General features: G+C 59.1%; 45 protein-coding genes (2 of these 45 cut by a window edge). 22 read left to right on the top strand and 23 right to left on the bottom strand.

From position 1 onward, the window contains the following. The 9 genes from ACIPY9_RS03980 to ACIPY9_RS03940 form a co-directional block, all read left to right on the top strand. Window positions 1-620: the 3' portion of a sigma 54-interacting transcriptional regulator gene (locus ACIPY9_RS03980; protein WP_400697181.1), read on the top strand. It extends 328 nt beyond the left edge of the window; only the last 620 of its 948 coding nucleotides appear in the window; its start codon lies beyond the left edge, outside the window; the stop codon is at window positions 618-620. A 162-nt stretch (window positions 621-782) separates the two neighbouring features. Beyond that, window positions 783-1,565 carry a MetQ/NlpA family ABC transporter substrate-binding protein gene (locus ACIPY9_RS03975; protein WP_400697179.1) on the top strand — a complete coding sequence of 261 codons (783 nt, stop codon included), beginning with the start codon at window positions 783-785 and terminating at the stop codon, window positions 1,563-1,565. Window positions 1,566-1,797: 232 nt separating this feature from the next. Continuing rightward, window positions 1,798-2,694 (top strand): TauD/TfdA dioxygenase family protein, encoded by an 897-nt coding sequence (locus ACIPY9_RS03970; RefSeq protein WP_400697178.1) that lies wholly within the window; start codon window positions 1,798-1,800, stop codon window positions 2,692-2,694. A gap of 16 nt (window positions 2,695-2,710) precedes the next feature. After that, window positions 2,711-3,592: an ABC transporter ATP-binding protein gene (locus tag ACIPY9_RS03965; protein WP_400697176.1), complete on the top strand. Its 882-nt coding sequence runs from the start codon at window positions 2,711-2,713 to the stop codon at window positions 3,590-3,592. Window positions 3,593-3,667: 75 nt separating this feature from the next. Next, window positions 3,668-4,534, top strand: a complete 867-nt coding sequence (locus ACIPY9_RS03960) for an ABC transporter permease (protein ID WP_400697175.1) — start codon at window positions 3,668-3,670, stop codon at window positions 4,532-4,534. Window positions 4,535-4,574: 40 nt separating this feature from the next. After that, complete coding sequence (locus tag ACIPY9_RS03955; RefSeq protein WP_400697174.1) at window positions 4,575-5,594, top strand: ABC transporter substrate-binding protein; 1,020 nt, start codon at window positions 4,575-4,577, stop codon at window positions 5,592-5,594. Between the two features lie 175 nt (window positions 5,595-5,769). Further along, complete coding sequence (locus ACIPY9_RS03950) at window positions 5,770-6,888, top strand: efflux RND transporter periplasmic adaptor subunit (RefSeq protein WP_400697173.1); 1,119 nt, start codon at window positions 5,770-5,772, stop codon at window positions 6,886-6,888. Further along, a complete protein-coding gene (locus tag ACIPY9_RS03945; RefSeq protein ID WP_400697171.1) occupies window positions 6,885-7,955 on the top strand; it encodes an efflux RND transporter periplasmic adaptor subunit in 1,071 nt (356 codons plus the stop codon). The genes ACIPY9_RS03950 and ACIPY9_RS03945 overlap by 4 nt, the downstream gene beginning before the upstream one ends. After that, a complete protein-coding gene (locus ACIPY9_RS03940) occupies window positions 7,952-10,999 on the top strand; it encodes an efflux RND transporter permease subunit (protein WP_400697170.1) in 3,048 nt (1,015 codons plus the stop codon). The genes ACIPY9_RS03945 and ACIPY9_RS03940 overlap by 4 nt, the downstream gene beginning before the upstream one ends. Window positions 11,000-11,141: 142 nt before the next feature. Here ACIPY9_RS03940 and ACIPY9_RS03935 read toward each other — a convergent pair whose 3' ends face one another. The 12 genes from ACIPY9_RS03935 to ACIPY9_RS03880 all read right to left on the bottom strand — a co-directional run bounded on the left by ACIPY9_RS03935 (window position 11,142) and on the right by ACIPY9_RS03880 (window position 23,286). Further along, window positions 11,142-11,774 carry a class I SAM-dependent methyltransferase gene (locus ACIPY9_RS03935; RefSeq protein WP_400697168.1) on the bottom strand — a complete coding sequence of 211 codons (633 nt, stop codon included), beginning with the start codon at window positions 11,772-11,774 and terminating at the stop codon, window positions 11,142-11,144. Between the two features lie 64 nt (window positions 11,775-11,838). Further along, entirely contained in the window at window positions 11,839-12,483 is a 645-nt protein-coding gene (locus tag ACIPY9_RS03930; RefSeq protein WP_400697167.1) for a methionine ABC transporter permease, read from the bottom strand. After that, complete coding sequence (locus ACIPY9_RS03925) at window positions 12,473-13,597, bottom strand: methionine ABC transporter ATP-binding protein (protein ID WP_400697165.1); 1,125 nt, start codon at window positions 13,595-13,597, stop codon at window positions 12,473-12,475. The genes ACIPY9_RS03930 and ACIPY9_RS03925 overlap by 11 nt, the downstream gene beginning before the upstream one ends. Window position 13,598: 1 nt before the next feature. Continuing rightward, the gene (locus ACIPY9_RS03920; protein WP_400697163.1) at window positions 13,599-14,387 is read right to left on the bottom strand and encodes a MetQ/NlpA family ABC transporter substrate-binding protein; all 789 of its coding nucleotides are present in this window, start codon (window positions 14,385-14,387) and stop codon (window positions 13,599-13,601) included. A gap of 69 nt (window positions 14,388-14,456) precedes the next feature. Beyond that, entirely contained in the window at window positions 14,457-15,818 is a 1,362-nt protein-coding gene (locus ACIPY9_RS03915; RefSeq protein WP_400697162.1) for an LLM class flavin-dependent oxidoreductase, read from the bottom strand. Further along, complete coding sequence (locus ACIPY9_RS03910) at window positions 15,818-17,011, bottom strand: SfnB family sulfur acquisition oxidoreductase (protein ID WP_400697160.1); 1,194 nt, start codon at window positions 17,009-17,011, stop codon at window positions 15,818-15,820. Before ACIPY9_RS03910 ends, ACIPY9_RS03915 begins: the two co-directional genes overlap by 1 nt. Window positions 17,012-17,034: 23 nt before the next feature. Next, on the bottom strand, window positions 17,035-18,324 hold the full coding sequence (locus ACIPY9_RS03905; protein WP_400697159.1) for an SfnB family sulfur acquisition oxidoreductase: 1,290 nt from the start codon (window positions 18,322-18,324) through the stop codon (window positions 17,035-17,037). 296 nt (window positions 18,325-18,620) lie between these two features. Continuing rightward, complete coding sequence (locus ACIPY9_RS03900; RefSeq protein ID WP_400697157.1) at window positions 18,621-19,349, bottom strand: hypothetical protein; 729 nt, start codon at window positions 19,347-19,349, stop codon at window positions 18,621-18,623. Between the two features lie 567 nt (window positions 19,350-19,916). Continuing rightward, window positions 19,917-20,660, bottom strand: a complete 744-nt coding sequence (gene tcyN / locus ACIPY9_RS03895) for an L-cystine ABC transporter ATP-binding protein TcyN (RefSeq protein ID WP_400697155.1) — start codon at window positions 20,658-20,660, stop codon at window positions 19,917-19,919. Window positions 20,661-20,663: 3 nt separating this feature from the next. Then, entirely contained in the window at window positions 20,664-21,332 is a 669-nt protein-coding gene (tcyL, locus tag ACIPY9_RS03890; RefSeq protein ID WP_400697153.1) for a cystine ABC transporter permease, read from the bottom strand. Continuing rightward, a complete protein-coding gene (gene tcyJ, locus ACIPY9_RS03885) occupies window positions 21,329-22,126 on the bottom strand; it encodes a cystine ABC transporter substrate-binding protein (RefSeq protein ID WP_400697151.1) in 798 nt (265 codons plus the stop codon). The genes tcyL and tcyJ overlap by 4 nt, the downstream gene beginning before the upstream one ends. Window positions 22,127-22,287: 161 nt before the next feature. Continuing rightward, on the bottom strand, window positions 22,288-23,286 hold the full coding sequence (locus tag ACIPY9_RS03880; RefSeq protein ID WP_400697149.1) for a D-cysteine desulfhydrase: 999 nt from the start codon (window positions 23,284-23,286) through the stop codon (window positions 22,288-22,290). Between the two features lie 197 nt (window positions 23,287-23,483). On the opposite strand from ACIPY9_RS03880, the gene epsC reads away from it, so the two are divergent. Together epsC and betT are read left to right on the top strand one after the other, a co-directional pair. Beyond that, window positions 23,484-24,437, top strand: a complete 954-nt coding sequence (gene epsC, locus ACIPY9_RS03875) for a serine O-acetyltransferase EpsC (RefSeq protein ID WP_400697148.1) — start codon at window positions 23,484-23,486, stop codon at window positions 24,435-24,437. Between the two features lie 290 nt (window positions 24,438-24,727). Next, window positions 24,728-26,683 carry a choline transporter BetT gene (betT, locus tag ACIPY9_RS03870; protein ID WP_400697415.1) on the top strand — a complete coding sequence of 652 codons (1,956 nt, stop codon included), beginning with the start codon at window positions 24,728-24,730 and terminating at the stop codon, window positions 26,681-26,683. Window positions 26,684-26,746: 63 nt separating this feature from the next. Here the strand turns inward: betT and ACIPY9_RS03865 are convergent, their stop codons facing one another. Beyond that, entirely contained in the window at window positions 26,747-27,793 is a 1,047-nt protein-coding gene (locus ACIPY9_RS03865) for a LacI family DNA-binding transcriptional regulator (RefSeq protein ID WP_400697146.1), read from the bottom strand. A gap of 217 nt (window positions 27,794-28,010) precedes the next feature. On the opposite strand from ACIPY9_RS03865, the gene ACIPY9_RS03860 reads away from it, so the two are divergent. The 4 genes from ACIPY9_RS03860 to mgrA all read left to right on the top strand — a co-directional run bounded on the left by ACIPY9_RS03860 (window position 28,011) and on the right by mgrA (window position 33,795). Continuing rightward, the gene (locus ACIPY9_RS03860) at window positions 28,011-30,278 is read left to right on the top strand and encodes a TonB-dependent receptor (protein ID WP_400697145.1); all 2,268 of its coding nucleotides are present in this window, start codon (window positions 28,011-28,013) and stop codon (window positions 30,276-30,278) included. Between the two features lie 45 nt (window positions 30,279-30,323). Further along, entirely contained in the window at window positions 30,324-31,652 is a 1,329-nt protein-coding gene (locus ACIPY9_RS03855; RefSeq protein ID WP_400697143.1) for an LLM class flavin-dependent oxidoreductase, read from the top strand. A 121-nt stretch (window positions 31,653-31,773) separates the two neighbouring features. After that, window positions 31,774-32,709, top strand: a complete 936-nt coding sequence (locus ACIPY9_RS03850; protein ID WP_400697141.1) for a sulfonate ABC transporter substrate-binding protein — start codon at window positions 31,774-31,776, stop codon at window positions 32,707-32,709. A 48-nt stretch (window positions 32,710-32,757) separates the two neighbouring features. Beyond that, window positions 32,758-33,795: an L-glyceraldehyde 3-phosphate reductase gene (gene mgrA / locus ACIPY9_RS03845; protein WP_400697139.1), complete on the top strand. Its 1,038-nt coding sequence runs from the start codon at window positions 32,758-32,760 to the stop codon at window positions 33,793-33,795. A gap of 59 nt (window positions 33,796-33,854) precedes the next feature. Here the strand turns inward: mgrA and ntrC are convergent, their stop codons facing one another. The 6 genes from ntrC to glnA form a co-directional block, all read right to left on the bottom strand. Continuing rightward, the gene (gene ntrC, locus ACIPY9_RS03840) at window positions 33,855-35,291 is read right to left on the bottom strand and encodes a nitrogen regulation protein NR(I) (protein ID WP_400697138.1); all 1,437 of its coding nucleotides are present in this window, start codon (window positions 35,289-35,291) and stop codon (window positions 33,855-33,857) included. Continuing rightward, the gene (gene glnL / locus ACIPY9_RS03835) at window positions 35,288-36,373 is read right to left on the bottom strand and encodes a nitrogen regulation protein NR(II) (protein ID WP_400697137.1); all 1,086 of its coding nucleotides are present in this window, start codon (window positions 36,371-36,373) and stop codon (window positions 35,288-35,290) included. The genes ntrC and glnL overlap by 4 nt, the downstream gene beginning before the upstream one ends. Window positions 36,374-36,677: 304 nt before the next feature. Beyond that, the gene (locus tag ACIPY9_RS03830; protein WP_400697136.1) at window positions 36,678-37,298 is read right to left on the bottom strand and encodes a DUF4124 domain-containing protein; all 621 of its coding nucleotides are present in this window, start codon (window positions 37,296-37,298) and stop codon (window positions 36,678-36,680) included. Between the two features lies 1 nt (window position 37,299). Then, the gene (locus ACIPY9_RS03825) at window positions 37,300-37,827 is read right to left on the bottom strand and encodes a DUF4124 domain-containing protein (protein WP_400697135.1); all 528 of its coding nucleotides are present in this window, start codon (window positions 37,825-37,827) and stop codon (window positions 37,300-37,302) included. A 45-nt stretch (window positions 37,828-37,872) separates the two neighbouring features. Continuing rightward, the gene (locus tag ACIPY9_RS03820; protein ID WP_400697134.1) at window positions 37,873-38,295 is read right to left on the bottom strand and encodes a cupin domain-containing protein; all 423 of its coding nucleotides are present in this window, start codon (window positions 38,293-38,295) and stop codon (window positions 37,873-37,875) included. Between the two features lie 169 nt (window positions 38,296-38,464). Next, entirely contained in the window at window positions 38,465-39,871 is a 1,407-nt protein-coding gene (glnA, locus tag ACIPY9_RS03815; RefSeq protein ID WP_400697132.1) for a glutamate--ammonia ligase, read from the bottom strand. 332 nt (window positions 39,872-40,203) lie between these two features. On the opposite strand from glnA, the gene thiI reads away from it, so the two are divergent. From thiI to ACIPY9_RS03800, 3 genes are all read left to right on the top strand, one after another. Continuing rightward, a complete protein-coding gene (gene thiI / locus ACIPY9_RS03810) occupies window positions 40,204-41,658 on the top strand; it encodes a tRNA uracil 4-sulfurtransferase ThiI (RefSeq protein ID WP_400697131.1) in 1,455 nt (484 codons plus the stop codon). Window positions 41,659-41,798: 140 nt separating this feature from the next. Then, the gene (gene typA / locus ACIPY9_RS03805) at window positions 41,799-43,619 is read left to right on the top strand and encodes a translational GTPase TypA (protein ID WP_400697129.1); all 1,821 of its coding nucleotides are present in this window, start codon (window positions 41,799-41,801) and stop codon (window positions 43,617-43,619) included. A gap of 267 nt (window positions 43,620-43,886) precedes the next feature. Then, on the top strand, window positions 43,887-44,342 hold the full coding sequence (locus ACIPY9_RS03800) for a YkgJ family cysteine cluster protein (protein WP_400697128.1): 456 nt from the start codon (window positions 43,887-43,889) through the stop codon (window positions 44,340-44,342). A 93-nt stretch (window positions 44,343-44,435) separates the two neighbouring features. On the opposite strand, the gene ACIPY9_RS03795 is transcribed toward ACIPY9_RS03800, so the two are convergent. Both ACIPY9_RS03795 and ACIPY9_RS03790 read right to left on the bottom strand, forming a co-directional pair. After that, a complete protein-coding gene (locus tag ACIPY9_RS03795) occupies window positions 44,436-45,815 on the bottom strand; it encodes a GTPase/DUF3482 domain-containing protein (RefSeq protein ID WP_400697127.1) in 1,380 nt (459 codons plus the stop codon). After that, entirely contained in the window at window positions 45,808-47,187 is a 1,380-nt protein-coding gene (locus tag ACIPY9_RS03790) for a DUF2868 domain-containing protein (protein WP_400697126.1), read from the bottom strand. Before ACIPY9_RS03790 ends, ACIPY9_RS03795 begins: the two co-directional genes overlap by 8 nt. A 103-nt stretch (window positions 47,188-47,290) precedes the next feature. Here ACIPY9_RS03790 and ACIPY9_RS03785 point away from each other — a divergent pair, with 103 nt between their 5' ends. Together ACIPY9_RS03785 and ACIPY9_RS03780 are read left to right on the top strand one after the other, a co-directional pair. Further along, window positions 47,291-47,803, top strand: coding sequence for a dihydrofolate reductase (locus ACIPY9_RS03785; protein ID WP_400697124.1), 513 nt, complete (start codon window positions 47,291-47,293; stop codon window positions 47,801-47,803). 145 nt (window positions 47,804-47,948) lie between these two features. Further along, entirely contained in the window at window positions 47,949-49,004 is a 1,056-nt protein-coding gene (locus ACIPY9_RS03780; protein ID WP_400697122.1) for a haloacid dehalogenase-like hydrolase, read from the top strand. A gap of 67 nt (window positions 49,005-49,071) precedes the next feature. On the opposite strand, the gene putA is transcribed toward ACIPY9_RS03780, so the two are convergent. Next, window positions 49,072-53,025: a trifunctional transcriptional regulator/proline dehydrogenase/L-glutamate gamma-semialdehyde dehydrogenase gene (gene putA / locus ACIPY9_RS03775; protein WP_400697121.1), complete on the bottom strand. Its 3,954-nt coding sequence runs from the start codon at window positions 53,023-53,025 to the stop codon at window positions 49,072-49,074. A gap of 453 nt (window positions 53,026-53,478) precedes the next feature. On the opposite strand from putA, the gene putP reads away from it, so the two are divergent. Further along, window positions 53,479-54,966: a sodium/proline symporter PutP gene (putP, locus tag ACIPY9_RS03770; RefSeq protein ID WP_400697119.1), complete on the top strand. Its 1,488-nt coding sequence runs from the start codon at window positions 53,479-53,481 to the stop codon at window positions 54,964-54,966. A 72-nt stretch (window positions 54,967-55,038) separates the two neighbouring features. Here putP and ACIPY9_RS03765 read toward each other — a convergent pair whose 3' ends face one another. Beyond that, window positions 55,039-55,710 (bottom strand): polysaccharide lyase family 7 protein, encoded by a 672-nt coding sequence (locus ACIPY9_RS03765; RefSeq protein ID WP_400697118.1) that lies wholly within the window; start codon window positions 55,708-55,710, stop codon window positions 55,039-55,041. A gap of 314 nt (window positions 55,711-56,024) precedes the next feature. On the opposite strand from ACIPY9_RS03765, the gene ACIPY9_RS03760 reads away from it, so the two are divergent. Next, window positions 56,025-57,671 carry the 5' portion of an EAL domain-containing protein gene (locus ACIPY9_RS03760; RefSeq protein ID WP_400697117.1) on the top strand. Its footprint extends 483 nt past the window's final position, so 1,647 of the gene's 2,130 nt are visible here — the first part of the coding sequence; its start codon is at window positions 56,025-56,027; the stop codon falls past the right edge of the window.

Raw genomic sequence — 57,671 nt, 5'->3', positions numbered from 1 at the left:
GTCGGGCCGGATGGTTCGGTTCTGCCAATGGCGGCACCTTGTATCTGGACGAAATCGGCGATTTGCCGCTGCCCATTCAGGTCAAGCTGCTGGCCGCCCTGGAAAACCATGAGGTCACCCGTGTGGGCGCGCAGCAGCCCAGCCCGGTGGACGTGCGTCTGGTGGCCGCGACCAGCATCGATCTGGCACAGGCCGTGGTGGCGGGAAAATTCAATGAGCGGCTTTATCACTACTTGAGCGAGGGGCGACTCGATCTGCCGGCGCTGCGTGAGCAACCGGGCAACATCCTGCCGTTGGCAGAGTACTTTGTGGGGATCTACAGCCAGCGCCTGAACCTGCCTGTCCAGCTGATCAGTGATGAGGCGCAGCATGTGCTGCAATCCCACAGTTGGCCGGGCAACACCCGTGAACTGGAAAACGTCATTCACTTTGCCCTGCTGGTCAGCAGCGGCGACGAGATTCTTCCCGAGCACATCAATTTGCCTGTTAGCCCGGACCCGCTGGCAGAGATTGAACGACAGGCACAGCACTTGATCGCCAATGACAGGCCTGAACAGCTTCTGGCACTGAAACAATTGCTGGAAAGCGTAACGGCGCGTCTTGGGAAGGTAGCGACATAGCCATCGCTGAATAACGGTTATAAGTGACCGTTAAAAAATTATTTTCTCGTAATAAAAAATCCCGGTAAGGTCCGTTTCACACCGCAGCCCGCCATGTGGTTGCGGTAACTCTCTGATATGGCGTCACTTTTTGACGCTTTGCATGTTAGCCAAGGATATTGCATGAAGAAGACCTTGTTGATGACCGCTCTGGCGGCAGCGTTTTCCATTGGCCTGGCTCAGGCTGGCGAAAAACTGGTGGTGGGGGCGACGCCTGTCCCGCATGCTGAAATTCTGGAACTGATCAAGCCAACCCTGGCCAAGGAAGGCGTGGACCTGGAAATCAAGGTCTTTACCGATTACGTGCAGCCTAACGTCCAGCTCAACGAGAAGCGTCTGGACGCCAACTACTTCCAGACCAAGCCTTATCTGGACGGCTTCAACAAAGGCAAGGGTGCCAAGCTGGTAACCGGCGTGGGCGTGCACGTCGAGCCGTTCGGCGGTTACTCGAAGAAGCACAAGAGCCTGGCCGAACTGCCTGAAGGCGCAACCGTTGCGATTCCCAACGAAGGCAGTAACGCGGGCCGTGCCCTGCTGTTGCTGCAAAAGGGTGGTCTGATTACTCTCAAGGACCCGACCAATGCCCTGGCGACGCCTAAAGACATCGCCACCAACCCGAAAAAACTGAAATTCCGCGAGCTGGAATCGGCCGTGCTGCCGCGCGTACTGGATCAGGTTGACCTTGACCTGATCAACACCAACTACGCCCTGGAAGCCAAGCTCAACCCGCGCAAGGATGCACTGATCATCGAAGGCGCCGATTCGCCTTACGTGAACTTCCTCGTGACCCGGGAAGACAACGCCAACACCGACGCTATCCAGAAGCTGTCCAAGGCGCTGACCAGCCCTGAAGTCAAAGCCTTCATCGAGAAGAAGTACGACGGCGCGGTATTGCCTGCGTTCTGATTGATTTCAGGTATGTAAAGGGTGGGGGCGGCTTCAGCCGCTTCAAACCCTTTCGCGAATGAATTCGCTCCTGCACGGCCTGTAGGAGCGAATTCATTCGCGAAGACCAAACGCAGAAAACCCCTAGCTCGTTCAGCACTATTCATATTCCATAACGGTATTTAAATTTAATTTCTTATAGCTATAAAGTTCCTTCTCTCAGTCATCTACATGTCCTGGAGTCGGAGTTCTCATGCCCGCATCAGCCCTCGCTTCATCGTCTACTCAAGCCGCCGAGCAACAGTTCGATGTGCGTCCATTTGCCGGTAAGGTGGGCGCGGAAATCGTCGGGCTGGATCTGTCCAAAGCGCTCAATGATGCCGACTTCGCCCGTGTGCATCAGGCGCATCTCGACTACCACCTCATCGTTTTCCGCGATCAGCACATTACCCCGCAGCAGCAGATCGATTTCAGCCGCCGCTTCGGTGTGTTGCAGATCCACGTGCTCAAACAGTTTGCCCTGGCCAACCACCCGGAAATCCTGATCGTCTCCAACATTGTGGAAAACGGTCAGCCCATCGGTCTGGGTGATGCAGGCAAATACTGGCACTCGGACCTGTCCTACAAGGAGCTGCCAAGCCTGGGCTCGATGCTGCACGCTCAGGAACTGCCCAGCGAAGGCGGTGACACGTTGTTCGCCGACATGCACCTGGCCTGGGAAACCTTGCCGCAACACCTGCGTGACGCAGTCGAAGGACGTTCTGCCATCCACAGCTACACCTCCCGTTACCTGGACGGTGACAACGCTGCCAGCTGGCGTCCGGCCCTGACCCCGGAGCAACTGGCTCAGGTGGCGGAAGTGACTCATCCGATCGTTCGTACTCACCCGGAAAACGGTCGCAAGGCCTTGTTCGTCAGCGAGAACTTCACCACCCGTATCGTCGGACTGCCGGAAGACGAAAGCCGTCGCATCCTGGCCGAGATCTATGCCCACTGCACACGCCCCGAGCATGTGTACCGTCACAAATGGCAACCCCACGACATGGTGTTCTGGGACAACCGTTCCCTGATCCATCTGGCAGCCGGCTGCCCGACCCATCTGCGACGCAAGCTGTATCGCACCACTATCCAAGGCGATGCGCCGTTCTGATTCCGGGGATCTGTTCATGAATGTTGCAGTGCAAAGCCATACGGCTAGCGAAGGCACGACCCTCCAACAGGCTGCTCAGCATGCCACTGAAGCCTTGTTGCAAGTTCAGGGCGTAAGCCTTGAGTACCGCACGCCCGAGCGTGTCGTGCGGGCGACCCATCAGGTCAGTTTTGAAATCGATCCGGCCGACCGCTTCGTGTTGCTCGGCCCGTCCGGTTGCGGCAAGTCCACCTTGCTCAAGGCGGTGGCCGGGTTCATTCAACCCACGGAAGGTCAGATCCGTCTGGCCGGTGCACAGGTCAAGGAGCCCGGTCCGGATCGTATCGTGGTGTTTCAGGAGTTCGATCAACTGCCGCCCTGGAAGACCGTGATCGAAAACGTGATGTTCCCGTTGCTGGCTTCACGCACGCTCAAGCGTCCCGAAGCTCTGGAACGTGCTCGTCACTACCTGGAAAAGGTTGGCCTCAGTGCCTTTGCCGACGCTTATCCACACACCCTGTCCGGCGGCATGAAGGCCCGTGTGGCCATTGCCCGTGCCTTGGCGATGCAACCGAAAATCCTGCTGATGGATGAGCCTTTCGCGGCCCTCGATGCCCTGACTCGCCGCAAGATGCAGGAAGAGTTGCTGGAACTGTGGGACGAAGTGCGCTTCACGCTGCTGTTCGTCACTCACTCCATCGAAGAAGCGTTGGTGGTGGGCAACCGCATCCTGTTGTTGTCGCCTCATCCGGGGCGTGTGCGTGCGGAAATCAACAGCCATCAGTACGACCTGAAAAGCCTCGGAGGGGTCGGTTTTCAGCAAACGGCGCAGCGTATCCACCGCTTGCTGTTCAATGAAAACGAAACCGGCCAGCCCGAGTCCGAGCTGAATTTCCAGGACATCCGCATCGCCTATTGAGACGCAGCTGTAGGAGCGGATTCATCCGCGAACGGCCTGCTTCACGCGCCTCGACATGACCACAGAGACCCCGACATGAGCCTTTCACCCCCTGTTCGTGAAGAATACGAAGTCACGCTGGAGCCCTTCACCCAGAAGGATCTGGCGCGTGACATTCCTTTGGCCCAGCGCATCTGGCAACTGAGCTGGGTGCGCAAAAGCGTGATCATGGTTTTGCTGGCCGTGGTCTGGGAAGTGGCTGCGCGCATTCAGAACAACGACCTTCTGTTGCCCGGCTTTCTGCAAACCGCTACCGCGTTCTATGACGGCATCATCACCGGTGAGCTGCCGGGCAAGGTCTGGATTTCCCTGACTGTGCTGATTCAGGGCTATCTGATCGGCATTGTCCTGGCGTTCGGCCTGACGACCCTGGCGGTTTCGACCCAACTGGGCCGCGATCTTCTCAGCACCCTGACGGCGATGTTCAACCCGTTGCCCGCCATTGCCCTGTTGCCCCTGGCATTGCTCTGGTTCGGTCTGGGGCAGAACAGCCTGATTTTCGTGCTGGTGCATTCGGTGTTGTGGGCGCTGGCGCTCAACACCTATGCCGGGTTCCTGGGCGTTTCGGAAACCCAGCGCATGGCCGGTCGCAACTACGGCCTCAAAGGCTTGCGTTTTGTCTGGCACATCCTGATTCCGGCGGCCCTGCCATCGATTCTGGCAGGCCTGAAAATCGGCTGGGCCTTTGCCTGGCGCACATTGATTGCGGCCGAGCTGGTGTTCGGTGCCTCTTCGGGCAAGGGCGGCCTGGGCTGGTACATCTTCCAGAACCGTAACGAGCTGTATACCGACAAGGTATTTGCCGGGCTGGCGGCGGTGATTCTCATCGGTCTGCTGGTGGAAAACCTGCTGTTCGCCAACATCGAGCGCCTGACGGTCAAGCGCTGGGGCATGCAGCGCTAAGTGCGGGCTTTTTCTCTTCTTGAATTTTCGTGAGGGTTCCATGGTGACTTCTTTCAAACGTCCTGCACTGACCGCACTGGCGGCTGCATTGGGCCTGGCGGGTACTCTTCTCAGCGGCGGCGCGCACGCCGAAGGCAAGATCAGCATTGCCCAGCAATTCGGTATCGGTTACCTGATTCTGGACGTGGTGCGCGATCAGAAACTGATCGAGAAACATGGCAAGGAGCAAGGCCTGGATATCCAGGTGGACTGGAACAGTATCTCCGGCGCCACGGCCATGAACGAAGCACTGCTGGCTGGTGCTCTGGACGTGGTTTCTGCAGGCGTACCGCCCATGCTGACCATCTGGGACCGGACCAAGGGCAAGCAGAACGTCAAGGCCATCGCTTCGCTGGGCTCGATGCCCAACTACCTGCTGACCAACAACCCGAACGTCAAAACCCTGAAAGACTTCACCGACAAGGACCGTATCGCGGTGCCTGCGGCGGGCGTGGGTTTCCAGTCCCGTACCTTGCAGATCGAAACGGCCAAGGAGTTCGGGAATGCGAATTTCAAGAAATTCGACAACATCTCTGTCAGCCTGGCGCACCCCGATGCCACTTCGGCGCTGATTGCCGGTGGTTCGGAAATCAACTCGCACTTCTCCAGCCCGCCCTTTCAGTATCAGGCGCTGGAAAACCCCAACGTTCATAAAGTGTTGAGCAGCTACGACGTGCTGGGCGGTCAGGCCACGTTCAACGTGCTCTACACCACCGAGAAATTCCACGACGAGAACCCCAAGACTTACAAGGCGTTCTACGACGCGCTGGCGGAAGCCGAGAAGATCATCAAGGCCGACAAGCCGGCAGCCGCGCAGACTTATATCCGCGTCGAACAGTCGAAATTGCCGTTGCCGCTGGTAGAAAAAATCGTTTCTGACCCGGAAATCGATTTCACCGTGACGCCACAACGCACCTTCATCTATGCCGAAAAGCTGCATGAACTGGGCGTGCTGAAGAACAAGGCCGCGAGCTGGAAGGATTACTTCTTTGAAGAGGCCCACGGCGGGTCGGGTAGCTGACACTGCTGTCGCGAATGAATCCGCTCCAGTGCAGGGGCGAATTCATTCGCGAACAGGCCAATAAATACCGCAACGCTCACCTATCAAGGAACCCTGTCGCCAGCGTACAGTCGCATGTTCACGCTCTTCTCGCGTGATATCACATTTCCATCTGGCAGCTGTAAAAGGAGTCTGCATGCCTGCTCGTTCCTCGGCGTTGATTAGGTTCGGTCTGGCGGCTGCCATGGTGTTATTGACCGGTTGCGGCCAGGAAAAACCGGCTGCTCCCGAGCTGCCGCGGGTTTATGTACAGACGGTAAAAACCGCTGACTTTGCCGCCAGTGTTGCGCTGACTGGCGATATTCAGGCGCGGGTGCAGACCCGGCTTTCCTTTCGGGTCAATGGCAAGATCATCCAGCGCAATGTGGATGTCGGTGACCGGGTGACTGCCAATCAGGTACTGGCCCGGCTCGATCCCAAGGATTTGCAGATCAATGTCGATTCGGCGCAGGCCTCGGTGGCGGCCGAGCAGGCGCGAGTCATTCAGGCGCGTGCCGCTTTCGGGCGTCAGGAAAAACTGCTGCCCAAGGGGTACACCAGTCGCAGCGAATACGACTCCGCCCAGGCCGCCTTGCGCGGAAGCGAGAGCGCGCTCAAGGCGGCGCAGGCGCAACTGGCCAATGCCCGTGAGCAACTGAGTTACACCGCACTGGTTGCCGATACGCCGGGCGTGATCACGGCCCGCCAGGCTGAGGTCGGGCAAGTGGTGCAGGCCACCGTGCCGATCTTCGATCTGGCTCGCGATGGCGAGCGCGATGCGGTGTTCAATGTGTTCGAGTCGCTGTTCGTCCAGCCGCCCACCGATCAGCCGGTGCAAGTGACCCTGCTCGATAATCCGGCCATCAAGGTCAGCGGCAAGGTGCGTGAAGTGACCCCTGCCGTTTCGGCCGAAACCGGGACCTTGCAGGTCAAGGTGGCACTCGACCCTTTGCCCGAAGGCATGGACCTGGGCTCGGTGGTCAGCGTGGCCCTGAGTGCTCCGGCCAATGCCAGCGTGGAGTTGCCGTGGTCGGCGTTGACCAAGGACCTGGGCGAACATTTGGGCAAACCCGCCGTGTGGGTGGTGGATGAACAGGGCAAGGCCAATCTGCGCAGGGTTCAGGTGGCCCGTTACCTGACATCCCGGGTCATCATCGGTGACGGGCTCAAGAGCGGGGAGAGAGTCGTGGTGGCGGGCGGACAGTTGTTGCATCCGGACATGCAAGTGGAGATCGCGGATCAACCCCGGAATCACAATGCTCAGGTGCAACCATGAAGCGACTGTCCTGCCTGTTGTTGAGTGGTCTTGTCTTGAGCGGTTGTGGTCATGATGAAGCGCCCCCCGAGCCGGTACGTCCGGTTGTCTTTGTCGAGGCCCGGCCCGATTCGCTGCTGGAATTCGGGCGTTTCGCCGGCAATATCCAGGCGCGTTACCAGAGTGTGCTGGGCTTTCGGGTGCCGGGCCGTATCGCGGCTCGCCATGTGGACGTGGGCAGTGAAGTCCGGAAGGGCGATCTGCTTGCGACGCTCGATCCGACCGATCAGCAGAACAACGTGCGTGCACGCGAGGGCGATCTGGCGCGTATCGAAGCTCAGTGGATCAACGCCCAGGCCAATGCCCGTCGCCAGCAGGAGTTGTTCGACCGTGGCGTCGGTGCGCAGGCACAACTGGATATTGCCCTGACCGATCTGAAAACCACGCGCTCGTCACTGGATCAGGCCAGGGCCGCAGCCCGGCAGGCCAGTGACCAGTTGAGTTACAGCGAGCTGCGCAGCGACGATGATGCGGTGGTCACCGAGTGGCGGGCCGAGGCCGGGCAAGTGGTTACGGCCGGGCAGGAAGTCGTTACCCTGGCACGGCCCGATATCAAGGAAGCGGTCATCGACCTGCCCGCGTCACTGGCCGATCAATTGCCTGCCGATGTGGTGTTCACCGTGGCGAGTCAGCTTGATCCGGATGTGAACACCACCGCCACGCTACGAGAAATCGAACCCCAGCCCGATCGCTCGACCCGCACCCGCCGTGCCCGGTTGTCCCTGACACAGACACCGACAGCGCTGCGCCTGGGCACGGCGATCAGTGTGACCCTCAGCTCGGCCATTGCGCCGCGCATGCGTCTGCCGGTCAGTGCGCTGCAGGAGGCCGATGGCCAAAGCCGGATCTGGGTCATCGACCCGCAAAGCCAGACCGTGAACCCCAGAGAGGTGAAGATTGTCAGCCGCGAAGGTGACAGTTTCCTGCTGGCCAGTGGCGTCAATGCCGGTGAAAAGGTGGTCAGTGCAGGCGTCAACAGCCTCAAGCCGGGGCAGAAAGTCAAAGTCGATGAGGAAAGCCCACGATGAAAGGAAGTTTCAATCTCTCCGAGTGGGCCATCAAGCATCAGTCGTTCGTCTGGTACCTGATGTTCGTCGCCCTGTTGATGGGCGTGTTTTCCTACATGAAGTTGGGGCGTGAAGAAGACCCGTCCTTCACGATCAAGACCATGGTCATCCAGACACGCTGGCCGGGCGCGACGGTGGATGAAACCCTGAAACAGGTGACTGACCGGATCGAGAAAAAGCTCGAAGAGCTGGATTCGCTGGACTACGTGAAAAGCTACACCCGGCCGGGCGAGTCCACGGTTTTCGTATTCCTGCGTGACACCACCAGTGCCAGGGACATACCGCAGATCTGGTATCAGGTGCGCAAGAAGATCGATGACATTCGCGGCCAGTTTCCCCAGGGCCTGCAAGGGCCGTCGTTCAACGACGAATTCGGCGATGTGTTCGGCTCGATCTATGCCTTTACCGCCGACGGCTTTTCGATGCGCCAGTTGCGCGATCATGTCGAGAAGGTACGCGCTGACATCCGCGACGTGCCTGGCCTTGGCAAGGTGCAGATGATTGGCCAGCAGGATGAAGTGATCTACCTGAATTTCTCCACCCGCAAGCTGGCAGCCCTGGGGCTGGATCAGCGGCAGGTGGTGCAGAGCCTGCAATCGCAGAACGCAGTGACGCCAGCGGGGGTGATCGAGGCAGGTCCCGAACGGATTTCCGTGCGGACCTCCGGGCAGTTCGCTTCGGAAAAGGATCTGGCGTCCGTCAACCTGCGGCTCAATGACCGTTTCTACCGCTTGAGCGATATCGCCGAGATCACCCGAGGCTACACCGACCCCTCCACGCCAATGTTCCGTTATAACGGCAAACCGGCCATCGGTCTGGCCATTGCGATGGAGAAGGGCGGCAATATTCAGGCCTTCGGCAAGGCATTGCATGACCGTATGGACGCTTCCACCGCCGAATTGCCGGTGGGTATCGGCGTACACAAGGTGTCGGACCAAGCCGAAGTGGTGGACAAGGCGGTGGGCGGCTTCACCAGTGCGCTGTTCGAGGCGGTCATCATCGTGATGGTGGTCAGCTTTGTCAGCCTTGGGGTGCGCGCCGGTCTGGTGGTGGCGTGTTCCATTCCGCTGGTGCTGGCGATGGTCTTCGTGTTCATGGAATACAGCGGCATCACCATGCAGCGGATTTCCCTCGGCGCGCTGATCATCGCCCTGGGCCTGCTGGTGGACGATGCGATGATTACCGTGGAAATGATGGTCACGCGGCTGGAAATGGGGGAGACCAAGGAGCAGGCCGCGACCTATGCCTACACCTCGACAGCCTTCCCGATGCTGACCGGTACGCTGGTGACGGTGGCCGGTTTCGTGCCCATTGGCCTGAACGCCAGTTCGGCGGGGGAATACACCTTCACACTGTTTGCCGTGATCGCGGTGGCGATGCTGGTGTCGTGGATCGTGGCCGTGTTGTTTGCACCGGTGATCGGCGTCCATATCCTGAGCAGCAACATCAAGCCCAAGTCTGAAGAGCCGGGACGCATCGGGCGTGCGTTCAACAGCAGCATGCTGTGGGCCATGCGTCATCGCTGGCTGGCGATCGGCATGACGATCCTGCTGTTCGCCGCGTCGCTGTTCTCCATGCAGTTCGTGCAGAACCAGTTCTTCCCGTCCTCGGACCGCCCTGAAATCCTGGTCGACCTGAACCTGCCGCAAAGTGCTTCGATCAACGAGACACGCCGGGTCGTGGACCGTTTCGAGGCCAGCCTCAAGGACGATCCCGATATCGAGCGCTGGAGCACCTACATTGGCCAGGGTGCCGTGCGTTTCTACCTGCCGCTGGATCAGCAACTGGAAAACCCGTTCTATGCCCAGTTGGTGATTGTCAGCAAAGGGCTGGAAGAGCGTGGAGCCTTGACTGCTCGTTTGCAAAAACGCCTGCGCGACGAGTATGTCGGCATTGGCGCCTATGTGCAGCCGCTGGAGATGGGGCCGCCGGTGGGGCGTCCGTTGCAGTACCGCGTCAGCGGCGAGAACATCGACAAGGTGCGTCAGCACGCCATTGAACTGGCCACGCTGCTGGGCAAGAACCCTCATGTCGGTGAAGTGATCTATGACTGGAACGAGCCGGGCAAGGTGCTGCGTGTCGATATCAATCAGGACAAGGCGCGGCAGTTGGGGCTGTCTTCCGAAGATGTTGCCCAGTTGATGAACAGTGTGGTCAGTGGCTCGTCGGTGACGCAGGTGCGTGACGACATCTACCTGATCAACGTGGTCGGTCGTGCCGAGGACGCCGAGCGTGGCACACCGGAAACCTTGCAGAACCTGCAGATCGTGACCCCGGCGGGGACCTCGATTCCGCTGTTGGCCTTTGCCACGGTCGGTTATGAGCTGGAGCAGCCATTGGTCTGGCGTCGTGATCGCAAACCGACCATCACTGTGAAAGGTGCCGTGCGCGATGCCATTCAGCCGACGGATCTGGTTAACCAGTTGAAGCCGGACGTCGACAAGTTTGCTGCCGGTTTGCCAGTGGGCTACAAGGTGGCGACCGGCGGAACCGTGGAAGAGAGCAGCAAGGCGCAGGGGCCGATTGCCAGTGTCGTGCCGTTGATGCTGTTCCTGATGGCCACCTTCCTGATGATCCAGCTGCACAGCGTGCAGAAGATGTTCCTGGTGGCCAGTGTCGCGCCGCTGGGCCTGATCGGTGTGGTGCTGGCGCTCATTCCGACCGGAACGCCATTGGGGTTCGTGGCGATTCTCGGCGTGTTGGCGCTGATCGGCATCATCATCCGCAACTCGGTGATTCTGGTGACCCAGATCGATGCCTACGAGAAGAGCGGCTATTCGCCATGGGACGCCGTGGTCGAGGCCACGGAACATCGCCGCCGCCCGATCCTGCTCACCGCGGCGGCGGCCAGCCTGGGCATGATCCCCATCGCACGTGAAGTGTTCTGGGGACCGATGGCCTACGCGATGATCGGCGGCATCATCATCGCCACGCTGCTGACCCTGTTGTTCCTGCCCGCCCTGTATGTGGCCTGGTACAAGATCAAGGAACCCAAGTCGGCGTAGGAGCGAATTTATTCGCGAAGCTTTTCGCGGATGAATCCGCTCCTACAGGCTCAAGGCTACGCCACGTGGCTCAAGTTCAAGGAGCCCAAATCGGTGTAGGAGCGAATTTATTCGCGAAGCTTTTTCGCGGATGAATCCGCTCCTACATGTTCAGGCTACGCCAGACACTTGCCAGCCAGGGTTGTTGCTCACGCGGCAGTCCGGTGGGCCGGTAGTAATGCTCCAGTTCGACAAAACCTGCTTCGGTCAGCAACTCGCGCCATGATTCCAGGTCGTGATACGAGCCATAACGCTCGCCTTTCCAGCCTTCTTGGTTCTCGCCTCTGGGATTGGAGCTGAACAGTACGCCACCCGGTTTGAGTGTGGCGTGTAACTGTTGCAGGACTCTGGGCAGTTCCTGTTTCGGAATATGGAACAACACGGCATTGGCAAAGATGCCGTCGAAGCGTGCGGCGGGCAGATCCAGTTCCAGAAAATTCTGTTGCAGCACTTCACAGCCGCTGTCGGCGCGAGCCATTCGGGCGAATTGTTCGCTGCCATCCAGGCCGACCGCGACATGACCCATGGCGCTGAAGGTTTTCAGGTCCCGCCCCGGTCCGCAGCCGAAATCCAGAATATGCCAGGGCGTCGAGCCTTCGATATGGCGCAGCAGCGCGGCAATGTTCTGGCTGACGTCGTGGTCGCGAGTGCCTTCACGAAAGTCTTCGGCCACCTGGTTGTAATGGCCGACGGTGATGGCGGTGATCTGGGCGAGGTCTTGGGCGTCGAGCTTCATGGCAAGCGGTTGTCCGGGCAGAAGAGGCCGTCAATATACCCCCGGCCCGGACTGAAGCAATGGCTCAGCGCTTGTTCAGAACTCGCGCCAGACGGTCTCCGCCAAGCTGGATGACGGCCACCAGTACCACCAGCAGCACGATCACGGTCAGCATGATCTGGGTGTCGAAGCGTTGATAACCGTAGCGGTAGGCGATATCACCCAGACCGCCAGCGCCGATGGCCCCGGCCATGGCGGAAGAGTTGATCATCGTGACCAGCGTAATGGTAAACCCGCCCACGATGCCCGGCAGCGCCTCAGGCAACAGCACATGCCAGACGATATGCCAGCGGCGGCAGCCCATGGCCTGTGCGGCTTCGATCAGGCCATGATCGACTTCGCGCAGGCTGACTTCGGCAATACGAGCAAAGAACGGCGTGGCCGCAATGGTCAGCGGCACCACCGCCGCCCACACGCCATAGCTGGTGCCCACGATCAGGCGGGTGAAGGGGATCAGCGCAACCATCAGGATCAGAAACGGAATCGAGCGGAACAGGTTAACGAAAGCGCCCAGTACCCGATTCAGTGCCGGAGCTTCGTAAATCCCGCCTTTGGAGCTGATGACCAGAATCACCGCCATCGGAATGCCCAACAGCAAGGCAATGAGTGACGAGACACCGACCATCGCAAGGGTATCGAGTGCGCCTTGCAGCAAACGATCAAACCACATAACCCAATACCTCCGCCTGGGGCGCGTGCTGTCGGGCACGGGCCAGCAATTCGTCTCGATTGTGGGGAGAGCGGGCAATCGACAGGATCAGATGCCCCACGGCACGCTCCTGAATGCGCTCCACGCTACCTTGCAACAGCTTCACCTGACCTCCGAGGGCTGAAAACAGAACCACCAGGTCCGGTTCTTCAGCGCTGACGCCGGTAAAACGCAAGTCCAGCAGCAACGTGGCCTCCGGGTGGGGCGGTTGCGGCGTCAGGCTTTCCAGCAACGCTTTCGGCAGACCGAGTTGCAGCGGTGCCAGCAGGGTCTTGCTGACTTCATGCTGTGGGTTGCCAAAGACTTGCCACACCGGGCCTTGCTCGACCACCTGGCCTTTTTCCAGCACCACCACGCGGTTGCAGATATCGCGGATCACCGCCATTTCATGGGTAATCAGCACGATGGTCAGGCCCAGCCGCTGGTTGATCTCGCGCAGCAGGCCAAGGATCGATTGTGTCGTTTCCGGGTCCAGCGCCGAGGTGGCTTCGTCGCACAGCAGAATCGCCGGATCGTGTACCAGCGCCCGGGCAATGCCGACGCGCTGTTTCTGCCCGCCCGACAATTGCGCGGGGTAGGCCTTGTGCTTGTCTTTCAGCCCCACCAGTTCCAGCAATTCGCTGACCTTGCGCTGGCGCTGTTCCCTGGGCACGCCAGCGACCTTGAGCGGCAGCTCGACGTTCTGCCACACGGTCTTGGCCGACATCAGGTTGAAATGCTGGAAGATCATGCCAATGCGTCGACGCAGCTCCACCAGCCTGTCTTCGCTGAATTCGCCAATGTCCACCTGATCGATCAGCACCCGGCCGCTGCTGGGTTGTTCCAGCCGGTTGATGGTGCGGATCAGTGAAGACTTGCCGGCACCGCTACGGCCGATGATGCCGAAGATCTCGCCGCGCTGGATCGCCAGTTCGATGTTGCTCAGGGCCTGCACCGGGCCTTGCTGGCCCTGGTAGATCTTGCCCAGATGACTGAAGCGGACATGGGCATGGTTCAGGTCCGGGTGCAGTTCGGTCTGGCTGGCCGAATGCACCACCGGTTCGAGTGGCAATTGCCGTTGCGCGGTCGCGTTCATGTCATTCCTTCCAGCCTGGCTGGTAAAGCTTGCCGTTGACCTTGTCCAGAGAGGCGCGGACCACCGGTGAGTGCTGATAGATATCGACGAATCTGGCCAGGCGTGGATCGTCCTTGCGCTCGGGTTTGATCACGAACTGAATTACGTACTCCGGGTGGTCCAGACCGTCGAACAGGATGGCCGAATCGGCCGGGAAGGTCTTGGCCAGACGAATGTAGGCCGGGTAACCCTGAACCAGATCGGCATCGTCGTAGGCGCGAACCAGTTGCACGGCTTCAACCTGAATGATCTTGAGTTTCTTCGGGTTGGCCGTGATGTCTTCTTCGGTGGCCTTGTAACCCACGCCTTGCTTGAGGGTAATCAAGCCCGCCTTGGCCAGCAGTTGCAGGCCGCGACCGCTGTTGATGGGGTCGTTGGCGATGGCCACGCTGGCACCGGTGGGCAGTTCATCGAAGCTTTTGTACTTTTTCGAGTACAGCCCGACGTTATTGATGATGCCCGGCGCGTAGGACACCAGGTTGTAACCGGCAGCTTCATTGGCGTTGGTCAGGAACGGGATGTGCTGGAAGTAGTTCACATCGATATCGCCCGCCGCCAGGGTGACGTTAGGCGCGATCCAGTCGGTGAACTCCACCAGCTCGACCTTCAGGCCTTGCTTGGCGGCCTCTTCCACCGCCGCCTCCAGTGGTATGGCAAAGGCGGCAGTGGTGCCGACCTTCAAGGGCGCATCGGCGGCGTGGGCGGTGAGGGTCAGCAGGCTCAGGGCCAGCGCGATAAAGGGTTTTTTCATGGTGTTGTCCGTTGTTTTGAAAAGTCTGTGGGAGAGCGGTGCCGGGCCTGTTCGCGAATGAATTCGCTCCTACGGGGAGTGTCGATGCCTTGACCCTGCATGGTTGTCTGGCAGCCGCGCATTCCCTTCGGGAAACAGCTTCTGGCGCAGGCTGCCTTCTTCGTAAGCGGTCTTGTACGAGCCACGACGTTGCAGCTCGGGGATCACCAGATCGATGAAGTCCTCATAGCTTTCCGGGGTGACGGTGCGGGTCAGGTTGAAGCCGTCCAGGCCGGTTTCTTCGATCCAGGATTCCAGCTCGTCCGCGACCTGCTCCGGTGAGCCGATCAGGGTGATGTAGCGCCCCCCCAGGGCGTGCTGGTCGAGCAGACGCTGCCGGGTCCAGTCGTTGTTCTTGAGGTTTTTCGTCGCGGACTGGATGGCGTTGCTTTTCACGTACTGGATGGGCTCATCCAGTTCGTATTGCGCAAAGTCGATACCGGTGGACGCCGCGAAATGCGCCACACCCGCCTCGGCACTGGCGTAGCGGCGGTACTCGGCGTGTTTCTCCCGGGCAATGGCTTCGGTGGCGCCCACGATCACGTTCAGGCCCATGAACACCTTGATGTCTTCAGGGTTGCGTCCGGCCTCTACGACGCTGGCCCGCACCTTGTCGACCTGTTCGCGGGTCGCGGCCTTGTTCTGGCCGCTGATGAAGACACACTCGGCATTCTGCCCGGCGAACTGCAGGCCCCGGTCTGAACTGCCGGCTTGAAACAGCACGGGGGTGCGTTGCGGCGAGGGTTCGCACAGGTGATAGCCTTCGACCTGATAGAACTCGCCCTTGTGCCGGATCTTGTGGACCTTGTCCGGCCTGGCATAGATACGTTGTTCGCGGTCATTGATGACCGCCCCGTCTTCCCAACTGCCTTCCCAGAGCTTGTACAGCACCTCCAGGTACTCGTCGGCCTGATCGTAGCGGCGGTCATGCTCGACCTGTTCGGTCAGGCCCATGGCCCGGGCCGCGCTGTCGAGGTAGCCGGTGACGATATTCCAGCCCACCCGGCCGCGGCTCAGGTGATCCAGTGTCGACAGGCGTCGGGCGAACAGATAGGGCGCTTCATAGGTCAGGTTGGCGGTGAGGCCGAAGCCCAGGTGTCTGGTAACCGCTGCCATGGCCGACACCAGCAGCAACGGGTCATTGACCGGTAACTGGATCGACTCCTTGAGCGGCACGTCCACCGAGTTCTGATACACGTCGTACACCCCGACGATATCGGCGATGAACAGCCCGTCGAACAGGCCGCGCTCCAGTAATTGCGCCAGTTCGGTCCAGTATTCGAGGGTCTTGTACTGGGTGGAGTTGTCCCGTGGATGTGTCCACAGGCCATGGTTGATATGGCCGATGCAGTTCATGTTGAACGCATTGAGCAGGATTTTCTTGCGGGCCATCAGATCGTCCCCCGACGCGGAGGATTGATGTCATTGAGGTAGTAGTTGCCGATGGCGTGATACTTCCATCGCACCGGGTCGTGCAGCGTATGCACACGGGCATTGCGCCAGTGACGGTCCAGCCCGTGTTCAGCCAGCGTCGATTGGCTGCCCGCCAGCTCGAACAGCCTGCTGCCCGCTTCCAGTGAGATTTCCGTGCTGATGGCACGCGCCTCGGCAACGGCGATGGAGGCGGCGGCCAGGGTCTGGTCGTTGATATCGGCCTGGGCAATGTCCAGGTATTCGCCTGCCCGCTCCAGCAGGGCCTCGGCGGCATGCAGACGAATGCCGAGCTTGCCGAAACTGTGCAGGGTCAAAGGATCGTCCACGGCCTTCTCGATGCCTGAATCGATCCACGGTCGGGTGCGAGTGCGCACGAAGGTCAGGGCGTCTTCAAAGGCGGCACGGGCAATACCGGTGTCGATGGCCGCATGGAGAATCTGTGCCAGCGGTCCGACTGTTGTGGGCCGTTCAAAAGCGCTCTGGAACGGAACCACATCACTGGCGCTGACATACACGTTGTCGAACACCACCGAGCCGCTGCCGGTGGTGCGCTGGCCGAAACCGCTCCAGTCGTCGATCACGCTCACTCCTGCGCTGTCATGCGGGACGAAGGCCAGATGTTGAACGCCCTGATCGTCGATGACCGAGGTTGGAATCCGTTGCGCATACAGCGCGCCCGTGGCGTAGAACTTGCGCCCGTTGATGCGATAGCCGTCGCCTTCGCGTTGCAGACGTGTAGTCCGGTCGTGAGCGGTTTTCGTACCCAGTTCGGCCAGGGCATTGCCAAAGCGCTGGCCAGCCAGTGCTTCGGCATACAAACGTGCCTGTTGTTGTGGGCTGCCATTCACGCGCAGCACTTCCAGCGCATAGAAATGGTTTTGCGGGATCTGCCCCAGTGAGCCGTCGGCCTGGGCGATGATCTGCACGACCCTGGCCAGGGTGACATTGGAAACACCTGCGCCGCCCAGGGCCTTGGGCACGCTGATGCCCCACAGGCCGGACTGGCTGAACAGGTCGAGTTCAGGGGTTGGCAGACGGCGCTCACGGTCACGCAGGGCGCTGTCGGTGGTGAAGGTCTGCGCCAGTTCACTGGCCACTTGCAGGGCTTGTGCGTCACTGGCGATCACGGCAGCGGGCGAGGAAAGACTCATACGGTGTGCTCCAGTGGTCTGGTTCAAATCCAGGAATGGCGTGCGGGCAGGGTGCCGTTCAGGTGCCAGGCGCCAACAGCGTGGTATTTCCAGCGCACCGGGTCGTGGAGGGTGTGGACGCGGGCATTGCGCCAGTGCCGGTCAAGGTTGAACTCGGCCAGGGTGGCGCGGCTGCCTGCCAGCTCGAACAGCTTTTCACTGGCGCGCAGGGAGATCTCCGTGGTCAGCACTTTGGCCCGTGCGACCGCAATGGACGCGCGGGCGGCGGACTCTTCATCGATCGCCACGGCGCTCACTTCATCGAGTGTCCGGGCAGCCTTGTGCAACAGGGCCTCGGCGGCATGCAGCTCGAGTTTCAGCTTGCCGATGTCGGCGATGACATAGGGGTCGTCGCTGGCCCGCTCGACATTGGCGTCGATCCAGGGGCGCGAGCGCTCGCGTACAAAGGTGATGGCGTCATCGATGGCTTCGCGGGCGATACCGGCATCGATGGCTGCCTGAATCAGTTGGGACACCGCGCCCTGGATATTCGGGATCAGCGCCAGGCGCCAGTTGTCGACCACATGCTCGGCGTCCACCGGTACGTTATCCAGCAGTACCGTACCGCTTGCCGTGGTGCGCTGGCCGAAACCCGACCAGTCATCCACGATCCGCAGGCCAGGTGTGCCGCGCTTCACGAAGGCCATGACCTGCTGGCCCTCTTCGTTGAGCGCCTTGACCGCGACCCAGTGGGCGAACAAGGCTCCGGTGGAATAGAACTTCTGGCCATTGATGACAAAGCGGTTGCCGTCGGCGGTGATGCGGGCCTTGAGTTCCAGAGTGTTTTTCGTCCCCCGTTCAGGTCCGGCATTACCGATGCGCCAGCCCTCCAGAACGCTCTGGAACAGGTATCTTTTCTGCTGTTCGCTGGCGGAATCCTGCAACAGATGAAGGATGCCGAACTGGTTCTGCGGGATCTGCCCCAGAGCCGGATCGGCCGCCGAGATGATCCGGAACACTTCGGCGAGGGTCACGAAAGAGACCTGTGGGCCGCCGTAAGCTTTGGGAATGGAAATGCTGCCTAAGCCGTTACGGGTGAACTGTTCAATTTCTGACCAGGGCAACTTGCGGCCCTGATCGCGTCGGGCGGCATTCAGGCGTGCAATACCTGCCAGTTCACGGGCGGCTGCAATGGCCTGGGCATCAGTGTGCAAGACCTTGGCAGGCAGAAGCAAAGGCGCCACATCGTGCTCTTGTGGAGCAGACGTGTGCCGGACAGGGGATGTGGGTAATGCCCTGGTGTTGTCCACGGGGGTAATCGTGAAAGAAGCCATCGGAACCTCGTAGCGGGATACCGCGAAAGCGGCAGCAAAGAAACGTCACGATGTCCGGTGGTCCGGTTTATATACCCTAATCTTGTATTATTTTTTTTAAAACGTGCTTTTTGGAATAAGCATAGACGGCAAATGTTGCCGGTCAGAGGGGCTTGTGGCGTGGCGCTTGCTGGTCCGGATCGGCGAGGCTATTGGAGCTAAAGGGCTGTCTATCCAGAGGCATTGGAAGGCCTGCACACGGACAACAGTCCCCGGGTAACGTGGTGCAGGCGCTCATGAGTGGAAGGGATTCAGAATCACTGGGTGATTTCGCCAAGGGTACGAATGGTTATTTCCCTGGGCGGTGCCCAGAGCGAGTTGTTCCCTACCCGGTCAATGACGCAATAAGTGACTTCCAGTTGCTGTTCCCCGCCGGCTTCCCGGATCAAGGTGGCCGGTACAACCAGGTCGATGGGCTCTCCAACATCCTCCATCGTCAGAGGGGGAAGGTCCATGCGCAGGTCGCCCCAACGCAAGGTGATTTCGTCATGGGGAGCCATGTTCAGGTAAGGCTCGATTGTCATGGGCAGTCCGCTGTTCATGTGTCTGGCACTCAAGCCACGTCGTATGACCGACTCGGGCAGGGACAGGGGAGCCAGGCCCTGGTTTTCATCTTCTCTGGGACTGAGCAATTGTCCGCCCGGTGCATCCAGCTTGACCCATATCTTGCGGCAGGAAGATGTAACTGGAGTCCCCCCGACTTTCATCATTCTGTAGTAAGTGCGTGCCTTGCCGTTTTGCAGGAAACTTTCCGGTACGCGTAACGTAATACGTTGACCAATATCGGAAGTTGTAAGGATTTTCGATGCAACGTAGCAACCGTCCCAGAACAATTCGATCAGGTCTCCCTCATCCATATCGTCATAGGGAAGAATATCGACCATGAGTTGGGGCGCTATCCTGACCCCGATACCATGCCTGCTGGCCTGGGGGATGAACGGGGGAGGAAGCTTCGGATGGTTGTTTCTGCAAGGGGTCTGGGTCATGTGTGAGTACTCTGGGTTATCAGGGGGGCAAGTAACAAATCGTTTGGTTTCGGTATGTTTTTGTAATTGAACGACCTGAAAAGTGCGAGGTGATAAGTACCTTAAAGTTAAGAGTTGTGGCAAACATTACAAAATGTCGTTAAATGCGGCTTGCAAGTTTTTGGTGATGGCAAATCTATTGTTTGAAATGAGCTAATGGCTTTTGCGTGAAACTGTCAATATGCGAATGGATTGTAAATTGAGTGTTGTAGAAAATTAGATTATTCCTACATGGATAAACCAAAGCTGTTTACTTTTTATAAAAGGGGAGTCTTACAACAAAAAAACACCATGTTATGCACCTCGTCAAAAAAACAGGTGCTACAGCGACACTGACAAGAGGAAGAGGGATACCAGGAGGAGGATTGGCGTGAAACGTTGACCGGTTTTATGCCAGTAATTCGATGTTTTTCTTTGCCTGGCAGGAGTAATCGAACAAGGATTTTGATTCATCAATTCTTGTTGAAATGTAATACCTACAGCAGCAGCGCCATATAGGCGCTGCTATTGGGTGTTGGCTCTGTAGGATCAGGCTCTGGTTCGTTCCAGAAATTGCCGCGTACGTTCTTCCTGAGGATTGGCGAACAAGGCCTTGGCTTCCCCTTGTTCCACGATCACGCCTTTGTCGATGAAAATCACCCGATTGGCGACGTCCCGGGCAAAGCTCATCTCGTGGGTGACGATGACCAGGGTGCGCTTTTCTTCGGCCAGTGCCCGAATGGCTGCCAGCACCTCGCCGACCAGTTCCGGGTCCAGTGCCGAGGTGGGCTCGTCGAAAAGGATGACCTCCGGTTCCATTGCCAGTGCCCTGGCAATGGCGACCCGCTGCTGCTGCCCGCCGGACAGACGACGTGGGTAGGCATCTTCCTTGCCGGCCAGTCCGACTTTCGCCAACAGTTGCCTGGCCAGAGCGACAGCCTTTTCCCGTGCGACCTTCTTGACCACCACCGGCCCTTCGATCACGTTTTCAAGCGCCGTGCGATGGGGGAAGAGGTTGAAGTTCTGGAACACAAAACCGACCTGCTGACGTAGCTGACGAATCAGACCGTGTTGCTGGTTCAGGGGGCGAGTGGCATCAATCTGGATATCACCCACCTTGATCGTTCCGCTGGTGGGCGTTTCCAGCAGGTTCAGACAGCGCAGCAGTGTGGTTTTCCCCGAGCCGCTGGGGCCGATGATTGCCACGACTTCTCCGGCTTCGATGCGCAGGTCAATGCCCTTGAGCACGGGCTGGCCCTTGAATTCCTTGGTGAGGTTTTCAACCACGATCATGTTTCAGGACTCCAGATCATGCCGGTTGACCCTCGCTTCGAGACGGTTCTGCAGGTGTGAAAGCACGGAGGCAAGGACCCAGTAGATCAGTGCCGCGGCCAGGTACATGGTGAAGATTTCAAAGGTACGCGCGGTGATCAGCTGTGCCTGACGGAACAGCTCCGGCACCTGGATGGTGGCCGCCAGGGCCGTGTCCTTGACCAGCGAAATGAAACTGTTGCCCAACGGCGGCAGGGCCGTACGGGCCGCTTGTGGCAGGATCGCCCGGCGCATGGTCTGCCAGCGGGTCATGCCGATACTGGCCGCGGCTTCCCATTGCCCACGCTCTACGGCACCGATGGCGGCGCGCAGGATCTCACAGGCATAGGCGCCCATGTTCAGCGAAAAGCCGATCAGGGCTGCCGGCAACGGATCCAGCTCGATGCCCAGTTGCGGCAGGCCGTAATAGATCATGAACAGTTGCACGAGCAGCGGCGTCCCCCGGAAGAACGACACGTAGATACGTGCCGTCCAGCTCAGCATCCTGAAGCTCGACAGGCGCATCAGGGCCAGGCCAAAGCCCAGCAGCAGCCCGAAAAACATTCCGCCCAGGCTGAGGGTGACGGTGTAATACGCGCCTTTGAGCAGAAAAGGCGCGGAGTCGAGGGCGAGCTGGAAACTCTCTTCGATCATTGGGTCACGTCAGCGCTGAAGTATTTCTGCGACAGTCTGGCCAGCGTGCCGTCGGCGCGAAGTTTGTCGAGAGCCTTGTTGAGGGCGTCCAGCAACTCGGGCTCGCCTTTACGCAACGCTATGCCCGACTCCTGGCGGGAGAACGGAGCACCGGCAGCCGCCAGGGCATTCTTGGTCTTGTTGACCATTTCCAGGGCGGCCAGACGGTCGACCAGAATGGCGTCGATACGTCCTACGCGCAGGTCTTGAAATTTGGTCGGATCATCGTCGTAGGTTTTGACGATGGCCCCAGGAACGTTGGCCTTGACCCATTGCTCATAGTTGGTGCCCAGACCTACGCCGACTTTCTTTCCGGTCAGGTCTTGCGCGGTCTTGATGGTGTTTTCGTTTTTCTTCTGGGTCAGCGCCTGAAGGCCGGAGATGGTGTAAGGCTGGGAGAAGTCGTATTTCTTCTTGCGCTCTTCGGAAATGGTCACCTGATTGATCACCACATCCAGACGCTTGGATTCCAGTGCGGCCAGGATGCCGTCCCATTTGGTCGGTTGCACCTTGGCCTTGACGCCCAGCTCCTTGGCCAGTGCTTCGGACAGCTCGACCTCGAAGCCGGTCAGCTTGCCGTTTTCATCCACAAAACTGAACGGTGGATACGTCCCCTCAAGGCCTACGCTGAGAGTGCCGCTGTCCTTGATCTTTTGCAGTTGCTCGCCAGCCATGGCGTGCCCCGCAATGCTGGAGCCGAGGACCAGACTCAGCGCCGAGAAAAGAAACGTGCGACGAATAGCGGAAATGTTCATGCGAGCCCCTTGTTTGTGTGGAGTGCCAGGCCAATCCGACCCGCCGCGGTGCGTCGGGTGGTGCCATGGCGGCGCGACTATAAAGCGCGCCTTTTATAAATAAAAAGAACTAAAAAATATCTTCAGTGCTTTTTCGGGTATATGGCAAAAACCATGTCCCCTTAGCTATAGAACACATCCGGATAAGCAAACAACGCCGGTGCACCGCCGGTGTGTAAAAAGACCAGCGGACCGTCGTTGAAACGCTGACGGCCGATACCGTCCAGCAGGCCCGCCATGGCCTTGCCGGTGTAGACCGGATCCAGCAGCAGCCCTTCCTGGCTGGCCACGAGTTTGATGGCCGACAGCGTACCGGCGTTCGGCTCGCCATAGCGTGGCGCGAAATATTCGTCCCACAACTGCACGTTGAACGCTGGCGGGAGTGCAACATCAAGCAATTCGGCCGTACGTTCGGCCAGGCTCTGGACCTTGGGGCGCTGTGCGTCTTCGCTGCGCGAGACGGTCACACCGACGACAGGCAATTCAGGCAACTGCTCAGCCAGCGCCAACGCCAGGCCGCTGTGGGTGCCAGCGCTGCCGGAGGCCAGCACCACGGCGGCAAAATCAAGACCGGTCTGTTTGATTTGCCCGGCCAGTTCCAGGCCCGCACGCACATAACCCAGCGCACCGACGGCACTGGAGCCCCCGATGGGGACGAGATAAGGCTTCTTGCCATTGGCTTGAAGGCGGGTGGCAAGCGCCTGCAGTTGTTCATCGGCGTTATCGAGGTTTTCCACCAGCTCGACTCTGGCATCGAACAGCTCCAGCAGCAGGCGGTTGCCGTTACGCAGATAAGAGGTGTCTTCCGTGCCGATGGGGTTTTCCAGCAGTGCGACGCAGCCCAATCCGAGACGGGCAGCCAGTGCGGCGGTCTGACGGACATGGTTGGACTGGATGGCACCGGCGGTGATCAGCGTGTCGGCACCCTGAGCCAGTGCATCGGCGGCCAGGTATTCCAGTTTGCGCACCTTGTTGCCACCCAGCGCCAGCGTCGTGGTGTCATCGCGTTTGATATAGATGTCACGGCCTGCCCAGGCTGACAGGCGCTCGAGTTTCTCCAGCGGGGTGGGAGCCTCGATCAGCTCAAGGCGCTCGAAACGTGCCAGTTGTTCTTTGATCATCGTGGTCGCTAAGCCTGGAAGAGAATTGCTGGACTATATGCAGACGTTTCCTTCACGGCAACCTGCGATGTTTTATGTCTTCCGAAGTAAAGCCCTACGCAAATTGTTATTTTTTCCACACAAATGTTTGCCGTAGAGTGGAGGCCGCAACGGCCGCCGTCATCGGTTTGCCTTCTTTGAATCAAGGAGAGTTCAGCGTGAGCGATATTCCAGAAGCACCTGCCGCAGGCCGTTCCAGCCACTGGCAGTTGCAGCGGATCGTCAGCCAGTTGCGCGCAGCGCGTGAAGACTGGCGTACTCGCAACAGGCGGGTGAGCGGTGAGCATGGTGGACGGGAGCTGCCTTCCCGGGCAGCCATGCGTGACATTCTTGAAGCCCTGAGTGGAGCCTTGTTCCCGATGCGTCTGGGACCGGTGGATCTGCGTGAGGAAAGCGAGGACTTCTACGTCGGGCACACGCTGGACGTGGCCCTCAATGCGCTGCTGGCGCAGGCTCGTCTGGAATTGCGTTATGTCGCACATCAGCAGGGCGGTGAAACCCATGGCATCGACGAGCGGGCGCTGGAGCTGATCCAGGATTTCGCCACGGCCTTGCCGGGCATTCGCCTGCTGCTCGATACCGACGTACTGGCGGCCTATCACGGCGACCCGGCGGCGCGCAGTGTCGACGAGGTTCTGCTGTGCTATCCGGGCGTGCTTGCGGTGATCCATCACCGGCTGGCGCATCACCTGTATCGGGCCGGTCTGCCCTTGCTGGCGCGTATCAGCTCGGAAATCGCTCATTCGGCCACCGGCATCGACATTCACCCCGGGGCGCAGATCGGGCCGAGCTTCTTCATCGATCACGGCACCGGTGTGGTGATTGGTGAAACGGCCATCATCGGCGAGCGGGTGAGGATCTATCAAGCGGTGACGCTGGGTGCCAAACGCTTCCCGGCGGATGAAGATGGCCAGTTGCAGAAGGGCCATGCACGCCACCCGATCGTCGAGGACGATGTAGTGATTTATGCCGGTGCGACCATTCTGGGCCGCATCACCATCGGCAAGGGCTCGACCATCGGCGGCAACGTCTGGCTGACCCGCAGCGTCCCGGCCGGCTGCAACCTGACCCAGGCCAACCTGTTGCAACAGGACGACGGCACACAGAAGTAATTTCCAGGACCGGATTCATCCGGGAAGGCTTCGCGAATGAATTCGCTCCTACAGTGCAGGAGCGAATTTATTCGCGACAGTGGATGGGGAACGATCCTGCGCCCCCTGCGTCATACCCTCGTCTGAGCCCGCATTCACCTGTATGCGATTTGTTTTTTGCAGGTAGTTTTCTGCCCGCTCACATCAGGAGCCCAACCCTTGTTGTCCTTTTTTTCTGGAGTCCCTTATCTGAATAGCGGGGCGTATCGTTCATGAATACGTCCATTTCCCCATCCAGTGGCCAGGTCCGCATGAATGCGCCGGTGTTCTATTTTGCCGCGAGCATCATTCTGATCTTTGGCGTTACCGTCATTGCCTTTCCACAAGCCAGCGGCGAATGGCTGTTGGCAGCACAGAACTGGGCGGCCAATACGGTCGGCTGGTACTACATGCTGGCCATGACGCTGTATCTGGTCTTCGTGGTGGTCACCGCCTTGTCCGGCTACGGCAAGATCAAGCTCGGTGCCGACCACGACGAGCCCGAATTCAGTTATCTGTCATGGGCCGGCATGCTGTTCGCGGCCGGGATCAGCATTACGCTGTTCTTCTTCTGTGTCTCCGAACCTCTGACCCACATGTTGCAACCGCCGCAAGGCGAGAGCGGAACCCCTGACGCTGCGCGCCAGGCCATGCAGTTGCTGTTCCTGCACTGGGGCCTGCATGGCTGGGGCGTATTTGCCTTCGTCGGCATGGCGCTGGCGTACTTCGCCTACCGGCACAACCTGCCGCTGGCCTTGCGCTCGGCGTTGTACCCGCTGATCGGCAAGCGCATCAACGGCCCTATTGGCTATGCCGTCGATGGTTTCGGCATCATCGCGACCATTTTTGGCCTGGGTGCCGATATGGGGTTCGGCGTCTTGCACCTGAATTCGGGGCTGGATTACCTGTTCGGTGTATCCCATACCCAATGGATTCAGGTCGGGCTGATTACCCTGATGATGGGGGCGGCGATTCTGGTGGCAGTTTCGGGTGTCGACAAAGGCGTGCGGGTCATGTCCGACATCAACATGCTGCTGGCCTGCGCCCTGTTGCTGTTCGTCTTGTTCGCCGGTCCTACCCAGCACCTGCTCAATACCCTGGTGCAGAACATCGGCGATTACCTGGGCTCGCTGCCGACCAAGAGTTTCGACGTCTACGCCTATAACGAGCCCAATGGCTGGCTGGGCGGCTGGACCGTGTTCTATTGGGCCTGGTGGATTGCATGGGCGCCTTTTGTGGGGTTGTTCATCGCACGTATTTCCCGTGGCCGGACCATCCGCGAATTTGTCTTCGGTGTACTGCTGATTCCGCTGGGTTTCACCCTCGCCTGGATGTCGATCTTCGGCAACAGCGCCATCGAACAAGTGCTCAACCACGGCATGACGGCACTGGGGCAGTCGGCTATCGACGATCCGTCGATGACCCTGTATCTGCTGCTGGAGACTTACCCCTGGAGCAAGACGGTCATTGCGGTGACGGTGTTCATCAGTTTCGTGTTCTTCGTCACCTCGGCGGATTCGGGCACGGTGGTGCTGTCCACCTTGTCGGCCAAGGGCGGGGGTCCGGATGAAGACGGTCCGAAATGGCTGCGGGTGTTCTGGGGTGTGGCCACGGCGGTGATTACCAGCGGGTTGCTGTTTTCCGGCAGTATCGATGCGTTGAAATCGGCGGTCGTGCTGACCTCGCTGCCGTTCTCGATGATTCTGCTGTTGATGATGTGGGGACTGCACAAGGCGTTCTTCCTGGAGAGCCAGCGCCAGATCGCCCAGACCTACTCCCTGGCTCCGGCGTCCGGGGCGCGGCGCGGAGGCTGGCGTCAGCGCTTGAGCCAGGCTGTGCATTACCCGTCGCGGGATGAGGTGTATCGCTTCCTCGACCAGACGGTACGCCCGGCCATTGAAGAGGTGACGGCGGTATTCGTCGAAAAAGGCCTGAGCGTCGACACACAACCCGACCCTTCAAACGACTCCGTCAGCCTGGAGATCGGCCATGGCGAAGAGAGGCCGTTCATTTATCAGGTGCAGATGAAAGGCTTCTTCACCCCCTCGTTCGCCCGTGGCGGCATGGGCTCCAAGCAGTTGAACAACCGTCGTTACTATCGTGCGGAAGTTCACTTGAGCGAAGGCAGTCAGGATTACGACCTGGTGGGTTACACCAAGGAGCAGGTGATCAACGACATCCTGGACCAGTACGAACGGCATATGCAGTTCTTGCATTTGGTTCGATAGGGTCCTGTAGGAGCGAATTCATTCGCGAACATTCGCGAATGAATTCGCTCCTACAACGATAGGTCAGGTACTTTCCCGCTCCACCAGGCTGCAATCGAGCAGGTTCAGCCGCTGGATTTCACCTTCTACAGGCAACACGCCCAGACTCTCCAGTACCCGCTGCGCGGCCAGAACACCGATCTCCAGGGCAGGCGGTTTGATGGTCGTGAGGCTGGGCATCATCATTTGTGCGAAGGCGTAATCGCCGAAGCCCATGACGGCGCAGTCTTCCGGTATCTGCAGGCCCGCCCGCTGGCTGGCGAGCAATCCGCCGGCGGCGAGGTTGTCGTTGGCGAAGAAAATGGCGTCGGGGCGGGCAGGGTTGCTCATGAGCCTGTCCATCGCCTGTTTGCCTGCCTCGAAAGGGGCCAGTCCTTCATCCGGGACGAACACCCAGGGTTTCAGGCCGAATGACTCAAGCGTGTCGATGTAGCCGTCACGGCGTTCCAGTGCGCTGAAGTCGCCCGCCATGCTGTTCTGTACGAAGGCGATGCGTCGATAGCCCTTGCCGTGCAGGTAGCGGGTGGCGGTGACGCCCACCTCGTAATGGGAAAAACCGATCTGGATCGGGCTGCGTTCAGGTTGGTGGTCCCAGGTCTCGATCACCGGGATATCGGCCTGCTCGATCATCTTCTCGGTCGCGGCACTGTGAAAACGGCTGGTCAGTACCAGGGCCGCCGGGGACCAGCCCAGAAACGCCCGTACTGCGCTTTCTTCCTGCTCGGTGGAAAAGTAACTGGACGCCAGTAATAGCTGGAAGCCGTGTTTGCTCAAGGTGTCACTGAAACCCTGAATGGTGTTGGCGAAGATCGGGCCGGAGATGTTGGGCATCACCATGGCCACGACACGGCTGCGCGCCGAAGCCAGGCCCCCGGCCACCAGATTGGGGACATAGCCCAGTTCATTGACGGCGGCGGCGATGCGCTCGCTCAGCTCGGGGGAAACCTGATCCGGCTGGTTGAAATAACGCGACACGGTAATGGCCGAAACACCTGCGTGCTTGGCCACGGCATTGATGGTCACGCGGCCTGCGCCTCGGCGTTTGCGTGTCGCAGGGATTTCGTCAGCCATGCACCGTCACTTCGTATAAAAGAAAAAAGAATATAAAAGTAATTTTTCAGTATTGGACGGTCTATGTGTCGTTTACTGATACTGGCGATGTTAGCGCTAACAATATGGTTTGTCTGCTACTCGCCACCGCGAATGCCCGGACCCGGATTAGCCAGCACTTTCAGACGTCAGTGTTTGGGCACTGACTGACCAGGGCACATATCAGGCAGGCACGTAGATGCACACAACACTTGGGGATCGCGTCAAACACAACCTTCTGGCGCAAGCCATCGGCCAGGCGAATACAGCGCGGGGACGTCGCTGCGGCCTGCTGCTGATGAGTCTGGCGGCATTGCCGCTGGCACCCGCGATGGCTGAAACCGAGGCGACGCAGAATGCCGAGGCACCCACGCTCAAGGCGGTCACGGTGACAGCCACGCGCCGCGAAGAGTCGTTGCAGAAGGTACCGGTTGCGGTTTCCGTCGTGGAAGGCGAGCAACTGGAGCGCGATAACCGCAACGGTGTTGCCAGCATCGTGCAGCAGGTGCCGACCCTGAACTTCCGCACCGGCGCTTCCAACAAGGACACGTCGCTGTTCATTCGTGGTGTGGGCACGATTTCCACATCGCCGGGCGTCGAGCCGACCGTCGCGACGGTCATCGACGGTGTCGTGCTCGGTCGTCCGGGGCAGGCGACGCTGGACCTGCTGGATCTGGAGCGCATCGAAGTCCTGCGCGGGCCGCAAGGTACGCTGTTCGGCAAGAACGCGTCGGCCGGTGTGCTTAACATCGTCACCAAGGCGCCGACCGAAGAAACCCACGGTTACATCGACCAGTCGTATTTCAGCGGTAACGAAAGCCGCACGCGTTTCGGCATTGGCGGCAGCCTGATTCCGCAGACCCTCAAGGGCTCGATCACGACCCTGTTCGGCAGTTACGACGGCAACGTCGACAACAAACTCAACGGCCATGAAGTCAACGGCTACAACCGCAAGGGCGCTCGGGGCAAGCTGGAATTCACCCCGAACGATGACATCACCTTCACCCTGGCCGCCGATTACATGGAGTCCCATGACGACGCGCCCAACGGTGTGGTCAGCAAGTCGCTGACACCCGCTTTCAGCAATGCCTTGTCGCCGGTGCGAGCCGACAGCGATAACCGCGATGTGGTCAGCGATTACCGCAGCCATGTCGATGACATCAACAAAGGGCTGTCCGGCCAGCTGGACTGGAAGCTGGGCGACTACACCCTGACGTCCATCACCGCCTGGCGTGGCTGGGACAACACTCAGTATCAGGACGGCGATCGACTCGGGACCATCACCGCTGCGTTCCCTGGCACCGAGGACAAGGGCGAGCTGGAATACAACCAGTATTCGCAGGAGCTGCGCCTGGCCTCACCGAAGGGCGAATTCCTGGAGTATGTCGGCGGCCTGTTCTACATGCATGGCAAGAGCGATGAAACCTATCAGCGCACCTTGATCACGACCACGACACAGGATCGCGGCATTGCCGACTACAGCACCACCAGCGAAAGCTATTCGGTATTTGGCGAAACCACCTTCAACTTCACGCCGGACTTCCGGGCTATCGCCGGTCTGCGCTGGACCCACGACAGGCTGGAATACGATCACCGTCGCGTGTCCACTTCGGCCACTACAGTCAGCGGCATTCAGCCGGGCACCAGCAGCTCCGGCTCTGTGGACGAGGATGGAAAATCCGGTCGGCTCGGTTTGCAGTACGACCTCAATGATGACGTGACCACGTATGTCACCTACTCGCGAGGCTACAAAGGCCCGGCCTATAACGTGTTCTTCAACATGCAGCCGCGCGATACCGATGCGCTCAAACCGGAAACGTCCAATACCTGGGAAGTCGGTATCAAGGCCAACGCCTGGAATAACCGCCTGACCACCAACCTGGCTGTGTTCCACAGCGAATACGACAACTACCAGGCGAACTTCTTCGACAGCGTGGCCGGGCAAGTGGTGACGCGCCTGATCAACGCCGGCAGCGTCAAGTCCGAAGGTGTCGAGCTCGACTATGCATTGCAGGCCACTACCAACCTGAAAATCTCGGGTGCTCTGGCGTATACCCAGGCCCGCATCGACAGCTTCGCCTGCCCGGCCGGTGCGGCGGCATCCTGCAATGTCGATGGCAAAACCCTGCCTTATAGCCCGGACTGGAAAAGCTACGTTCGCGCCGATTACACCATCCCGCTGGAAAACGGCCTGGATATCGAGCTGGGCACCGATTACAGCTGGCAAAGCGAAGTCCAGTACGACATCAGCCAGAACGCCGACACCAAGCAGGGCGCGTATGGCATCTGGAACGCGAGTGTAGCCTTGGCGGATTACAACGCAGGCTGGCGTGTAGCCCTGCTGGGCAAGAACCTGGCCGACAAATCGTATTCACCGATGCTGGCCACGGGCGGCAACTATATCTACCGCTCGGTGCCGCGTGATGACGAGCGTTATTTCGGTGTGCAGTTGCGTAAGGATTTTTGAGCCGTTGCGTGCGACAACCCTCAATGAATCGGTAAGGAGTTGGTTATGAGCAAATCTGCTCGTCAGTTGAAACTGGGCGCGTTTCTAATGGCCACCGGGCATCATGTCGCGGCCTGGCGTCACCCGGATGTACCGGCCAATGCCGGGCTGGATTTCAAGCATTACAAGCATCTGGCCAAGGTGGCGCAGGCGGCGAAGTTCGATGCGTTGTTCGTGGCCGACAGTGTGGCGGCGCCCACGGGCGATATCGCCAGCCATATGGCGCGCTCCGATCATTTCGAGCCGTTGACGCTGTTGTCGGCCCTGAGTGCCGTGACCGAGAACATTGGCCTGATCGCCACGGCGACCACCACTTATAACGAGCCTTACCACGTCGCCCGCAAGTTCGCCTCGCTGGATCATTTATCCGGCGGGCGGGTCGGCTGGAACCTGGTGACTTCCGATGCTGCTGCCGAAGCGCAGAACTTTGGTCGTGACGAGCATGTGGGGCACGCCGAGCGTTACAGCCGGGCGCGTGAGTTTCATCAGGTGGTGACCGGCCTTTGGGACAGTTGGGCGGACGACGCTTTTATCCGTGACAAGGCCAGTGGTGAGTATTACGACCCTGCCAGGCTGCATGTACTGGATCATCATGGAGAACACTTCAACGTCAAAGGCCCGCTGAACGTGGCACGCTCTCCCCAGGGCCAACCTGTGGTGGTGCAGGCGGGATCCTCCGAAGTGGGTCGGGACCTGGCGGCGCAAACGGCGGAAGTGGTGTTCACGGCGCAAACCTCTCTGGCCAGCGCCCAGGCGTTTTATGCCGACCTCAAGGGGCGGTTGAAGGCGTATGGACGCAGCACCGATTCGCTGAAAATCATGCCGGGCGTGTTCATCGTCGTCGCGGAAACCGAGGCCGAGGCGCAGGCGAAATTCGAGTCGTTCCAGTATCTGGTCGACCCGCAGGTGGGCGTGGCGCTGCTGGGCCGCATGCTGGGCAATTTCGACCTGTCGGGCTATCCGCTGGATGGGCCGTTGCCGGAGTTACCGTTGACCGACAGCGGCCAGCGCAGCCGACAACAGTTGCTGACCGAACTGGCCGACAAGGAAAACCTGAATCTGGCGCAACTGGGTCGCCGTATTGCCGGTGGGCGAGGGCACTACAGCCTGATCGGTACGCCCGCGCAGATTGCCGATGAACTGCAAGCCTGGTTCGAGCAAGGCGCAGCCGACGGTTTCAACGTGCTGGTGCCGCATCTGCCGGGTGGTCTGGAAGATGTCGCTCGCCTGCTGGTGCCTGAGTTGCAGCGTCGTGGTTTGTTTCGTACCGAATACGAAGGCTCGACCCTGCGGGAAAACCTGGGGCTGCAAAGGCCGTCGAACCGATTTGAATGATCACTGGCCTGTAGGAGCGAATTCATTCGCGAGACGTTATTAAAGGCAATGGAGCTTCTTCAGCTTCCCGGGTCTTTCGCGAATGAATTCGCTCCTACGGACATTCACAAGGAATATATCCATGAAACCACTGGCGTTCATTGCCGCGGCCCTGAGCCTGTGTGGCGTCCTCAATACCGCCACGGCCCAGGAACCGGACACGCTGCGCATCGGTTATCAGAAAGGCTCCATCACACTGGTGCTGGCCAAGGAGCACGGTTTGCTGGAGAAGCGATTCGCAAACACCCAGGTCAAGTGGATCGAATTTCCTGCCGGGCCGCAGATGCTCGAGGCCTTGAATATCGGCAGCCTGGACATTGCCTCGACCGGGGATATCCCGCCGATCTTCGCTCAGGTCGCGGGTGCGGATCTGGTTTACATCGGTGCCGAGCCGGCCAAGCCTCAGGCTGAGACCATTCTGGTGCGCAATGACAGCCCGCTCAAGAGCGTGGCGGATCTCAAGGGCCGCAAGGTCGCGCTGCAGAAGGGGTCCAGCGCACACAACCTGGTGCTGCGAGCCTTGAACAAGGCCGGTCTGGGATTCAAGGATATTCAGCCGGTTTATCTGACCCCGGCCGATGCGCGGGCCGCTTTTGAAAATGGTAGTGTCGATGCCTGGGCCATCTGGGACCCTTATTACTCCATCGCCTTGAATGAAGGTCATAGCCACGTATTGGCCAATGGTGAAGGGCTTGGTTTGTCCGGGCCGATCTACACGGCGCGTCGTGCCTATGCCGAGCGCAATGGCGATTTTGTCCAGCAGGTCTTGAATGAGTTGAGTGCTGCCGACGTGCTGACCCGCACCCGTCGGGCCGAGAGTATCGAGATTCTTTCGCGCAGCATGGGCCTGCCTGAAGCCGTGATCGGCCAGTACATCGATCATCGGCCTGAATCACCGAGCCTGCCGATTACGCCGGAAATCATCCGTGCCCAACAGGCCACCGCCGATCTGTTCTACGAGAACCGACTGGTGCCCAGGCGGGTCGATGTACAGCAGGCTGTCTGGCATCGCGAGTAACGACGAATCCATTCGCGAATGACCGAATACCCCACAAGAGAGGACTCAATGACCTATATTGCTGCCGAAAACCGTTACCACGACATGCCCTATCGCCGCACGGGCCGCAACGGTCTGGTCTTGCCAGCCCTGTCGCTGGGGCTATGGCACAACTTCGGTGACAGCACCCCCATCGATACTCAGCGCGCCATGTTGCACACGGCATTCGATCTGGGCATCAACCATTTCGACCTGGCCAACAACTATGGTCCGCCCTATGGCAGCGCCGAAATCAACTTCGGGCGTTTGCTGCGTGAAGACTTCAAGCCGTATCGCGATGAACTGATCATTTCCACCAAGGCGGGTTGGGACATGTGGCCAGGGCCTTACGGTCAGGGCGGCGGATCACGAAAGTACGTGCTGGCCAGTCTCGACCAGAGTTTGCAACGCCTGGGCCTCGATTATGTGGATATCTTCTATTCCCACCGCTTCGACCCGGACACGCCTCTGGAGGAAACCGCTGGTGCGCTGGCAACGGCCGTGCAGCAGGGCAAGGCGTTGTACATCGGTATCTCGTCCTATTCCGGCTCGAAAACCCGGGAAATCGCGGCGCTGCTGAAAGAGTGGAAGGTGCCGCTGTTGATCCATCAGCCTGCCTATAACCTGCTCAACCGCTGGGTCGAGAAAGACCTGCTCGACACCACCGAAGAGCTGGGGGCTGGTGTGATTGCCTTTACGGCTCTGGCTCAGGGGCTGCTGTCGGACAAGTACCTCAATGGCGTACCGCAGGATGCGCGGGTCAACCGTCCAGGTGGCGGCTCGTTGCAGGCTTCGCATTTATCCGAACAGAACATCGCCCATGTGCGGGCGCTCAACGAGATTGCCAAACGTCGTGGACAGAGCCTGGCGCAGATGGCACTGGCCTGGACGCTGCGCGACCCGCGCGTGACCTCTGCGCTGATCGGTGCGAGTCGCCCTGAGCAGATCATCGAGAACGTCGGTGCGCTGAAGAACCTTGAGTTCAGCCGTGAGGAACTGGCCGAGATCGATCGTTTTGCCGTGGAAGGCGGGATCAATCTCTGGGAAAAGCCATCATTGGCCACGTAGGAGCGAATTCATTCGCGAATGGATTTTTTCGCGAATGAATTCGCTCCTACGGGGGGGCTTTAGGCTTCATCCCCCTCGTCATCATCCCCGCCATCGACCTTCATGCCCAACTCCTTGATCTTGCGGGTCAAGGTGTTGCGGCCCCAGCCCAGCAGAACAGCCGCGTCGCGACGGCGTCCGGCGGTGTGCTTGAGGGCGGTTTCGATCATGATGCGCTCGAATGTCGGTACGGCGCTGTCCAGCAGGCTCGACTGACCGCGGGACAAGGCCTGATCGGCCCACTGACGCAATGCCTGCTCCCAGTTGGTGACCGGTGCGGCGTCTTGCGGCAGGCTCAGTAGTTCGGGCGGCAAATCGCTGATATGCACTTCACGACCCGAAGCCATGACCGTGATCCAGCGGCAGGTGTTCTCCAGTTGGCGAACGTTGCCAGGCCATGGCAGGTGCTTGAGGTACTCTTCGGTTTCAGCCTTGAGCAGTTTGGGCTCGACTGCCAGTTCCTGGGCGGCGCGGCTCAGGAAGTGTTTGGCCAGGGTCGGAATGTCTTCGCGACGATCCGACAGGCGAGGAATGTGGATGCGGATCACGTTCAGGCGGTGGAACAAGTCTTCGCGGAACTTGCCGGCCTGTACCAGGGTTTCCAGGTTCTGGTGCGTCGCGGCGATGATGCGCACGTCGACCTTGACCGGTGTGTGGCCACCGACCCGATAGAATTCGCCATCAGCCAGGACGCGCAACAGGCGGGTCTGGGTATCGGCCGGCATGTCACCGATTTCATCGAGGAACAGCGTGCCGCCATCGGCCTGCTCGAAGCGGCCGCGACGCAGGTTGGCCGCACCGGTGAACGCACCTTTCTCATGGCCAAACAGTTCCGACTCCATCAGATCCTTTGGAATCGCAGCCATGTTCAGGGCAATGAACGGCGAAGCCGAGCGCGGGCTGTGACGATGCAATGCATGGGCGACCAGCTCTTTACCCGTACCGGATTCACCATTGATCAACACGGTGATGTTGGAATGGCTCAGACGCCCGATGGCGCGAAACACTTCCTGCATCGCTGGCGCTTCGCCAATGATTTCCGGAGTGCGGGTCAAGGTCGGGGCGACGTCCAGGCCCTGCTGTTCCTGGGCGTGCTGATTGGCGCGCTTGACCAGCGAAACGGCTTCGTCGACATCGAACGGCTTGGGCAGGTACTCGAAGGCTCCCCCCTGGTAAGAGGCCACGGCGCTGTCCAGGTCCGAATGAGCGGTCATGATGATGACCGGCAGGCGCGGGTGTTGCTCGCGGATTCGCGCCAGCAGGTCGAGGCCACTGGCTCCCGGCATGCGGATATCGGAGATGATCACGTCCGGTTGCTGACGTGCCAGGCGGCTCATCACACCGTCCGCGCTGTCGAAGCTCTGCGTGGTCATGCCTTCCTGTTGCAAGGCCTTTTCCAGTACCCAGCGGATGGAACGATCGTCATCTACGATCCAGACAGTTTCACTACGGCTCATGTCGACGCTGCTCCTTGTTCCAACGGCAGGAAGATCGAGAAGGTGGTGTGGCCGGGATGGCTTTCACACTCGATCAGCCCCTGGTGCTGGCTAATGATGTTCTGGGTGATGGCAAGACCGAGCCCCGTACCATCCGGGCGGCCACTGACCATGGGATAGAAAATGGTTTCCTGAAGTTCGGCCGGAATACCGGGGCCGTTGTCGATGATTTCGATCTTGCTCACCAGACGGTGCCGAATGTGCCCGATGGTGAACTGGCGCATGGCGCGAGTACGCAGGGTGATTCGCCCCAGGCGCAGCTCGTTCTTGCCACTGATGGCCTGCATGGCGTTACGCACGATATTGAGTACGGCCTGGATCATTTGTTCACGGTCGATCAAGACGTCGGGAATACTTGGATCATAGTCGCGCACCAAGGTGATGCATCCCTGACTTTCGGCTTCCACCAGACTGCACACCCGCTCGAGCACTTCATGCACATTGGTCATGGCCAGCGAGGGCAGCTTGTTGGAACCCAGCATCCGGTCCACCAGATTACGCAGGCGGTCGGCCTCTTCAATGATGACGTTGGTGTAGTCCTTGAGGCTTTCTTCCGGCAGTTCGCGGGACAGCAACTGTGCTGCTCCACGGATACCGCCCAGCGGGTTCTTGATTTCGTGAGCCAGGCCACGCACCAGCATCTTGGTGGTTTCCTGCTTGGACAACTGGGCTTCTTCCTTGGTGATACGCAACAGGCGATCGCGAGGATGAACTTCCAGCAGCAACAGGGTGACGCCCTTGTTGAGAATCGGGGTGACCGCGTAGTCGACGGTCAGCGTCTGGCCGGTCAACGCGGTGAGCATGGCTTCGCGCTTGGTAAACGGATGGGCCTGTTCTACGGCCTGACGAAGCGAACTCAGTGCTTCGGCGGACTCGGTGAACAGCTCGCTGATGAATTGTCCATGGCTGCGCTGACCGCTGATGGCCAGCAGCATTTCAGCTGCCGGGTTCATGTACTCAAGGCGCAGGTCGGCGTTGAGCAGAATGGTGGCAGTGGTCAGGTTGTCCAGTAACAAACGGTGCAGCGCGTCGCTGATAGTCATGAATCTTGTTGACCTCTTTTGGCACATTGCAATTGCGGAGGTACAGACGCTGACCGGTTCTGGCCAGCATGAGCAAAGCCACTGATGCGGTGCTTAATAGGGTGCTGTGCCAGCGAAGTTGCAAGAACCAAACCAAGGCTCCGAAAAGAAGCGTTTGATTCGCAAAATCGGGCCTCTTTTGGATCGGTGCTCACATAAAGCGCCGCCTGACAGCCCTTTTTGAACCAGATTGGGCTGTCCTGATGCGTGGTAGATCACATGATGCACCATTAAGGTGCTTTATGGAGGGGGAGCGTTTGTTTGCTTAAAAGAAAGGCAGGATGCTGCTTTCTTCTTCTGGTTTGTCTTTGAGCGGACATTCGGGACGTACGCCGTATTCATTCAGCTTGCAGGGGTTGGCGGCGCGTTTTTGTGCCAGCGAGATACGCAGCATGTGGAAGGGCTGGTTGGGCGTTTTTTCCAGCACGCGGCCAAGCTCGTCGAAGATTTCTACCGACAGCTGATGCGTGCCCCTGTCGATATTGCTCAGCGAAAATACCGGGCTGCGTCCAGGCTGGCCCACGACCTGCCCATCCAGCAGCAGGCGATAGTTATGGCCGGGTTGCAGGGCGGGTTCGCTGGTGACGGTCACGATCATGTCGCCACTTTGGCTGCGTACGGCCGTATCCGGCTCGGGCGCCAGAATCCGGAGCAATTGATAATGAAAGATCGCTTTGACCTTGGGCTTTGGGGGGCTGACGGTTCGGGTGGGGGGAGAACCCGTCATGTTGTTGCTGGGTGGAATCTCCACGCGCTTGGCATTCTTGTGGGGCTGATCGGTAAACACCCGATTGCCGTTGGCATCGATGTAGGTATAGACATCGGCTGTGGCGGGCAGGATCGACATCAATGACAGGCATGCCAGCAGGCAGCGCACGACTTGCATCTCAAGGTCTTCCGATATGGACGCGTTGTACCGTCAGGGTGATGGTCGGGCTTTGCTGGATGATGCGCTCCCCGTCTTTCACCACAACGGCAAAGCTGTGCTCGCCGCGATCGATGTTCACGACCTGAAGGCGGGGTACATTGGACGGTTGCCCGTAAGGGTTTCCATCGACCAGTAATTGCAATTGATGGGGTTGTTGCAGGCGAGGTTGAATCCTGACGCCGACAGTAAAGGTGCCGTTGTTGGCCCGTAATGCTTCGTCGGTTGGCAGGTCGGTCAGTTCCAGTGTCGGGTAGGCGATTGCCTGAGGCAGGTTGAGCTGCCGTTCCTGAGGGACGGGAGCGGTATTCTTGGGTGCCTGTAACGTCTCGACACTGTTGAGCGGTGGCAGCACAACGGCCTCGGCCTTTGTCCCGTCCGGAGGCTGGTTGCTGTAAGCCGTATTGCCGTTGGCGTCGGTGTATTTGTAGATCTGCGCAGCCACTGGCCATGTTGTAAACAGCAGCAGGCAGATAAGGCAAAGGCGCATGAAGGCTCCAGTGACGGGATAAAGGCAGGGAAGGCGGCTGCCACTTTATTGAGATAACGGTGTTCCAACGGCTCCAGCATAGAACACAACCAGTTCGACCGGAGAGTCCCCGGTCGCGCCGCGGTGAATGATATCCACCATTTCGGCCAGCGTGTCACCTGCTTTGAGGCGAATGGATTTGCCCCCTTTCTTGGCCTGTACCTTCAGTTCGCCGGAAAGCACATAGGCCGCGTTGGGAATCGGGTGTTTATGCCATTTGAGTGTGGTGTTCGCCGGGATAGTGATCTTGAGGATGCTCAATTCCGGCTGGCCCTTCGGGTAGGCCCTGTAGGACGTCCCGTCCCATGACTGAGTGGACTGAAGCAGGATCTGTGATGTGGGTTGTCCCTTGTTCTCCATGGGGCTGTCGGCGAAGGCGACATGGCTGGATAAAAGGCAGGTGGCGAGTAACAGGGAAATGATGTTCATGGAGACCTCGATTTTGCGAAGCATCGGCTTCAATGCGAAAACACGAGAATTCCAAAAAAGTCGGGCTGTAAGGCGCTAAGTATTTATTACCAGTCCGTAAAAAACGCGGACATGAAAAAGGCCTCCCGAAGGAGGCCTCATTGACGCCATCAATGCTGGCGCTACTGGATCAGCAGCTGTAGTACAGCTCGTATTCCAGTGGGTGTACGAAGGTGCGAACCTTGATTTCTTCTTCGCTTTTCAGCTCGATGTAAGCGTCGATGAAGTCGTCGCTGAAAACGCCGCCTTTGGTCAGGAACGCACGACCTTTGTCCAGCTCTTCCAGGGCTTCTTTCAGGCTGCCGCAAACTTGTGGGATCTCTTTGGCCTCTTCAGGCGGCAGGTCATACAGGTTCTTGTCAGCTGCATCGCCAGGGTGGATCTTGTTCTGGATGCCGTCCAGGCCAGCCATCAACAGGGCAGCGAATGCCAGGTACGGGTTGGCTGCCGGATCCGGGAAGCGTGCTTCGATACGACGGCCACGTGGGCTGGAGACGTAAGGAATACGGATGGAAGCGGAACGGTTACGAGCCGAGTAGGCCAGCATCACTGGAGCTTCGAAGCCTGGGACCAGACGCTTGTAGGAGTTGGTCGACGGGTTGGTGAAGCCGTTCAGTGCCTTACCGTGCTTGATGATACCGCCGATGAAGTACAGAGCGGTGTCGGACAGACCGGCATAGCCTTCGCCTGCGAAGGTGTTCTTGCCTTCTTTGGCGATGGACATGTGGACGTGCATACCCGAACCGTTGTCGCCGTACAGAGGCTTCGGCATGAAGGTAGCGGTGCGGCCGTAAGCGTCGGCAACGTTGTGTACGCAGTATTTCAGGGTCTGAACTTCGTCAGCCTTTTTAACCAGCGTGTTGAATTTCACGCCGATTTCGTTCTGGCCGGCAGTTGCCACTTCGTGGTGGTGAACTTCCACGACCTGGCCCATTTCTTCCAGAGCGTTGCACATTGCGGTGCGGATTTCGTGGTCGTGGTCGACCGGTGGAACCGGGAAGTAACCACCCTTGACGCCAGGACGGTGGCCCTTGTTGCCGCCTTCGACGTCGCCGTCGGTCATCCAGGAAGCCTGTTCGGAGAAGATCTTGAACATGGAGCCGGAGATGTCGGACTTGAATTTCACTTCGTCGAAGACGAAGAATTCTGGCTCCGGACCTACGAATACGGTGTCACCGATACCGGTGGACTTCAGGTATTCCTCGGCGCGGTGGGCGATGGCGCGTGGGTCGCGATCGTAGCCTTGCATGGTCGACGGCTCGATGATGTCGCAGACCAGGATCAGGGTAGGCTCTTCGGTGAACGGGTCGAGAACGGCGGTTTCATCGTCCGGCAGCAGGATCATGTCGGAAGCTTCGATGCCTTTCCAGCCAGCAATGGAGGAACCGTCGAACATCTTGCCGACTTCAAAGAAGTCATCATCCAGCGCATCGCGAGCTGGCATGGTCACGTGCTGCTGCTTGCCTTTGGTGTCCGTGAAGCGCAGATCAATCCATTTAACGTCATGATCTTTGATGAGTTGAACCGACTTCGACATGGTGTCCTCCGGGTGGCTAGGGCCTGGTTATAGTTTTGGCCCCTTAAATTTGGGTGATGCCGGCGCAGATACTCTGCCAAGGCAACCTGCCTCACAAGGGAGCAATTTGCATGCCAGTGCCCTGAGTTGGGTTTTTTGCCTGAAATGCAGGCTTTTCGGGTGCGAAAAGCGGATTGAGGCTAAAAACGCGCACCTTTATGGTGCTTTAAAATGATGCGAGGATCGTTTTTGGTGCGCTGATGATTGGTAGTGCGATAACTGGTTAAACCTTGAGCAATTTCCGCTATAATCCGCGCCCCCCTTTTTCGGCCGGCACCTCACGCACTGTTTCCATGAAACTAATCGTTAAAGTTTTTCCCGAAATCACCATCAAAAGCCCGCCGGTGCGCAAGAAGTTCATCCGCCAGCTGGCCAAGAACATTCGTATCGTGCTCAGGGATCTGGACGCGGACATTGTCGTGGGTGGCGTATGGGATAACCTTGAGGTCGAAACAAGGCTGACCGATCCGAAAATCCTGCAGGGCATCACCGAGCGCCTGAGCTGCATGCCGGGCATTGCCAACTTTCTGCAGGTGGCTGAATACCCGCTGGGCGACATGGACGACATCGTTGCCAAGTGCCGGATGCATTATGGCGATCTGCTGCCCGGCAAGATGTTTTCCGTGCGCTGCAAGCGCGCAGGTCGACACGACTTCAGCTCCATGGACGTCGAGAAGTACGTCGGCAGCAAACTGCGCATGCAGTGCGGCGCCGCCGGAATCGAACTGCGCAAGCCCGAGCTCGTGGTGCGCATGGAAATCCGCGACCAGCGCCTGTTCGTCATTCATGACCAGCATCAGGGCCTGGGCGGTTATCCGCTGGGTGCTCTGGAGCAGACACTGGTGCTGATGTCCGGTGGTTTCGACTCCACCGTTGCCGCTTATCAGATCATGCGTCGCGGCCTCATGGCACACTTCTGCTTCTTCAATCTGGGCGGTCGTGCCCATGAGCTGGGCGTGATGGAAGTCGCCCACTTCATCTGGAAGAAGTACGGCAGTTCCCAGCGCGTGCTGTTCGTCAGCGTGCCTTTCGAGGAAGTTCTGGGAGAAATTCTGCAGAAAGTCGATAACAGTCATATGGGTGTAGTTTTGAAGCGTATGATGTTACGCGCTGCCTCATCTGTTGCCGACCGTCTCGACATCGATGTGCTGGTGACCGGGGAAGCGATTTCGCAGGTGTCCAGCCAGACACTGCCGAATCTCTCGGTGATCGACTCGGCTACCGAGAAACTGGTGTTGCGACCTTTGATCGCGAGCCACAAGCAGGACATCGTCGATCAGGCGACGGAAATCGGCACCGCCGACTTCGCCCGACACATGCCTGAATATTGCGGGGTGATTTCGGTCAACCCCAAGACCAACGCCAAGCGCAACCGCGTTGAGTACGAAGAGCAACAGTTCGACATGGCGATTCTCGAGCGAGCGCTCGAGCGCGCCAGGCTGGTGACCATCGATCGGGTGATCGATGACCTGAGCCAGAGCGTTGAAATCGAGGAAGTCAGCCAGGCGCTGGCAGGGCAGGTCATCATCGACATCCGCCACCCGGATGCTCAGGAAGACCAGCCGCTGCAAGTTCCAGGCATCGAGATACAGACGTTGCCGTTCTATGCATTGAACAGCCGTTTCAAGGAGCTGGATAACACGCGCCAGTACCTGTTGTATTGCGACAAAGGCGTCATGAGTCGCCTGCATGCTCATCATTTGCTCAGTGAGGGGCATGCCAATGTGCGCGTATATCGACCGAGCTAAGTGCCCGGGGCTGTTTGCCTGTGGCTTGCGTCACCGGCCCCCCGACAGCAGTCGTCAAGCCGTAACGGCTTTTGCCGACTCCATGTTAATTGCTGCCTGAAACCAGTCAGCTGACCGAATCCTCTGATCGAGATACACAAGTGATCGAAAATCTACGTAACATCGCCATCATTGCTCACGTTGACCATGGTAAAACGACCCTGGTAGACAAACTGCTGCGTCAGTCCGGCACTCTGGAGCGTAACGAGCTCAACGACGAGCGCGTCATGGACTCCAATGACCAGGAAAAAGAGCGCGGTATTACCATTCTGGCCAAGAACACCGCGATCCGTTGGGGCGAGTACCGCATCAACATCGTGGACACCCCGGGCCACGCCGACTTCGGCGGTGAAGTAGAGCGTGTGATGTCGATGGTCGACTCCGTTCTGCTGCTGGTCGACGCTCAAGACGGCCCTATGCCGCAAACCCGCTTCGTGACCAAGAAGGCGTTCGAAGCCGGTCTGAAGCCAATCGTCGTCATCAACAAGGTTGACCGTCCGGGCGCACGTCCTGACTGGGTTCTGGACCAGATCTTCGACCTGTTCGACAACCTGGGTGCCACCGACGAACAGCTGGACTTCAAAGTCGTCTACGCGTCGGCCCTGAACGGTATTGCCGGTCTGGATCACACCGACATGGCGGAAGACATGAGCCCGCTGTACCAGGCTATCGTTGACCACGTACCGGCTCCTGCCGTTGACATCGACGGTCCTTTCCAGATGCAGATCTCCGCTCTGGACTACAACAGCTTCCTGGGCATCATCGGTGTTGGCCGTATCGCTCGCGGTCGCGTCAAGCCGAACACTCCGGTTGTCGCCATCGACACCGAAGGCAAGAAGCGCAATGGCCGTATCCTCAAGCTGATGGGTCACCACGGTCTGCACCGTATCGACGTTGAAGAAGCGACTGCCGGCGACATCGTCTGCATCAGCGGCTTCGAAGAGCTGTTCATCTCCGACACCCTGTGCGACCCACAGAACGTTGAAGCGATGAAGCCTCTGACCGTCGACGAGCCAACCGTTTCCATGACCTTCCAGGTCAACGACTCGCCTTTCTGCGGTAAAGAAGGCAAGTTCGTCACCAGCCGTAACATCAAGGAACGTCTGGACAAGGAACTGCTGTACAACGTTGCACTGCGCGTTGAAGAAGGCGACTCCGCTGACAAGTTCAAGGTTTCCGGCCGTGGTGAGCTGCACCTCTCGGTTCTGATCGAAACCATGCGTCGCGAAGGCTTCGAGATGGCTGTAGGCCGTCCTGAAGTAATCATCCGCGAAGTCAACGGTGCCAAGCAGGAACCGTTTGAAAACGTCACCATCGACATCCCTGAAGAATCCCAGGGCAAGGTCATGGAAGAAATGGGTCTGCGTAAAGGCGACCTGACCAACATGGCGCCGGATGGCAAGGGCCGTGTACGTCTGGAATACAACATTCCAGCGCGTGGTCTGATCGGTTTCCGTAACCAGTTCCTGACCCTGACCAACGGTGCAGGCATCCTGACCTCGATCTTCGATCGCTACGACACCATGAAGTCCGGCCACATGTCCGGTCGTCAGAACGGCGTACTGGTTTCGGTCGAAACCGGCAAGGCTCTGACCTACTCCCTGGAAACCCTGCAGGCTCGCGGCAAACTGTTCATCGAGCACGGTCAGGACATCTACAACGGTCAGATCATCGGTCTGAACAGCCGTGACAACGACCTGGGCGTGAACCCGACCAAAGGCAAGAAGCTCGACAACATGCGTGCTTCGGGCAAGGACGAAACCATTGCTCTGGTTCCGCCAGTTCGCTTCACTCTGGAACAGGCTCTGGAATTCATCCAGGACGACGAGCTGTGCGAAGTGACGCCGAAGTCGATCCGTCTGCGCAAGAAGATCCTCGACGAAGGCGAGCGTACCCGCGCTGCCAAGAAAGCCAAGAACTGAGTAATCGGTTAACAGGCTGAAAACAAAACGCCCCCGGTCGAAAGGCCGGGGGCGTTTTTTTATGCCTCCGCGTAGGAGCGAATTCATTCGCGAAGGGCCAGTACATCCGGCAGATACAGGTCGTTTGAAATGCCGTTTTCGCGAATGAATTCGCTCCTGCGGGGCCGGGGTGCTACACCGGCAGTCGCCTTGCGCATTTTTGCCTACGCTAAACCGGTAACCCCCGGTATGATCGCGCGCCCGATACACCCGGAAGCCTGAAGAAAAATGAAATCCACCTTGATCGCAGCCGCAGAAATCGACCGTCTCGATACCTGGGCCAAATACTCCAGCCACATGTGCGGTGGCTGCATTTCCAGCTGCTGTACCTTGCCGGTCGAAGTGAAGATCAAGGACCTGATCCGCATTGGCATCGTCGATGAGTTCGAGCAGGGCGAGCCCGCCAAGAACATCGCCAAGCGTTTGCAGAAGGAAGGGATTGTCGAACGCTTCAACCAGAAGTCCGGGATCTTCACCCTTCAGCGCATGAGCAATAACGACTGCCTGTATCTGGATCGCAAGAGCCGCCTGTGCACCATCTATGACAAGCGTCCGGACACCTGTCGCAATCACCCGAAAATCGGCCCGCGCCCAGGCTATTGCGCGTACAAGCCCAAGGCTGTGGAGCGTAACAGCAGCAGTGCGCTGAACCAGAATTCAGGGCGAGTGCCGCTGAAGTTCTGATCCACTGCACGTAGGAGCGAATTCGTTCGCGAAAAACATCCCGACGATACATCTCTTGCGGATGTACCGGCTTCTTCGCGAATGAATTCGCTCCTACAGTCTGGTGTGGGCCAGGTGTTCGATCTGCTCCTGGCGTTCGGCCTGATTCAGTTTTGCGCCGGGGTTGAGCGATGACCATTGGGGATGGGCGCGGGCTTTGTGCAGGGCGTCCGGAAGCTTGCCCTCGCGCCAGTTCTTGTCTTGTGGTGCGTTCACTTCAATGCTGTTCATGGCGGCGTGGCCTCTGGCGTCCAGAGCCTGCAACAGGTGTTGCTGCCTGAGCGCGAGCAGGCGCAGCACGGCATCGTCCACGGTCAGCTCCCGTTGGCCCTTGAGCTTGCCCAGCAATCGTCCACCATAACTGCGTGCTGTTTGCAGGGCGCCACCGGCAATCGCGCCGACCAGTGCGGCGGCCCCCAGCGTGATTCCGCCCACCAGCAAGTCGACACCTGCACCGGCCGCAGCGCCCGCGGCCACGCCTCCGCCTACTCGCACACCCAGCTGCTTGAGGGTTTCGGGGTTGAACAGGTCGTCGCCCCAGCGGCCATCCAGCAAGGGCAGGTCGGACGCCGAGGCATCCTGTACGCGAAAGGCATACAGCTTGAGCAGCGCTTCGACACACTTTTGCTCGCGCTGGCGAATGACCTTGCGCAGTTCTTCTATGGCCTGATGTTCCTGCTGGGCACTGGTCTCCACGCTGCGTCGACAGGCTGCGCAATCGATGAGCATTTCTGCAATCAACCGTGCAGCGCTGTGGCGTCGTGCCTGCCGTTGTGCCTGCTGATCCTGAATCAAGCGTTCGAGCTGTGGGCGGGCGCTTTCCAGCAGCAAGGCGAGGCTTTCATACAAGCGGCGTTCGCCATCTTCCGGCGGCGCCACGCTGTCGAAGCGCACCAGGGCGTGCAGGCCCAGGCGCGACAGGGCTTCGCGCCATTCCGGTTCGCGCTGCTGAGGATCGTTGACGAAATTCAGCACCGGCAGCAAAGGCTTGCCACAGCTTGCCAATACCGCCAATTCGTCGCGGTATTTGGACAGTATCGGCTCGCGGGCATCGATCACGTACAGACCGGCGTCCGAGTCGAGCAACTGACGCAGTACCTTGGCTTCCTGTTCAAAGCGCTGACGGGCTTCGCTGCTGTCCAGAAAGCGGGCAAGACGTGCCGGGCCGTCGAGACGTTCGCCGGGGCGATCCAGACGTTCCAGATAGTCGAGCAGGGCGATGGCGTCTTCCAGACCGGGCGTGTCGTACAGCTCAAGCAGGGCCTGGCCGTCGACCGACAGACGTGCGCCTTCCACATGCCGGGTCGTGCTGGGGCGGTGCGAGACTTCGCCGAAACCCACATCACGGGTCAGTGTGCGCAGCAGTGAGGTTTTGCCGACGTTGGTGTGGCCGACGACTGCCAGCTTGAGTGCGCGAAGCCTGAGTTCAGTCATGGCCTGTCTCCAGCCAGTTCAGCAGTGAACGGTCACCCCAGGTCAGTTGCAGTTGTTGCAGGGCTGTGTGCCAGTCATTGAGGCGTTCCGGGTCCAGTGTCTGACCGGCAGGGGCGGGCAGCAGCCAGAGGCGTGTGATGCCAGCACAGCGGGCCAGTTCGCTGATCAATGCCAGACTGCCGCGATCCGGCGAGCGACGTGGGTCGCAGGCTATGAGCAGTCGGGCAGGCGGAGAGTGGGTCAATTGCTCCAGCAGCTTTTGCCGCGATTCCCGGCTGTCGAGCACGCCTGCGTCAATCACGTCGGCGGGAAGTTGTGGAGGCCAGGGATGCTGGTTGTCCAGTTCAATGGCAACCAGCACGGCGCCGTGACTGTTTGCGGCGCCCGCATTGGCGTGAACCTGATGGAGTTGCGGTGGCGCGGCATCGTTGATGCCCAGACGTTCACTGCTGGGCATCAGACGCTCTCGCAACTCAACGTAGTCGGGAAGCTCCAGGTCCAGCTTCAAGGCAGCACGGCCTTGTTGCCAGCGCCACAGACAGAGCAGCGCCAGCAACAGACGCGGCATGATGCCAAACACCAGCAAGACGCCCACCAGCCAGGAGGCCCAGGCCTGACGAGCGTTTTCCAGACTCAGGACGCCATTACCACTGGCGCGGATCATCAGTTCGTCGGGCGTGCTGAAACCCAGCAGAGCCGGAATGATGCCGAGTGTCTGGGTCAGATTGACGAAGGTTTCGCTGCCCAGAATGGTGGTTTCCCAGACAAAACCGTAACGCCGCGTGGCCATCAGCATCAACGTCAGGACCAATGCACTGAGCAAGGCTGTCAGCCACAGCCCGTTGACCAGCAGGCCCAGCACCCAACGATTGAGCCGCTGGCGTTGTAGCAACAGAATCAGTGCGGGAGCCAGCTGGGCGGCCTGAGCGTCACGTGCGAGTCTTTCACTGGCCCATAGCCAGAGTCGCCCAAGGCCGGACGTGCTGCGTCCGGTGAAGACCAGTCCCAATGCCCAGCTCATCAGGAGCACCAGATTCAGCCCGAGCAGGCTGCCCAGTGCCCAGAACACATTGACCGGTGCCTGTCCGTTGCCCAGCGCAGCGAAGGCCAGGCCTGCACCGCTGACCATGGCCATGATTGCCAGAACGATCAGTGCCAGGCGCGCGCCCTGTTTCCAGTGATGCAAGGCACTCACCATGCCGTCACGCTCGGCCAGCCACAAGGCACGCTGCTTGATCCGGCTGCTCAAGTCGCCTGCCGAGGCGCGGGCGCGGCGATTGGCTTCCTGATCGTCAAGAAGACCGGCCTGTACTTCTCGCAGACGTACAGCTTCGGTCAGCCAAAGGGTGTCGAGTGGGGTCAGAGCAGTCACACAGCGTCTCTTCGATGAGTTCAGCGGGAAGCATAACCGTTGCGGTGATGCTTAGGGCCTTCTCGGTGTCTATCAGTTCCTTTGCTCTGTTATTCTCGCGTCCATGAAAAAACATCTCCCTCTCAGCCTGATTGCCGCCCTCGGTGAAAACCGGGTGATCGGCGTCGACAATTCCATGCCCTGGCATTTGCCGGGGGATTTCAAATATTTCAAGGCCACGACCCTCGGCAAGCCGATCATCATGGGGCGCAAGACCTGGGATTCGCTGGGCCGCCCGTTGCCCGGTCGCCTGAATCTGGTGGTCAGCCGCCAGACGGATCTGCAGCTTGAAGGCGCAGAAGTCTTCCCCTCCCTTGAGGCTGCCGTGGTCCGTGCCGAGCAGTGGGCGCAGGAGCAGGGCGTTGACGAGGTGATGCTGATTGGCGGCGCGCAGCTATATGCCCAGGGCCTGGCGCAGGCGGATCGCCTTTACCTGACCCGTGTGGAGCTGAGCCCCGAAGGCGATGCGTGGTTCCCGGAGTTCGACACGGCGCAATGGGCGCTGACATCGACGGTTGAAAACGCTGCCGTTGATGAAAAGCCTGCTTATCACTTCGAGGTCTGGGAGCGGCGCTGAGTCGTGAAAAGGTCGCAATTAAATCACCTTGTCGCGAACCATTGTGGACGTGACGCCCTCAGAACATGCGGGGTCGCTGACGCGCGATAAGCGTCACATCATTTTGTTACGGTCGACCCCATACATTTTTCGGGGGAAACCATTGATGAAGTTCACACCCAAACTGTTGGCTGCCGCATTGTGCCTGGGCCTTGCCGGTCAGGCTTTTTCCACAGAGCTGAAGCACTGGCCCGAGCCGGCGGCAAAGGCCCTGGACGCCATGATTGCGGCCAACGCCAACAAGGGTAACTACGCCGTCTTTGACATGGATAACACCAGCTACCGCTTCGACCTTGAAGAGTCGCTGTTGCCGTACATGGAAAACAAAGGCCTGATCACGCGGGAGAAACTGGACCCTTCTCTGAAGCTGATCCCGTTCAAGGACACCGCCGGGCACAAGGAAAGCCTGTTCAGTTACTACTACCGCCTCTGCGAGCTGGATGACATGGTCTGCTACCCCTGGGTGGCGCAAGTCTTCTCGGGCTTCACGCTCAAGGAACTGAAAGGTTACGTCGACGAGTTGATGGCGTCGGGCAAGACAATCCCGGCGACCTACTACGATGGCGATGTGGTCAAGAAGCTCGACGTCGAGCCGCCACGGGTCTTTACCGGCCAGAAAGAGCTGTTCAACAAGCTGATGGAAAACGGCATCGAGGTCTACGTGATGACCGCCGCTTCCGAAGAGCTGGTACGGATGGTCGCTTCCGATCCCAAGTACGGTTACAACGTCAAACCACAGAACGTCATCGGCGTGACCATGCTGCTCAAGGACAGAAAGAGCGGCGAGCTGACGACGGCCCGCAAGCAGATCACTGCGGGCAAATATGACGAGAAGAGCAACCTCGACCTTGAGCTGACACCATACCTGTGGACGCCAGCCACCTGGATGGCAGGCAAGCATGCCGCAATCCTGACCTACATCGATCAATGGAAAAAACCGGTTCTGGTCGCGGGCGACACGCCCACCAGCGATGGCTACATGCTGTTCCACGGTGTGGACGTCAATAAAGGCGGCGTACACCTGTGGATCAACCGCAAGGACAAGTACATGAAGCAGTTGGACGGCATGATGAAAGCCAATGCCGAAGCGCAGGCCAAAGAAGGTTTGCCTGTGACGGCTGACAAGAACTGGGTGATCGTCAAGCCGGAAGACATTCAGTAACCATCGTTGCTCCTTGCGCGGCCAGGGTGCCTCTCATGGAGGGCCCCGGCCGCGAAGATGCATTGCATCAACCGATGGTCATCAGGCTCGCGTTACCGCCAGCTGCCGCAGTGTTCACGCTCACGGCGCGTTCGATCACCAGGCGTTCCAGCGCCACGTTGGTTTCGCCGTGGGACAGACCGTTGACGCCCACGATGGCACCGGAGCGCTGTGCCACTTGTTCGCAGACTGCGCGCAACTGGTCCGAATCGCCGTGGTGCAGTACGGCATCGATCGACACGTCGTCCTTGTTCCAGTCCGCCACCAGCTTGATGCGTGCCTGAACCTCTTTCGGCAGGCGGGCGCGCAGCGGTTTGCTGGTCCCGGTTTCCGGCCAGATGGCCGTGCTGCCGACGGCCAGCACCGCAGCCAGTTGAGTGAGCAGGTCGGCTTCATCGTCGGCCAGACACAGCACATGTTCGCGAGGCAGGATGCTATAGCTGTTGCGCTCACCGGTCGGGCCGGTCAGCAGGCGGGTGATACCGCTTTGCGACTGTTCGGCAAACTGGCTGCACAGCTCGTCCAGCGCCGGTTGCTGATTGCTGGTCGCCCAGGCTTTCAAGGCCAGCAGTGGCTTGCTCAGCGTCTCGCGCAGGCGGGTATCGGGAGCAATCAGCCTGTCGCCACGCTCCAGGGATTGGCCGATGGCATCCTGTGGGCGGGTGGACAGCAGGCGATACAGATACAGTGGTCCGCCAGCTTTGGGGCCGGTACCGGACAGGCCTTCACCGCCGAATGGCTGTACGCCGACCACGGCACCGACAATGTTGCGGTTGACGTAGATGTTACCGGCGTTGACGTTATCGATGACCTTGGCAATCGTCTCGTCGATGCGGGTGTGCACGCCCAGCGTCAGGCCATAGCCGGAAGCATTGATCTGATCGATGAGCTGGCCCAGTTCCTTGCGCTTGTAGCGAACCACATGCAGCACCGGTCCGAAGATTTCCCGTTGCAGTTCATCGAAGCTTTCCAGTTCGATCAGCGTCGGCATCACGTAGGTGCCACGCTTGAGGTCTGCACTGTTGGCAATAGCCACCTGATAGACCGTGCGGCCCTTGTCGCGCATGCCCTGGATGTGTTTTTCGATCCCGGCCTTGGCCTCTGCGTCGATCACCGGACCGATGTCCACGGACAGGTGCTCCGGGTTGCCCAGACGGTTTTCTGCCATGGCCCCCTTGAGCATTTCGATCACGCGATCGGCCGAGTCTTCCTGCAGGCACAGCACGCGCAGTGCCGAGCAGCGCTGGCCTGCGCTGTCGAACGCCGAGGACAGGATGTCGATCACCACCTGCTCGGTCAGTGCCGAGGAGTCGACGATCAGAGCATTCTGGCCACCGGTTTCGGCGATCAGCGGGATCGGTCGGCCCTGAGCGTCGAGACGTCCGGCGATGTTGCGTTGCAGCAGGCGGGCGACTTCGGTGGAGCCGGTGAACATCACGCCTTTGACGCGCTCGTCGCCGACCAGTCGTGCACCGATGGTTTCGCCACGGCCGGGCAGCAGTTGCAAGGCGCCTTCCGGGATACCCGCTTCGAGCAGCAGGCGCACGGCCTGTGCCGCGATCAACGGGGTCTGTTCGGCGGGCTTGGCCAATACCGGGTTACCGGCAGCCAGCGCGGCGGCAGCCTGCCCCGTGAAAATCGCCAGAGGGAAGTTCCACGGACTGATGCAGACCACTGGCCCGAGCGGGCGGTGCGTATCGTTGCTGAAGTCGTGACGGGCCTGCGTGGCGTAGTAGCGCAGGAAGTCGACCGCCTCGCGCACTTCGGCAATGGCGTTGAGGAACGTCTTGCCCGCTTCACGGACCAGCAGGCCCATCAGTGGCTGGATTTCGTTTTCCATCAGGTCGGCGGCGCGTTCGAGAATGGCGGCGCGTTCGGCAGGGGGTGTCGCCTGCCAGATCGGCCCTGAAATCAGGGCGCACTGAATGGCGTTATCGACGTCTTCAAGGCTGGCTTCCTGAACATGGCCGACCACGTCCCGTTGATCGGACGGGTTCAGGGTCGCAATCGAGAGGCCTTCGCTGGCCGGGCAACCCAGCAGAGGGGCGGCTCGCCAGTCGTTGTGTGCAGTGGCCAGCAAGGCCGACGACAGCGAGGCCAGGCGGTGTTCGTTGGCCATGTCGATGCCGCTGGAGTTGGCGCGCTCCGGACCATACAGGTCGCGTGGCAGGGGAATGCGCGGGTGCGGCAGGCCAAGGCTGCCTTCCTGCGTGGCCATGCGCTCGATGCTGCTGACCGGGTCGGCCACCAGCTCCTGAATCGAGACCGACTGGTCGGCGATGCGGTTGACGAACGAGGTGTTGGCACCGTTTTCCAGCAGACGACGGACCAGATAGGCCAGCAGCGTTTCATGGGTGCCGACCGGTGCATAGACGCGGCACGGACGGTTCAGCTTGCCCTCGGCAACCTTGCCCACCACTTGCTCGTAAAGCGGTTCACCCATGCCGTGGAGGCACTGGAATTCGTACTGGCCGGGGTAATAGTTCTGACCGGCAATGTGATAGATGGCCGCCAGTGTGTGGGCGTTGTGGGTGGCGAACTGTGGATAGATGACTTCCGGTGCTGCCAGTAGTTTACGGGCGCAGGCGATATAGGACACATCGGTGTACACCTTGCGGGTATAGACCGGATAGCCTTCCAGGCCTTCGACCTGGGCGCGCTTGATTTCGCTGTCCCAGTACGCGCCTTTGACCAGACGAATCATCAGGCGATGACGGCTGCGACGTGCCAGATCGATCACGTAGTCGATCACGTAAGGGCAGCGCTTCTGGTACGCCTGAATCACGAAACCGATACCGTTCCAGCCGGTCAGTTGTGGCTCGAAGCACAGGCGCTCGAGCAGGTCCAGCGACAGCTCCAGGCGATCGGCTTCTTCGGCGTCGATATTCAGGCCGATATCGTATTGCTTGGCCAGCAGGGTCAGCGACAGCAGGCGCGGGTACAGTTCTTCCATCACGCGCTCATATTGCGCCCGGCTGTAACGTGGGTGCAGGGCCGACAGCTTGATGGAAATGCCCGGGCCTTCATAAATGCCACGGCCATGGGACGCCTTGCCGATGGAGTGGATAGCCTGCTCGTAGGACGCCAGATACTTCTGTGCATCGTGCTCGGTCAGGGCGGCCTCGCCCAGCATGTCATAGGAGTAGCGGAAGCCTTTGGCTTCGAAGCGGCTGGCGTTGGCCAGGGCTTCACCGATGGTTTCGCCGGTCACGAACTGCTCGCCCATCAGGCGCATGGCCATGTCCACGCCTTTGCGGATCATGGGTTCTCCACTCTTGCCGATGATGCGGCTCAGGGAAGAGCTCAGGCCTGCTTCGTTATGGGTGGCCACCAGCTTGCCGGTCAACAGCAGACCCCAGGTGGCGGCATTGACGAACAATGACGGGCTGTTGCCCAGATGAGGCTGCCAGTTGCCGTTGCTGATCTTGTCGCGGATCAGTGCGTCGCGGGTGCCCTTGTCGGGAATACGCAACAGCGCTTCGGCCAGGCACATCAGTGCGACGCCTTCCTGGGACGACAGGGAAAACTCCTGCAACAGCCCCTGAACGATACCGGCACGACCGCTGGCACTTTTCTGATTGCGCAGTTTTTCGGCGATGGACGCAGCCAGCTTGTGGGTGGCTTCGGCCATGGGGGCTGTCAGACGCGCCTGCTCCAGCAGCATGGGAACGACTTCCGGTTCCGGGCGGCGGTAGGCAGCCGTGATAGCGGCACGCAGGACCGATTGCGGGAGAATGCTTTCGGCAAATTCCAGAAAGCTCTGATAGCCCGTGTCGGCTGGTAGCTCGCCGCTGTCGTCACCGTCCTTGCTACCCTGGCCATTGAGTTCCAGCAGGGTTGCACCACTCTCCAGCTTTTCCAGGTAATTGAAAATGGCCTGCTTGATCAACCAGTGCGGAGTACGGTCGATGGACTGGGCGGCTGCTTTCAATCGCTCGCGGGTCGGGTCGTCCAGCTTGACGCCCAGAGTGGTGGTTGCCATGTGATTGTCCTCATTATCGCCACTGTGGGCGTGGCATCGGCTTTGGCGCAGATTAGCTGTGCTTATGCCTAGGTGCAACCGGGTGCAACCTGTTTTTTGAAGGGTATTTCAACGGCTCTTCCTGCAGGACCCCAATGTTTGTCGAAGTTGCTCGCTTCCGGTGCGTTTTATTTTGCGAAATCGCGGCGTATTGCATCAAAATGGGGCGAAATTTCGGGCGCAATGATCATTTTGTAATAGGTGCAACTGTGTTTGTGAAATTGGTTGCACCCTGTTCAATTTGTTTAATAGGATTCGCAACCACGGTGCAACCGTTAGCGAGTCGTTCAGTGGCTGCTTCCTTGCGGAATCTCAGTCAGCGCTGCGTCGGATACACAGGCATGGATGGCTGTTTTCAGCTGCCGGCTTCCCTGGTATCTGACGTTTCATAAAAACAATGCCAAGGCAGAACTCATGAGCTTCAACAATCCAACCCTGATCACGTTCGTGATCTATATCGCGGCAATGGTATTGATCGGCCTTCTGGCCTATCGCGCCACCCATAACTTATCTGACTACATTCTGGGCGGGCGCAGCCTCGGCAGTGTCGTGACGGCACTCTCGGCGGGAGCTTCGGACATGAGCGGCTGGCTGCTGATGGGCCTGCCGGGCGCTATCTATATGTCGGGCCTGTCGGAAAGCTGGATTGCCATCGGCCTGATCGTCGGGGCTTACCTGAACTGGCTGTTCGTGGCCGGCAGGTTGCGCGTCCAGACCGAGCACAACGGGGATGCATTGACCCTTCCGGACTACTTCAGCAGCCGCTTCGAGGACAACAGCGGGTTGCTGCGCATCATCTCGGCGGTCGTGATTCTGGTGTTCTTCACGATTTATTGCGCTTCAGGCATTGTTGCGGGAGCACGCCTGTTCGAAAGCACCTTTGGCATGTCCTATGAGACGGCCTTGTGGGCCGGGGCTGCCGCGACCATCGCTTACACCTTCGTCGGTGGCTTCCTGGCCGTGAGCTGGACCGATACGGTCCAGGCCACATTGATGATCTTTGCGTTGATCCTCACGCCCATCATCGTATTGCTGGCGACCGGTGGTGTCGACACGACATTCCTGGCCATCGAGGCCCAGAATCCGGCCGGGTTCGACATGTTCAGGAACACCACATTCATCGGCATCGTTTCGTTGCTGGCCTGGGGCCTGGGTTACTTCGGCCAGCCTCACATCCTGGCGCGTTTCATGGCGGCCGATTCGGTCAAGTCGATTGCCAGGGCCCGCCGTATTTCCATGACCTGGATGACACTGTGCCTGGGTGGCGCGGTCGCCGTAGGCTTTTTCGGGATCGCGTATTTCTCGGCGAATCCCGATGTGGCCGGTCCGGTGACTGAAAACCCTGAGCGGGTGTTCATCGAGCTGACGAAGCTGCTGTTTAATCCATGGGTCGCCGGTGTCTTGCTCTCGGCCATTCTGGCTGCGGTGATGAGCACCCTGAGCTGCCAGCTCCTGGTGTGTTCCAGCGCCTTGACCGAGGACTTCTACAAGGCCTATCTGCGCAAGGACGCTTCACAGTTTGAGCTGGTCTGGGTCGGTCGTGCGATGGTGTTGCTGATTGCCGTTATCGCCATTGTGCTGGCCTCGAATCCTGAAAACCGCGTGCTGGGGCTGGTGAGTTATGCCTGGGCCGGTTTCGGTGCGGCTTTCGGGCCGGTCGTGCTGATTTCGTTGCTGTGGAAAGGCATGACTCGCAATGGTGCGCTGGCGGGTGTGGTGGTGGGTGCGCTGACGGTGGTGCTCTGGAAGCAATTCAGCACCATCGGGCTGTACGAAATCATTCCTGGCTTTATCTTCGCCAGTATCGCGATCGTTGTGTTCAGCCGAATCGGTGCAGGCCCATCGGTTGCCATGCAAGAGCGATTCATGGCCGCTGAAAAAGAGTTCAAGGCTTCTCACTGATCGGTGCGTCCTTGAAATGAGAAAGGCCCGTGTCCCACAAGACCGGGCCTTTCTTGTTTTCACAGCCTTGTATCAGCTCTTGTTGTGGTCGATGTCCAGATTATAGAAGGTGGCCTTTCCGCCTTCGGTGCTGTAGCCGGAGTTGTCCTGGGTATAAACGCCGGCCTTGAAGTACAGCGGTTTGGTGCTCCAGGTTGAACTGATGGAGGTGCTCCAGTTCACATCCCGGGTGCTCACGCTCAGTTCTCCGCCGGGGCTGAGGTGGATGATGTATTTGAACTTCTCGTTGAGCGGCACGCCTTCCGCGATTTGAATGACCTTGCTTTCGTCATCGTCGAAGCGATTGCGGACTTTCACCACGATATTGCCGGTCTGGGTTTTCGTCTTGTACTGATACTCGACTTTCAACATCGGCTCGGTGCTTTCATAGGCATGTATCTGACCGATGACAATCTTGCCGGATGAGGGCACCTGATTGACCTCCAGGGTCGCATTCAGGAAGTTGTCTGCATCGGGGTACAGCCAGTTGTGCAACGTGCCGTCGGCCCAGGTTTCCCGTAGTTCGCTGCGAGGGTATTTGGCGTTTTCCGTACGCGAGCCAGTAACCGGTGACCAAAAGAAAATGTATTCCGAGTGCGACTCGAAATACTTGCCGTCATAGCCCTGCACCAGCTGTGCAGTTTCGATGGTTTTGGGCGGGGAGCCCACCGGAATACTGAGATTCCATGATCCAAGATCTATCATTCTGCTCTTCCAAAAAATATGCAGTCGTTAGCCAGAAAGGCCTCTCGTCAGAGGGTTTGAGCCGTTCTTATACGATTTGCAGGAGCATTTGTTAATGCCGGATGGTCGAACGAATGACGTCAAAGTGCTGTCACATTTCTTGTAGGACAGGTTTTATATGGCCTGCAGGAATATACCGTTAGTCGGTTAAATCAATCATTTGTGGTGGCAATGGGCTGCATTTCTCATGATTTTTTCAGAAGCGACTAAAGTTGATACAAATTGGATGATGGTTTTCCTTTTATCAGGCACATCCCCACAATTAGAGAAGCAGCATGGAATGCATGCAACCCAAGCCCAGTGATGGCTCCTCGGTTCTGCTGGTCGTTGATGACTACCCTGAAAATCTGGTGACGATGTGCGCGGTTCTGCAACGCACGGATTGGCGCATCGTAACGGCCAGCTCAGGGGTTGAGGCATTGACGGTGCTGCTGGAGCAAGAGGTGGATCTGGTCTTGCTTGATGTGCAGATGCCAGGCATGGATGGGTTTGAAGTTGCACGATTGATGCGCGGTAGCCAGAGAACGAGCCTGACGCCGATCATCTTCCTGACGGCCAATGAACAGACGCAGGCTGCGGTCCAGAAGGGCTACGCCAGTGGTGCGGTCGATTACCTGTTCAAGCCTTTCGATCCGAATGTACTCAAGCCCAAGGTCCAGGCGCTTCTGGATCAGCAGCGCAATCGTCGTGCCTTGCAGAAACTTACCCAGGAGCTGGAGAGTGCCAGGGCCTTCAATGCGTCGGTACTGGCCAATGTGGCGGAAGGGATTCTGGTGGTCGACGAGTCCGGCATCATCAGTTTTGCCAATCCGGCGATCTGCCGTTTGCTGGGTGCGCCTGTCGAGCGTCTATGCGGCACGGCCGTGCTCGATTATGTCCATGAGCCTCAGGTCGAGAGCTGGCTGGAGTCGAATTTCTACAAGAGCTATCGCAAGGCCGATACCTACCGTGTCCACGACGCGATCTTGATGACGACCGAAGGCAATGAGCTGCCGGTGGCCTTGTCCTGTGCGCCTTTGCCTGTCGAGCAGAAGGCCATGGTGTTGACCATTCTCGACATGTCGGTGGTGCGGGACTTGTATCAACAGCTGGAGCAGCAGGCGGTCACCGATGCCCTGACGGGGTTGCTCAACCGGCGTGGTTTCTATCAGGCGGTCGAAGGCATGCTGTTGCGCAACGAGCATGCGGACAAGTATCTGGTCGTGCTTTATCTGGATCTGGATGGTTTCAAACTGATCAATGACTCGCTGGGGCATGACGCGGGCGATCAGGTGTTGCTCTGGGTGTCCGAACAGCTCAAGGACTGCCTGCGTCCCTACGATGTACTGGCTCGTATGGGGGGCGACGAATTCACCGTGGTGATCGACGGGTTCGATTATCCCGAACAGGCGGCCAAGGTGGCCGAAAAGCTCATCGAGCGCGTGTCTGTGAAGCGGCAGGTCGATGGCGTGGATATTTCGCTGGGGGTCAGTATCGGGATTGCGACCTATCCCGAGTGCGGCTCCAACCTCGATGGCTTGCTGCGCGCCGCGGATATCGCCATGTACGAGGCCAAGCGTGCCGGTCGTCAGCAATATCGATTCTACGACCAGAACATGAACGGGCGTGCCCGCTCGCGTCTGATGCTTGAAGACAGTGTGCGCACGGCCATCGATGGCAAGAATTTCTCCGTGGTCTATCAGCCTCAGGTGCAGATCGCGGATGGCCGTTTGCGTGGCTTCGAGGCCTTGCTGCGCTGGCAGCACCCCAGTGTCGGGGAAGTGCCGCCTGCACTGTTTATCCCCTTGCTTGAAGAAACGCGTCTGATCAACCGGCTCGGCAGCTGGATCTTCGATCAGGGCGCCGAGCAGCGCCAGGCCTTGAACCGGATGTTTGCCTCCGACCTGGTGGTGAGCGTCAGCGTCAGCCCGACACAGTTCTGC

The organism is Pseudomonas sp. NPDC089734 (assembly GCF_044748865.1).
In the GTDB taxonomy this organism is placed as follows: domain Bacteria; phylum Pseudomonadota; class Gammaproteobacteria; order Pseudomonadales; family Pseudomonadaceae; genus Aquipseudomonas.
This window is presented reverse-complemented; position numbering and strand designations above follow the sequence as displayed.

Excerpts from the sequence above, each read along its gene's own strand:
- ACIPY9_RS03865 (WP_400697146.1), bottom strand. The coding sequence starts at position 27,793 with ATGGCTGACGAAATCCCTGCGACACGCAAACGCCGAGGCGCAGGCCGC.
- ACIPY9_RS03965 (WP_400697176.1), top strand. The coding sequence starts at position 2,711 with ATGAATGTTGCAGTGCAAAGCCATACGGCTAGCGAAGGCACGACCCTC.
- ntrC (WP_400697138.1), bottom strand. The coding sequence starts at position 35,291 with ATGAGCCGTAGTGAAACTGTCTGGATCGTAGATGACGATCGTTCCATC.
- putP (WP_400697119.1), top strand. The coding sequence starts at position 53,479 with ATGAGCTTCAACAATCCAACCCTGATCACGTTCGTGATCTATATCGCG.
- ACIPY9_RS03945 (WP_400697171.1), top strand. The coding sequence starts at position 6,885 with ATGAAGCGACTGTCCTGCCTGTTGTTGAGTGGTCTTGTCTTGAGCGGT.
- ACIPY9_RS03925 (WP_400697165.1), bottom strand. The coding sequence starts at position 13,597 with ATGAACGCGACCGCGCAACGGCAATTGCCACTCGAACCGGTGGTGCAT.
- ACIPY9_RS03880 (WP_400697149.1), bottom strand. The coding sequence starts at position 23,286 with ATGATCAAAGAACAACTGGCACGTTTCGAGCGCCTTGAGCTGATCGAG.
- ACIPY9_RS03905 (WP_400697159.1), bottom strand. The coding sequence starts at position 18,324 with ATGGCTTCTTTCACGATTACCCCCGTGGACAACACCAGGGCATTACCC.
- ACIPY9_RS03960 (WP_400697175.1), top strand. The coding sequence starts at position 3,668 with ATGAGCCTTTCACCCCCTGTTCGTGAAGAATACGAAGTCACGCTGGAG.
- ACIPY9_RS03860 (WP_400697145.1), top strand. The coding sequence starts at position 28,011 with ATGCACACAACACTTGGGGATCGCGTCAAACACAACCTTCTGGCGCAA.
- ACIPY9_RS03930 (WP_400697167.1), bottom strand. The coding sequence starts at position 12,483 with ATGTGGTTTGATCGTTTGCTGCAAGGCGCACTCGATACCCTTGCGATG.
- tcyJ (WP_400697151.1), bottom strand. The coding sequence starts at position 22,126 with ATGAACATTTCCGCTATTCGTCGCACGTTTCTTTTCTCGGCGCTGAGT.
- ACIPY9_RS03785 (WP_400697124.1), top strand. The coding sequence starts at position 47,291 with ATGAAAAAACATCTCCCTCTCAGCCTGATTGCCGCCCTCGGTGAAAAC.
- ACIPY9_RS03800 (WP_400697128.1), top strand. The coding sequence starts at position 43,887 with ATGAAATCCACCTTGATCGCAGCCGCAGAAATCGACCGTCTCGATACC.
- ACIPY9_RS03765 (WP_400697118.1), bottom strand. The coding sequence starts at position 55,710 with ATGATAGATCTTGGATCATGGAATCTCAGTATTCCGGTGGGCTCCCCG.
- ACIPY9_RS03900 (WP_400697157.1), bottom strand. The coding sequence starts at position 19,349 with ATGACCCAGACCCCTTGCAGAAACAACCATCCGAAGCTTCCTCCCCCG.
- ACIPY9_RS03820 (WP_400697134.1), bottom strand. The coding sequence starts at position 38,295 with ATGAACATCATTTCCCTGTTACTCGCCACCTGCCTTTTATCCAGCCAT.
- ACIPY9_RS03950 (WP_400697173.1), top strand. The coding sequence starts at position 5,770 with ATGCCTGCTCGTTCCTCGGCGTTGATTAGGTTCGGTCTGGCGGCTGCC.
- ACIPY9_RS03940 (WP_400697170.1), top strand. The coding sequence starts at position 7,952 with ATGAAAGGAAGTTTCAATCTCTCCGAGTGGGCCATCAAGCATCAGTCG.
- putA (WP_400697121.1), bottom strand. The coding sequence starts at position 53,025 with ATGGCAACCACCACTCTGGGCGTCAAGCTGGACGACCCGACCCGCGAG.
- betT (WP_400697415.1), top strand. The coding sequence starts at position 24,728 with ATGAATGCGCCGGTGTTCTATTTTGCCGCGAGCATCATTCTGATCTTT.
- ACIPY9_RS03780 (WP_400697122.1), top strand. The coding sequence starts at position 47,949 with ATGAAGTTCACACCCAAACTGTTGGCTGCCGCATTGTGCCTGGGCCTT.
- ACIPY9_RS03910 (WP_400697160.1), bottom strand. The coding sequence starts at position 17,011 with ATGAGTCTTTCCTCGCCCGCTGCCGTGATCGCCAGTGACGCACAAGCC.
- ACIPY9_RS03935 (WP_400697168.1), bottom strand. The coding sequence starts at position 11,774 with ATGAAGCTCGACGCCCAAGACCTCGCCCAGATCACCGCCATCACCGTC.
- mgrA (WP_400697139.1), top strand. The coding sequence starts at position 32,758 with ATGACCTATATTGCTGCCGAAAACCGTTACCACGACATGCCCTATCGC.
- ACIPY9_RS03975 (WP_400697179.1), top strand. The coding sequence starts at position 783 with ATGAAGAAGACCTTGTTGATGACCGCTCTGGCGGCAGCGTTTTCCATT.
- ACIPY9_RS03795 (WP_400697127.1), bottom strand. The coding sequence starts at position 45,815 with ATGACTGAACTCAGGCTTCGCGCACTCAAGCTGGCAGTCGTCGGCCAC.
- ACIPY9_RS03830 (WP_400697136.1), bottom strand. The coding sequence starts at position 37,298 with ATGCAAGTCGTGCGCTGCCTGCTGGCATGCCTGTCATTGATGTCGATC.
- thiI (WP_400697131.1), top strand. The coding sequence starts at position 40,204 with ATGAAACTAATCGTTAAAGTTTTTCCCGAAATCACCATCAAAAGCCCG.
- glnA (WP_400697132.1), bottom strand. The coding sequence starts at position 39,871 with ATGTCGAAGTCGGTTCAACTCATCAAAGATCATGACGTTAAATGGATT.
- ACIPY9_RS03850 (WP_400697141.1), top strand. The coding sequence starts at position 31,774 with ATGAAACCACTGGCGTTCATTGCCGCGGCCCTGAGCCTGTGTGGCGTC.
- ACIPY9_RS03920 (WP_400697163.1), bottom strand. The coding sequence starts at position 14,387 with ATGAAAAAACCCTTTATCGCGCTGGCCCTGAGCCTGCTGACCCTCACC.
- ACIPY9_RS03970 (WP_400697178.1), top strand. The coding sequence starts at position 1,798 with ATGCCCGCATCAGCCCTCGCTTCATCGTCTACTCAAGCCGCCGAGCAA.
- ACIPY9_RS03855 (WP_400697143.1), top strand. The coding sequence starts at position 30,324 with ATGAGCAAATCTGCTCGTCAGTTGAAACTGGGCGCGTTTCTAATGGCC.
- tcyL (WP_400697153.1), bottom strand. The coding sequence starts at position 21,332 with ATGATCGAAGAGAGTTTCCAGCTCGCCCTCGACTCCGCGCCTTTTCTG.
- tcyN (WP_400697155.1), bottom strand. The coding sequence starts at position 20,660 with ATGATCGTGGTTGAAAACCTCACCAAGGAATTCAAGGGCCAGCCCGTG.
- ACIPY9_RS03915 (WP_400697162.1), bottom strand. The coding sequence starts at position 15,818 with ATGGCCCGCAAGAAAATCCTGCTCAATGCGTTCAACATGAACTGCATC.
- glnL (WP_400697137.1), bottom strand. The coding sequence starts at position 36,373 with ATGACTATCAGCGACGCGCTGCACCGTTTGTTACTGGACAACCTGACC.
- ACIPY9_RS03955 (WP_400697174.1), top strand. The coding sequence starts at position 4,575 with ATGGTGACTTCTTTCAAACGTCCTGCACTGACCGCACTGGCGGCTGCA.
- ACIPY9_RS03825 (WP_400697135.1), bottom strand. The coding sequence starts at position 37,827 with ATGCGCCTTTGCCTTATCTGCCTGCTGCTGTTTACAACATGGCCAGTG.